43 protein-coding genes and 1 pseudogene (1 of these 44 only partly in view) are annotated in these 57,671 nt (G+C 60.0%); 15 read left to right on the top strand and 29 right to left on the bottom strand.

Annotated features, from left to right (window positions below; all coding sequences use genetic code 11):
• Positions 1–3,261, top strand: partial view of a T9SS type A sorting domain-containing protein gene (locus J4E00_RS08545; protein WP_208174720.1) — the 3' portion only. It extends 657 nt beyond the left edge of the window; only the last 3,261 of its 3,918 coding nucleotides appear in the window; its start codon lies off the left edge, out of view; the stop codon is at positions 3,259–3,261.
• Positions 3,262–3,518: 257 nt separating this feature from the next.
• Here the strand turns inward: J4E00_RS08545 and J4E00_RS08550 are convergent, their stop codons facing one another.
• From J4E00_RS08550 to pseC, 13 genes are all read right to left on the bottom strand, one after another.
• Positions 3,519–5,000, bottom strand: coding sequence for a polysaccharide biosynthesis C-terminal domain-containing protein (locus J4E00_RS08550; protein ID WP_208174721.1), 1,482 nt, complete (start codon positions 4,998–5,000; stop codon positions 3,519–3,521).
• 48 nt (positions 5,001–5,048) lie between these two features.
• Positions 5,049–6,413 (bottom strand): DUF7033 domain-containing protein, encoded by a 1,365-nt coding sequence (locus tag J4E00_RS08555; protein WP_208174722.1) that lies wholly within the window; start codon positions 6,411–6,413, stop codon positions 5,049–5,051.
• A 30-nt stretch (positions 6,414–6,443) separates the two neighbouring features.
• On the bottom strand, positions 6,444–7,751 hold the full coding sequence (locus J4E00_RS08560) for a hypothetical protein (RefSeq protein ID WP_236049625.1): 1,308 nt from the start codon (positions 7,749–7,751) through the stop codon (positions 6,444–6,446).
• Complete coding sequence (gene pseI / locus J4E00_RS08565) at positions 7,751–8,794, bottom strand: pseudaminic acid synthase (RefSeq protein ID WP_208174723.1); 1,044 nt, start codon at positions 8,792–8,794, stop codon at positions 7,751–7,753. Before pseI ends, J4E00_RS08560 begins: the two co-directional genes overlap by 1 nt.
• A 746-nt stretch (positions 8,795–9,540) precedes the next feature.
• On the bottom strand, positions 9,541–11,826 hold the full coding sequence (locus tag J4E00_RS08570) for a WG repeat-containing protein (protein ID WP_208174724.1): 2,286 nt from the start codon (positions 11,824–11,826) through the stop codon (positions 9,541–9,543).
• A gap of 833 nt (positions 11,827–12,659) precedes the next feature.
• On the bottom strand, positions 12,660–13,334 hold the full coding sequence (locus tag J4E00_RS08575) for an HAD family hydrolase (protein ID WP_208174725.1): 675 nt from the start codon (positions 13,332–13,334) through the stop codon (positions 12,660–12,662).
• A gap of 115 nt (positions 13,335–13,449) precedes the next feature.
• On the bottom strand, positions 13,450–15,399 hold the full coding sequence (locus J4E00_RS08580) for an NAD-dependent epimerase/dehydratase family protein (protein WP_208174726.1): 1,950 nt from the start codon (positions 15,397–15,399) through the stop codon (positions 13,450–13,452).
• The gene (locus J4E00_RS08585; protein WP_208174727.1) at positions 15,371–15,964 is read right to left on the bottom strand and encodes a GNAT family N-acetyltransferase; all 594 of its coding nucleotides are present in this window, start codon (positions 15,962–15,964) and stop codon (positions 15,371–15,373) included. Before J4E00_RS08585 ends, J4E00_RS08580 begins: the two co-directional genes overlap by 29 nt.
• Before the next feature lie 34 nt (positions 15,965–15,998).
• Positions 15,999–16,745, bottom strand: a complete 747-nt coding sequence (locus J4E00_RS08590; RefSeq protein WP_208174728.1) for a class I SAM-dependent methyltransferase — start codon at positions 16,743–16,745, stop codon at positions 15,999–16,001.
• A 95-nt stretch (positions 16,746–16,840) separates the two neighbouring features.
• Complete coding sequence (locus J4E00_RS08595) at positions 16,841–17,761, bottom strand: class I SAM-dependent methyltransferase (protein ID WP_208174729.1); 921 nt, start codon at positions 17,759–17,761, stop codon at positions 16,841–16,843.
• Positions 17,758–18,492, bottom strand: a complete 735-nt coding sequence (locus J4E00_RS08600) for a cytidylyltransferase domain-containing protein (protein WP_208174730.1) — start codon at positions 18,490–18,492, stop codon at positions 17,758–17,760. The genes J4E00_RS08595 and J4E00_RS08600 overlap by 4 nt, the downstream gene beginning before the upstream one ends.
• On the bottom strand, positions 18,492–19,142 hold the full coding sequence (locus J4E00_RS08605) for a pseudaminic acid biosynthesis-associated methylase (RefSeq protein WP_208174731.1): 651 nt from the start codon (positions 19,140–19,142) through the stop codon (positions 18,492–18,494). Before J4E00_RS08605 ends, J4E00_RS08600 begins: the two co-directional genes overlap by 1 nt.
• 111 nt (positions 19,143–19,253) lie before the next feature.
• The gene (gene pseC, locus J4E00_RS08610) at positions 19,254–20,432 is read right to left on the bottom strand and encodes a UDP-4-amino-4,6-dideoxy-N-acetyl-beta-L-altrosamine transaminase (protein ID WP_208174732.1); all 1,179 of its coding nucleotides are present in this window, start codon (positions 20,430–20,432) and stop codon (positions 19,254–19,256) included.
• A gap of 81 nt (positions 20,433–20,513) precedes the next feature.
• On the opposite strand from pseC, the gene J4E00_RS08615 reads away from it, so the two are divergent.
• Both J4E00_RS08615 and J4E00_RS08620 read left to right on the top strand, forming a co-directional pair.
• Positions 20,514–22,484 (top strand): gliding motility-associated C-terminal domain-containing protein, encoded by a 1,971-nt coding sequence (locus J4E00_RS08615; protein WP_208174733.1) that lies wholly within the window; start codon positions 20,514–20,516, stop codon positions 22,482–22,484.
• A gap of 474 nt (positions 22,485–22,958) precedes the next feature.
• A complete protein-coding gene (locus J4E00_RS08620) occupies positions 22,959–25,208 on the top strand; it encodes a gliding motility-associated C-terminal domain-containing protein (RefSeq protein WP_208174734.1) in 2,250 nt (749 codons plus the stop codon).
• Positions 25,209–25,302: 94 nt separating this feature from the next.
• On the opposite strand, the gene pseB is transcribed toward J4E00_RS08620, so the two are convergent.
• The gene (gene pseB / locus J4E00_RS08625; RefSeq protein WP_208174735.1) at positions 25,303–26,322 is read right to left on the bottom strand and encodes a UDP-N-acetylglucosamine 4,6-dehydratase (inverting); all 1,020 of its coding nucleotides are present in this window, start codon (positions 26,320–26,322) and stop codon (positions 25,303–25,305) included.
• 254 nt (positions 26,323–26,576) lie between these two features.
• On the opposite strand from pseB, the gene J4E00_RS08630 reads away from it, so the two are divergent.
• On the top strand, positions 26,577–28,046 hold the full coding sequence (locus J4E00_RS08630) for an MBOAT family O-acyltransferase (RefSeq protein WP_208174736.1): 1,470 nt from the start codon (positions 26,577–26,579) through the stop codon (positions 28,044–28,046).
• On the top strand, positions 28,043–28,981 hold the full coding sequence (locus tag J4E00_RS08635; RefSeq protein WP_208174737.1) for a hypothetical protein: 939 nt from the start codon (positions 28,043–28,045) through the stop codon (positions 28,979–28,981). The genes J4E00_RS08630 and J4E00_RS08635 overlap by 4 nt, the downstream gene beginning before the upstream one ends.
• Positions 28,982–29,047: 66 nt before the next feature.
• Here the strand turns inward: J4E00_RS08635 and J4E00_RS08640 are convergent, their stop codons facing one another.
• The 3 genes from J4E00_RS08640 to J4E00_RS08650 are packed head-to-tail and all read right to left on the bottom strand — an operon-like array spanning position 29,048 to position 33,832.
• The gene (locus J4E00_RS08640) at positions 29,048–32,095 is read right to left on the bottom strand and encodes a T9SS type A sorting domain-containing protein (protein ID WP_208174738.1); all 3,048 of its coding nucleotides are present in this window, start codon (positions 32,093–32,095) and stop codon (positions 29,048–29,050) included.
• A 9-nt stretch (positions 32,096–32,104) separates the two neighbouring features.
• Positions 32,105–32,452: an Ig-like domain-containing protein gene (locus J4E00_RS08645; RefSeq protein WP_208174739.1), complete on the bottom strand. Its 348-nt coding sequence runs from the start codon at positions 32,450–32,452 to the stop codon at positions 32,105–32,107.
• 57 nt (positions 32,453–32,509) lie between these two features.
• Positions 32,510–33,832: a glycosyltransferase family 4 protein gene (locus J4E00_RS08650; RefSeq protein WP_317196603.1), complete on the bottom strand. Its 1,323-nt coding sequence runs from the start codon at positions 33,830–33,832 to the stop codon at positions 32,510–32,512.
• Positions 33,833–33,982: 150 nt separating this feature from the next.
• On the opposite strand from J4E00_RS08650, the gene ffh reads away from it, so the two are divergent.
• The 3 genes from ffh to J4E00_RS08665 all read left to right on the top strand — a co-directional run bounded on the left by ffh (position 33,983) and on the right by J4E00_RS08665 (position 37,289).
• Positions 33,983–35,347, top strand: a complete 1,365-nt coding sequence (gene ffh / locus J4E00_RS08655) for a signal recognition particle protein (RefSeq protein WP_208174740.1) — start codon at positions 33,983–33,985, stop codon at positions 35,345–35,347.
• 368 nt (positions 35,348–35,715) lie between these two features.
• Positions 35,716–36,441, top strand: coding sequence for a cytochrome b/b6 domain-containing protein (locus tag J4E00_RS08660; protein ID WP_208174741.1), 726 nt, complete (start codon positions 35,716–35,718; stop codon positions 36,439–36,441).
• A gap of 14 nt (positions 36,442–36,455) precedes the next feature.
• A complete protein-coding gene (locus tag J4E00_RS08665; protein ID WP_208174742.1) occupies positions 36,456–37,289 on the top strand; it encodes a molybdopterin-dependent oxidoreductase in 834 nt (277 codons plus the stop codon).
• Between the two features lie 48 nt (positions 37,290–37,337).
• Here J4E00_RS08665 and J4E00_RS08670 read toward each other — a convergent pair whose 3' ends face one another.
• Both J4E00_RS08670 and J4E00_RS08675 read right to left on the bottom strand, forming a co-directional pair.
• Positions 37,338–37,631, bottom strand: coding sequence for a hypothetical protein (locus tag J4E00_RS08670; RefSeq protein ID WP_208174743.1), 294 nt, complete (start codon positions 37,629–37,631; stop codon positions 37,338–37,340).
• Positions 37,632–37,732: 101 nt separating this feature from the next.
• Positions 37,733–37,906, bottom strand: coding sequence for a DUF2256 domain-containing protein (locus tag J4E00_RS08675; protein WP_208174744.1), 174 nt, complete (start codon positions 37,904–37,906; stop codon positions 37,733–37,735).
• 137 nt (positions 37,907–38,043) lie between these two features.
• Here J4E00_RS08675 and J4E00_RS08680 point away from each other — a divergent pair, with 137 nt between their 5' ends.
• Positions 38,044–38,778 carry a class I SAM-dependent methyltransferase gene (locus J4E00_RS08680; RefSeq protein ID WP_208174745.1) on the top strand — a complete coding sequence of 245 codons (735 nt, stop codon included), beginning with the start codon at positions 38,044–38,046 and terminating at the stop codon, positions 38,776–38,778.
• An 89-nt stretch (positions 38,779–38,867) separates the two neighbouring features.
• The gene (locus J4E00_RS08685) at positions 38,868–39,296 is read left to right on the top strand and encodes an acyl-CoA thioesterase (RefSeq protein WP_208174746.1); all 429 of its coding nucleotides are present in this window, start codon (positions 38,868–38,870) and stop codon (positions 39,294–39,296) included.
• Positions 39,297–39,331: 35 nt separating this feature from the next.
• On the opposite strand, the gene J4E00_RS08690 is transcribed toward J4E00_RS08685, so the two are convergent.
• A complete protein-coding gene (locus tag J4E00_RS08690; protein ID WP_208174747.1) occupies positions 39,332–39,898 on the bottom strand; it encodes a DinB family protein in 567 nt (188 codons plus the stop codon).
• A gap of 142 nt (positions 39,899–40,040) precedes the next feature.
• Here J4E00_RS08690 and J4E00_RS08695 point away from each other — a divergent pair, with 142 nt between their 5' ends.
• Entirely contained in the window at positions 40,041–41,441 is a 1,401-nt protein-coding gene (locus tag J4E00_RS08695; RefSeq protein ID WP_208174748.1) for a hypothetical protein, read from the top strand.
• 110 nt (positions 41,442–41,551) lie between these two features.
• On the opposite strand, the gene J4E00_RS08700 is transcribed toward J4E00_RS08695, so the two are convergent.
• Both J4E00_RS08700 and J4E00_RS08705 read right to left on the bottom strand, forming a co-directional pair.
• Positions 41,552–42,535, bottom strand: a complete 984-nt coding sequence (locus J4E00_RS08700; protein ID WP_208174749.1) for a pyruvate dehydrogenase complex E1 component subunit beta — start codon at positions 42,533–42,535, stop codon at positions 41,552–41,554.
• 176 nt (positions 42,536–42,711) lie between these two features.
• Complete coding sequence (locus J4E00_RS08705; RefSeq protein ID WP_208174750.1) at positions 42,712–44,520, bottom strand: tetratricopeptide repeat protein; 1,809 nt, start codon at positions 44,518–44,520, stop codon at positions 42,712–42,714.
• Positions 44,521–44,683: 163 nt separating this feature from the next.
• Here J4E00_RS08705 and J4E00_RS08710 point away from each other — a divergent pair, with 163 nt between their 5' ends.
• Positions 44,684–44,902 carry a PspC domain-containing protein gene (locus tag J4E00_RS08710; RefSeq protein ID WP_046242767.1) on the top strand — a complete coding sequence of 73 codons (219 nt, stop codon included), beginning with the start codon at positions 44,684–44,686 and terminating at the stop codon, positions 44,900–44,902.
• A gap of 202 nt (positions 44,903–45,104) precedes the next feature.
• On the opposite strand, the gene J4E00_RS08715 is transcribed toward J4E00_RS08710, so the two are convergent.
• The 4 genes from J4E00_RS08715 to hutH form a co-directional block, all read right to left on the bottom strand.
• Positions 45,105–46,211, bottom strand: coding sequence for a glycosyltransferase family 2 protein (locus tag J4E00_RS08715; RefSeq protein ID WP_208174751.1), 1,107 nt, complete (start codon positions 46,209–46,211; stop codon positions 45,105–45,107).
• A gap of 55 nt (positions 46,212–46,266) precedes the next feature.
• Complete coding sequence (locus J4E00_RS08720) at positions 46,267–46,605, bottom strand: YbaB/EbfC family nucleoid-associated protein (protein WP_208174752.1); 339 nt, start codon at positions 46,603–46,605, stop codon at positions 46,267–46,269.
• A 118-nt stretch (positions 46,606–46,723) separates the two neighbouring features.
• Positions 46,724–48,265, bottom strand: a complete 1,542-nt coding sequence (locus J4E00_RS29995; protein WP_208174753.1) for a gliding motility-associated C-terminal domain-containing protein — start codon at positions 48,263–48,265, stop codon at positions 46,724–46,726.
• Between the two features lie 601 nt (positions 48,266–48,866).
• The gene (gene hutH, locus J4E00_RS08730; RefSeq protein ID WP_208174754.1) at positions 48,867–50,378 is read right to left on the bottom strand and encodes a histidine ammonia-lyase; all 1,512 of its coding nucleotides are present in this window, start codon (positions 50,376–50,378) and stop codon (positions 48,867–48,869) included.
• 293 nt (positions 50,379–50,671) lie between these two features.
• Here hutH and J4E00_RS08735 point away from each other — a divergent pair, with 293 nt between their 5' ends.
• Positions 50,672–52,021, top strand: a complete 1,350-nt coding sequence (locus tag J4E00_RS08735) for a vanadium-dependent haloperoxidase (protein WP_236049631.1) — start codon at positions 50,672–50,674, stop codon at positions 52,019–52,021.
• An 88-nt stretch (positions 52,022–52,109) separates the two neighbouring features.
• Here J4E00_RS08735 and J4E00_RS08740 read toward each other — a convergent pair whose 3' ends face one another.
• From J4E00_RS08740 to J4E00_RS08750, 3 genes are all read right to left on the bottom strand, one after another.
• Positions 52,110–52,820, bottom strand: a complete 711-nt coding sequence (locus tag J4E00_RS08740) for a LytR/AlgR family response regulator transcription factor (RefSeq protein WP_208174755.1) — start codon at positions 52,818–52,820, stop codon at positions 52,110–52,112.
• A gap of 86 nt (positions 52,821–52,906) precedes the next feature.
• Positions 52,907–54,001 (bottom strand): sensor histidine kinase, encoded by a 1,095-nt coding sequence (locus tag J4E00_RS08745; RefSeq protein WP_208174756.1) that lies wholly within the window; start codon positions 53,999–54,001, stop codon positions 52,907–52,909.
• Positions 53,998–55,146, bottom strand: coding sequence for a sensor histidine kinase (locus J4E00_RS08750; RefSeq protein ID WP_208174757.1), 1,149 nt, complete (start codon positions 55,144–55,146; stop codon positions 53,998–54,000). The genes J4E00_RS08745 and J4E00_RS08750 overlap by 4 nt, the downstream gene beginning before the upstream one ends.
• A gap of 281 nt (positions 55,147–55,427) precedes the next feature.
• Between J4E00_RS08750 and J4E00_RS08755 the strand changes: the two genes are divergently transcribed.
• Both J4E00_RS08755 and J4E00_RS30235 read left to right on the top strand, forming a co-directional pair.
• Positions 55,428–55,802: a hypothetical protein gene (locus tag J4E00_RS08755; protein WP_208174758.1), complete on the top strand. Its 375-nt coding sequence runs from the start codon at positions 55,428–55,430 to the stop codon at positions 55,800–55,802.
• 194 nt (positions 55,803–55,996) lie between these two features.
• Positions 55,997–56,983: pseudogene (locus J4E00_RS30235) on the top strand (M43 family zinc metalloprotease); the annotation flags it as partial.
• Positions 56,984–57,671 lie beyond the last annotated feature (688 nt).

Consider the following 57,671-nt stretch of genomic DNA (forward strand, 5'->3'; position numbering starts at 1 on the left):
GAAATCAATCCGGATGGTCATGCCGACCATCGGGGGGCCTGGCCCGCCGACGGCTACTACGGCGACATGACGGGCGCCTGGACCGACACCCAGGTAAACAACCCAAACGCCAGTCGGGCCGAAAACCGCAACGTGCCCGGCGACGGAAAATTTGACCCAAGCTTCCTGCCGCGGACCCTGCAGCTGGAAGTGGGGCGGGTAGACCTAAGCCGTCTTCCTTCCTTTGGCCTGCCCGAGCGCGACCTGCTGCGCCGCTACCTGCTCAAAGACCACCAGTTTCGCCACCGGCAGTTTGCCGTGGCCGAGCGGGGCCTGATAGACGACCAGTTCGGCCTTGCCACGGGCGAGCCATTGGCGAATAACGGCTGGCGAAATTTTGCGCCGCTCTTTGGCATCGGTGCCGGGAGTGTGGACCAATTGCCGTATTTCAGCACCTTGCGCTCGGCTAGCTACCTGTGGAGCTACGCCTGCGGCCCCGGCTACTACACCTCCGAAGGGGGCGTGGGAAGCACCAGCGACTTTGCCAGCGGGCCCGTGAAATGCGTGTTCAACATGCACTTTGGTAGCTATTTCGGCGATTGGGACAATGCCGACAACTACTTGCGGGCGGCCCTTGCCGCCGACGGCTACACCCTGACCAACTGCTGGGCTGGCCGGCCCGACTGGTACTTTCACTTCATGGGCCTAGGCGAAACTGTGGGCTATTGTGCCCGCCGCAGCCAGCCCGACAATGACTTCAACCGGGCCTTTGGTGGTGGGCAGGTACACACCGCCCTGCTCGGCGACCCGACCTTGCGCCTGCACGTACTGGCGCCAGCCACGGCCTTAGCTGCTACGGTAGCGGGCAGTGCAGCGGCATTGGCCTGGACCGCCAGCCCGGACCCGGTTGTCGGCTATTACGTGTACCGCGCTGCCGCTGCCGCAGGGCCTTTTTATCGCATTTCGGCCCAGCCCCTGGCCGGTACTACGTTCACCGACTCCGCGCCCCAGCCGGGTACTTCGTACTACATGGTGCGGGCCGTTCAGCTGAAAAACAGCGCTTCCGGCTCCTATTACAACCTGAGCCAAGGCGTGCTGGGCAGTTTCACGGCTCCGACGCCTCCGGTGTCAGGCGGAGCCTGGCTGGGCACCAGCAGCGCCGACTGGCACACGCCCGCCAACTGGAGCAGCGGCGTGGTACCCACCGGCACGGGCACGGTGCCAGCGGGTACTCCGTTTGCGCCCACAGTGACTGGTAGCGAAGAGGTTGGGACCCTCATCCTGGGCCCGCGGGCCCGCCTGACCATTGGACCCGGGGCCCGGCTCATGGTCCGCTACTCGTCCGTGATTCAACCGGCTGCTGCCGGCGCGCCGGCTACTACTTTGCAGCTGGCGCCCGGTACGGCCACTGTGCCGGGTGGGCAGCTCAAGCTGCTGGACTATACCTCGGCTTCGGTGGCCGGGCTGGTTTTAACGGCCGGGACCGCGCTCACCGTTGGGGCGCGCGCCGAACTGCGGCTGCTGGGCAGCCTCGATGCCGGGAGTGCGGCAGTTGTCTTTGACCCCACCGGTCGCTTGGCTTTCGACCACGACTCCACGGTTTTTGGCCTTAGCTACCAGCACGTGCTAGCGGGGAGTACTGCTGTGGTGGTCGGGCTGCTGCGCGTAAGCGACACGCGCGAAACCCTGGCCCTGGGCTGCCCGGTGGAGGTGCAGCGACAAGTGGAAAACCTCGGCACCATTATTACTAACAACCGCCTCACGTTGCGCTCGACCCTGGGGCAACAGGCCATGCTGACGCCCGTCACGGCAGGGGCGGGGCTGCCCCGCACACTCGGGCGCTACATCGGCAGCGTGGGCGTGCAGGTATACGTGGATGGCAGCCGCAACGCCGGCTTGGGCTACCGCCACCTGACCGTGCCCGTGACCGGCCCCGCCGTGCGCAACCTGGCCGCCGGCTCTTTTACCCCCGTCGTAAATCCGCAGTACAACAGCTTGAGTAATACGGCCGTGACGCCTTTTCCTACGGTGTTTACCTACAATCAGGGCCGCGTGGGCCTTTCCGGCGACCCCAACGTGCACGACTTCGACGCGGGCTGGGTTTCGCCGTCTGCCCAAACCTCCCTGCTGCGCACAGCCCAAGGCCTGACGGTGAATGCCCCGGGCAACCTGACGCTTAGCTTCAGCGGCGCACCCATCCTGGTTCCGTTTAGTGCCCCCCGAATGGACCGCGACGATGCCCCGGATGGCGGCTGGTATTTTCTGGGTAACCCCTACGCCGCGCCCCTGGACTGGAATTCGGTAACTGCTGATAGCAGCCGTTTCGTGAGTCTGAACGCGGCGCTGTACGTTTTCAAAAGCAGCGGGCAGTACACTGGTTCCTACGCGAGCTACCTGCCGGGCGCGCACGGGGCCCCCGGCATTGGCGTCAACGGCGGCAGCTCGGTATTGCCTGTTGGGCAGGCCTTTTTCGTGCGTACCGACTCGGCCTACCACACCGGGTTTCTGCGCTTCACCCTCGACGACTTGCTGACCACCCCCGATGCACTCAATGTGCAGCGCGGCGCCGATACGCGCCCGCGGCTGCTGTTGGCCCTGCGCAACCCCGCTGGCACGCTGGCTCACCAAACGGCCATTTATTTCCAGGCCGGAGCCACGATTAATGCCGATGCCAGCTTCGATGCTGCGTACCTGGCCGGCGCTGCTCAGGCCCTAACGCTGGCTTCGCAAAGCAATGGCAAGGATTTCAGTATTAACGGGCTTCCTGCCCTCACGGGAGCCGATGTGTGGGTGCCCCTAACGCTGCGCGCGGCCGCCGCTGGTACCTACGAGCTGGCCGCCGAAACCCTGGCCAGTTTGCCAGTCGGCTATCACGCCTACTTGCACGATGCCGGGGCCGGCGGGTATACCGATTTGGCCCTGAGCCCGGTGGTGCCCGTTACGTTAGCGGCCGCCGCACCATTGGCCAATCGCTATGCGGTGCTGTTCACCACCCGGGCGCGGGTACTGGCTACGGCCGTCGGCTCCTCAGCGGTGCTGGTAAGCCTAAGCCCCAACCCCGCCCGCAACACAACCTCGCTGTTGCTGCCTTCTTCCTTGCGCGACCAAGGGCCCATAACTGTGGCGGTACTCAACGGCGTGGGCCAGCTCGTTGCCACTCATACCTTCGCCCCCAATGCCAAAGCCTTGGAATTGCCGCTCACTGGCTTAGCTCCGGGCATCTATACGGTGCGCGTGAATACCACGATGGGCCCTGTGAGCCGCCGGCTGGCGGTGGAGTAAGAAACTGTCTCAGTTATACGGGCATGATGCAAGTGTCGAAGCATCTGTACCGCGTGAGGATTGCCACGATTTTAGCTGTCTGATTCTGCTTACCGATTCTGAAGCCCTTCAAAACTGTAAAGCAAATCAGCAGTTGCCTTTGCTCTATGTTTTTGAAGGACCTTAAAAAGGTAAAGCAAAATATTTTCTGTTTTTGCTTTACCTTTTTAAAATAATCTAGAATCGTGAAGCAAATCGACTGGCCTGAATAACGGGCATTAGCGGCGCTTGCGAACCTTAATTAATAGCGCCTGTGCTTCCGGCGCCGTGCCGGTGAGCAGCACGCCCGTGCCATACAGCGCCGTGAGTACGCTACCCCGCATGAGCAGCGTGAGGAAGGCATTGCCGGTATCGGGTAGCACCCAGGCGGCGAACCCGGCCCCGGCCGCCACGAGCAAAATGCGTAGAATTTTGCCGTCGAAGGGCTGCATGCCGTAGCTGCGCCATACAAACCAAGTGCGCGCCGTGTTGATGCTAACCAGCGCAATGCAGTAGGCGAGTGCCGCCCCGTTCAGCTCCATCCGTGGAATCAGTATCCAGTTGAGCGCTACCACGGCAGCGGCCAGGGAGATATTGAACACCAAATCGAACCGGTAGCGAGGCGAAGTAGCCACGATGATGCCGTTGACGCCGGTGATGCCATCGAACAGCCGGCCGGCCAGCAGCAGAAGCACAGCGGCGCTGCCTGCCGCGTACTCGGGTTTGTGGATGAGGCCGTAGATGAACGGCAGATTTAGGCCAATGCCGAGGGCCAGGTAGCAGCCCAGCAGCGTGTTGATGCGGGTGCTGCGGCGGTAGAAGTCGGCCATCTTGGCCATGTTGTCTTCCTTCCAATATTCGGCGATGAGCGAAAAAGCTGTTTTGTAGAGCGCCCGAAAGGGGAGGACCAGGGCCGTGCTCACGTTGGTGGCAATGAGGTAGATGCCGGCGGCTGCGAGGCTCACCTTCGTGCCTACCATCAGGCTGTCGATGTTGAGCAGCACCGTGCCGGATATGTTGCTGAGCAGCACAAACGCCCCAAAGCCCAGCATCTCGCGTAGCGGCTTGATGCGTAGCGCGGCGCGCGTGGGCCGTAAGTGCAGTTCCCCAATGGCTGCCAGGTAAATGGCTAACAGCACTGCCACCACCGCGTAAGCCCCCACGTAGGCCAGCACAAAACCATGGAAGCTGATGTAGCCTTGGCTGTAGGCAATGGCCGCGCCTACCAACATCAGGCGCAACAGAATTTCCTGACAAAACGAGGAGAATGAGGTGTGATAAAGCGAGCGCAGGTAAGCATCCTGCAACGAGCCCAGCATGATGCAGCCCGCCAGCGCAATAGCCGCCAGGTAGTGCGGTGCCAGCAATTCCGCATCGTCCTTGGCGTACCAGTGCAAAAGCAGCGGCTTGCCCACCAGCATGGCCAGCGCCACCACCACGAAACCCAGTAATGGCGGCCCCAGCAGCAGCGGAAAAAAGCCGGCATGGTTGCGTCCCTGGTTCCGGAAAAAAGGAAAGTACCGGATGCCCATGTTGGCAAACCCGAAGGAGGCCACCTGCGCCCCAATGGTGGCCATTGGTAGCAACACGCTGGCCGTAAGGCCAATCTGAGCCGGTGAAAGCAGTCGGGGCAGCACCAGAATGGTGTTGGCAAAGCCGATAGCCAGCCCAACATAAGAAATCAGGGTGTTGCGAATGCCCTGGCGCTGAACGATGCCCAAATGGTAAGTGTGTAAATGAGTGACTGCGTAATGTTGACCGCAACGGCCTCAAAGTTCGGCCATAATCTGGCTCCCGGTCAGGAAAGCCGCACCGCGCGGCCGCAGGTAGCCCATGATTTCGGCAAACTGGCGCGGGCCGGTGACGGTGTTGGCGGGGTCGAAATGGTCGTTGTGCCAGAGCACAGTAGCCACGCCGACAAATCGCTCAACCTCGGCCAACATGGGCTGCAACGCCGGCATAATGTCCTGTGGTTGCAGTTGCAAGTAGTTGGGATGGTGCAAAGTGGCATCCATCACGTTGAGGGGGATTTCCAGGAAAGTATGGGCTTCGCCAGTGGCAAAATTGAATGGGAAGAACGGGTGGCAGTAGGAGTTGCGGAACCCGAAATGCTCTGCAAAGCCCAGCGTAGAATCGTAGCGGAAGCACTCGGCAGCATCTATCAAATTCGGTGTAGACCGAGGCTCCCAGCGCAGGTAATGGAAGCGTAGGCCCTGAGTGTCTGGCTGCAGTATTTTAACCTCCCGGCCCAGGTGCGCCACATCCGCAGCCGTGCCAATGCTACCGTGGAGGCAGATTTCGGAACCCTGCTGCTTGAGCAGCTGCAGGCGCTGCCGCAATGCCGGGGTGATGGCGTAGTCGGCATTGGGAGTGCCATCAACTCCCGGTCGACGTTCCAGCAGCATGAAAAATGTGGACCTGGCCCCGTAGCTGGCCACCGTATCGGCCACGGTTTCCAGATTGTCCCAAGCGTCGGGCTGCGTTAGGTGCCGCCAGAGCTGCTGACCGAAACGCAGGAGCTGGCCTTGCTTCAGCGCTGCTTTGGCGGGGGCTTTCCAGCCACTACGCAGGTTGTCGATATCGTGGGTGATGAAGGCGGCGAACGGGGCCGCGCCAGCCCAACGCCGCGTCTGCAGCCTCTGGCCGCTGACGTGCTCCACGGCTGTCTTCAGCACATCAAAATAGTAGTTGACCACGGGCAGAGCTACGAAGCCATATTGCTTTTGCACGCTGGCCGCGTAGGGGAAGCGGCCGTGGCGGTCCCGTGTATCCAAGAAATATTCCTGCCAGCCGCTGAGCAAGTAGAAGGCCGCCGAAATAATATCGGCGTTGATGGCAGCGCGCCCGGCGCTCAGCGTCAGCAGGGGGGCTTCAGCCTGATGGTCGAAGAAGAAAGGGATTCGCTGCCCGGCCCAGTCGCGGTAGTTAGGCTCGGCAGGGTAGGGCGTGTTTTGCTGGAAAAAAGTGCCGGCACCATCGGTTACCGTGATAGCCGGCTGGCTGTCGGCGTAGCCAATGGCCACGTCTGGTGCATTGGGGTAAACCAGTCGGAAATGCCGCAACACATACGCCAACCGCTTCGCAGCCGAAACCGGGGCTGCATTAATTGGTGGTAGTGGGGCAGGAACAGACATTGCTAAAAGCTGCTAAAAAGTATTAAAATGTCAATGGATTGGCGCGCCATTATTCAGCCAGTCATTCAGCAGCGCCACGGTGCGAATCTGGCTCCGACCCTCATCGGGCGTGCCCAACGTCGCATTGTAGTAAGCGGCGCGGCGGTAGAGGTCAGCGGGTTTGTGTTGGGCATAGCGGCGCAGGGCGGCGGCCAGCTCGGCGGGCGAGTCAGCCCGCTCCACGAGGCCCCGGGCGGCGTAGCCGTAGTAGTCGTTGGTGAGCTTGTTGGTGCCGAAGCGGAAGTAGATGCTGGCTACGTTCAGCAGCGTGGCTTCGAGGTGGGTAGAGGTATCGGCGGCCACCAGCGCATCCTGCCGCAGCAGGAAATCGAATACGTTTTCCTGCCGGGCGCTCGACCATTGTAGGGTGGGCAGCCGCTGCCGCAGCGGCTCAAAGTCGCGGCCGTCGCTGGGGTGCGGGCGCAGGGTGAAGGTCAGTTCCGGCAGTTCCTGTACCAGGTACACCAGCGTATCGACCAGCGCCGGCATGGGGTCGTGGATGTTGCAGGCGATGCCCACGCGACGCACGGCAGGCGCAGTGTTTTTCTGGCTGAGGTAGGCGTCGGCTTTGGGCATGCCCACCAGCTCCACCCGGCCGCGCACGGGGCCGCACAGGCGGTATTTTTCCAGCGCATCCTCGCCTTCCAGCAGGCTCAAATCAAAGCCTAACGGCGGGAAGTTGGCACTCACGCTGGCGTGCTGCACGTAGGCGGTGGGCACACCCTCGGCGCGGCAGGCCAGCAGCAGGGAGCGGGTGTCGTCGTTGTGGTCGTTGGAAAATACCACCGCCCGCGGCTGGTAGTGGCGCAGCGCCCGGCGGTACACCTCGTAGTAACCGATGGCGTAGAAGATGAAGTCGAAAAACCGCCACGCCCGCCCGCCATCGGTGCGCAGCAACCCAAAGAATGCAACGGGGAATTGCCAGTAATACAGCAGCTTGCGTCGCAGGGGCAACCGGTTTACCGCCGCATTGTAACGTCCAATATTCTTTGCCTGGCCCGCCAACAGCACAGCATCGGGCCGGGCCTTTTGGATGAATTCTAATGCATCGTAGTTATTGGCGCTCACCACGTAAAGCCACACCTTGCCGTGCAAGTCCTCACGGTTTTTGATGGGCTGGAAGATGTTGCCCACCAGCCGCAACCCTGCATAGCCCAGCACCCGCGCCAGCCGTTTTACGGGATTAGCGGGCGAAATATTGGCCAGTGCGGCTGCTGGCAGCGCCGCGAATATGGCGGTGAAGCGCAGCTGCAGAATGTCGCGTAGGCGCGCAATGAGTGGCAGCGTTGGCTCCGGCATTACAGCGCCTCCCAGGTCAGCGGGGTACCGGGCTTGAGGTCCTTCACGGCCTTGCGGCCCAGCACCGTTTCCCAATGACGTGGCCAGAGCCCGTCGCCAGGGCGAATGATTTTCAGGTTATCCGTGGTGAATTCCTCGCCGGCCGCAATTGGCTTCGACACGTAGATGCTGCGCTTGTAGAGCCGGCTTTTTTCCTCGCCCGTCTGGATGCAAAGCTGCACCCCGCCCAGCGCTTGGTGCGCCCGTTCGGTTTCTTCCACCAATAGCTTCAACTCGTGCGGCTCCAGCGAAAACGCGGAATCGACGCCGCCCTCGGCTCGACTGGTGGTGAAGTGCTTCTCAATAACGCAGGCGCCCAGGGCAACGGCCGCTACGCTGGCGCCCACGCCCATGGTGTGGTCGCTCAGACCGATGGGGCAGCCGAAGGTTTCGGCCAGCACCGGAATGGTGCGCAGGTTGGTATTGGCCGGCGAGGCGGGGTAGGTGCTGGTGCATTTCAGCAGCACCAGCTCGCGGCAGCCAGCTTCGCGGAGCACCCGCACGGCGTCGTCAATTTCGGCCAGAGTGGCGGCGCCGGTGCTCACAATCACGGGTTTGCCAGTGGCAGCTACCTTGCGCAGCAGCGGCCAGTGGGCATTTTCGAAAGAGGCAATTTTGTAGGCCGGCACGTCCAGCGTTTCCAGAAAATCTACCGCCGTCTCATCAAATGGGGAGCTGAAGGCCAGCATGCCGTGCTGCCGGGCGCGGGCAAACAGCTCGGCGTGCCATTCCCAGGGCGTATGCGCTTCCTCGTAGAGCTTGTAGAGGTTTTTGCCTTCCCACAGCGACTGCCCTTCCTCGTCGATGGCAAAGCCGGTGTCCATGGTAATGGTATCGGCGGTATAGGTCTGTAGCTTAAGGGCATCGACGCCAGCCGCAGCGGCGGCATCCACCAACGCCAGTGCCCGTTCCAGGCTCTGGTTGTGGTTGCCCGACATTTCAGCGATGATAAACGGCTTGTGCGCGGGGCCAACCGGGCGGCCGCCAATGGATATTTCGGTCATTTCAGAGCAAGTCAAAGCGAACTGCAAAGGTAGCGGCTGGAGGGAGCAGGTGCGTTTTAGGGGTGCTAATTGCGGCGGGCTGCATCAGGATGGTTTTCGGCTGAACCTACCCTGCAGAGAGTGCAAAGCAGAATACTATTTTGAGTTCACGAAACTCGTCCAATGAATTAGTTTCGTAAACTTTGAATCGTAAACGAGTTTCTTAAACTCCTCTTGCACCGCGGTGGGCTATTAACGTTGGGTAACGATTTCTCTATCGTAGTTCACTAAACCGAGCGTATTAATTTCTGTATGGCTTTCTTAGTTAGCCAACCGACCAAGAAACGAGCGCCCCGTTTATTCTTAGCTTGCCTTATAACGAAGTCCTTGTCCTTTCACCCCTTGTTGCTAGTGTCTTTGTTGCTGTCCGAGCCGATGGGGTACGACCTACGTCCTATCCTCTTGAGGGGTATCTTTTTCGTCCTGTTGCCATTAGCCTTGTATATAGGACTCAAGGGCTGGGGTTGGTTGCGCGCGCAACCCCGAGAATACAAAGTGGAAGGATGGATATTTCTGGTAGTTGCGTTTGTCTTAGGTCTGTGGGGAATATGGTACGCCATCTTCTTAATAGTACAATAAGCACAACGCGGACTTCTTTACCGATTACTTACCAACAGGTACCGATGCCCACGCATCCATTTTCAAGTTCGCGAAAACGGTCGCAAGGTAAACGAGGCCCGCACCAATTAAGAAAGATGTTAGGCTCCTTAATCCGTCCACAGGTGGCGCTTCCCTCGGGTCACATAGCCCAACGTTGAGGGGAGCACGCCGCATATGCGCCACATACGGGGGTAATCACCCCGCTCGCTTATTTCCCACGTGGACCCGGTGGGAGGAGGTGGCAACGCTTGTCCGGTGTCGGTGTATGATTGCCGAACAACCTGTTTCGACTTAATGCCCTCGCCCACGGTTTCCATTAACACACTCCATCCGCTTTCCATTAATACTAGCCGTTGTCTACTATCTCTGGGCGGATTTGGTAAGGTGCCAAGCGGATGCAGGTGAGCATCGTAAATGCGCTTTACTTTGTCAGTCGGACTATAAGTGAAATAAACACCCTTTGCATAAGGGTAAGTTACTGTTACCGGCAATTGATAGTGATTGTCCGGCGATTCTCCCTCAAGGAATAGCTGGTAATACTCATCCCCTTTTGACTCGTGCCATATCTCGTCCCAAAAGGGCTGGGCAATTTTTCCAGCCTTGAGTAAGCGTTTACCTTCTGGGGAGCGAAGGGTGAGGGTGGAAGAATCGACCATGATGCCTAAGGTGCTCACCAAGTGTCCATGCGCAGTTGGATGGCCCAAACCGGGCAGCCAGGGGGTGCGCAACTGCGCCAGCGTGTCGGCCAGGGCCCACCGGGTGGGGTGGGCGCGCATCACCAGCAAGCGTCGGCCTTGGGCTGTCAGAAAATCGTACCCTTGGTAGGTGGCGGCTACTTCTTTTCCATTAAAGCTCGAAACCAAGTAGTCGGTGCCTCCTCGCCGCAGGCAGGCCATGCCGTGGCAGGGGTTGAGCACCACGGTGTCGTAGCGGGCCGACACCACTTCCTGACCGGTGACGCGGTCCACTAGCCCGATTTTACCGGCGCGAACGCCCACCAGCATGGTTGAATCCGGGAAGTGAAAGGTCTGAAATAGTTTGGTATACGGAGGGGCAGATTCACCAACCGCAGGAGGATAATCGTCGGCATCATAAGCGTCGCTGTGTAGCCCAACGGGGGTTCGAAGCCGCTCGTATTTTAAGGGGGTTATCCAGTTACCACCCTCGTCAATCAGACCTGCCCGCCCACCCTCACTTACTTCAGCCCGTCCTTGGCGGAATCCCCCGAAGTCCGTAAAGGTGCGGGCAATGGGTGGTTTTCCGGTAGGAGACAGTATCGTAACGGCATGGTCGTCGCGGTCGGTTTTCCCCGCCTTCACCAGGGCAATGTAGCCACTTGCATCAGGGCCTTTTGCGACCTGCTGGTCTAGGGGCACTATAAAATTTCCCCTTACATCGATTACCCCCATCCGGCTACCATTAGCTACCACTGCCCGGCCTTTCCGAAAGGTGCCAGCTATCGTAAATAGAGCGGGTGTTATTTGCTGCCCCATTGAGTCAAGGTAAGTATAGTATGCCTGATACTTCTGCTCATCTTTCGTTTTTCGGGACAGCGGATGGTCCAGGTTTACCGCGCTCGGCAGCTGTGCAACTGCAATTCCGTTACTAAAGCGATGTATCTCCGCATACTTATAGGCGGTCAGTTCGTGGCCTTGCGCATCGGCCAGGGCCCAGCGTCGCCCGGAATCGCCGTTGCCCGGCGGTGTTGCTTTTTCCATTAGCTTAGCTACCCGTCCTATTCCCAACCACGGCAGGTGAGGCAAGTTCGGGGTATTGCTAGCAGGGTGATTATAGGACTGTTCCCAAACGAGGGTATCGGAAAGCGGGAGGCCCGTAGCCCGCGCGGGAGCGGCAACCGAGGAGTGCAAGTTGGGTGCGACAATCCAGCTATCGAAAAAGGTATTGGGCGACTCATAAATAGGCACTTCCCACGCTTCTGGCTGGCCGTGGGCCTGCCAAGCAGGTACAATGCGCAAGCTACCGTCCGGCTGGCGCACGGCGGCTTCCGAGCGGCGTACCAACAGCACCTCGCCGCGAGCGTTGAGGAGTGCCAAACGCACCGGTTCACCCCGGCGAGCCGCATCGTTGGGTAAAGGTGTCACGTATTTCAGTAGCGGATGAACCGCGACAACGCCATCTTTGAAAAAGCGGGTGTACGACACGCCAGGCCAACGGCCAAAGGGCGGAATAACGACCCGGCCGCCGGTGTCGGCGTACGCCAGTAGTTTGCCCGCCCGGTACGGGATGAGCCCACCCGGCGGCTGGGCAGCGGGCTCCAATCGGAGGACCTCGCGTAGCGTCCCGGTGGGTAACGGCGGCTGGGCAAGCAGCGGCGCAAGTTCCGTTCCGCCAAGTAATAGTCCCAACATGAACCAAAAACGTATTCTTCTCATCTTGAAAAATAGGCAAAACATCTTGTTCCGTGGAAACGGGGGCAACCGGTATGGCTCGGAGCAGGCCCCGCCCAGCGCCCCGCAAGCGGAGCGTAATTTTCTTCAAGAAGGTTTACTGAAACGGTAGGGCCGTAAACGCGCGCTGTTTGGTGAGAGGAGCGTTATACTGCCACTGTTCAGTGGTCACTCCTTTTTCTAAGCTTTCCAGGGAGGAGAAGTGCTGGCCTAACACGATGGTGGTAAATAGTGGCGCGTTGCACTTGTCGGTACGAGTGAATAACGTAGAATTGCCCCTTGCGCCATTGCAATGGAGCCGGCTGCAGGGCCACCTGAAAATAACCGGGCCGAAACACGAGCGTGTCCGCTATTTCGGTGTCGCCGGCGGGGGTGGCCGGTCTCAAGTGGGAAAAATCAATCACCATCTGCTGAAGCCCCAGTTGTACATAGAGCCGGCTGGCCGGGCCGCCGGCTGGCACCCAAGTAAAATCTTGTACCCAAGCGTCGTCATACCGGTCATCTTTTTTGGTCCACTCGTAGCTGATAAGCGCGGAGGGGATGGTGTCCGCTAGCAGAAAGAGGCGCACGCTTACTGCTGAACGGTCTACTTGAATGAACCGAGTACCTTGTGGCAAATACAGGTGCGTAATATGCAGGCCCCCGCCCTGCGCGGGCCCTTGGGCCCAGAGCCCCAAGGGGGACAATAGCAGAAAACCCAAGCTCAGTTTAGTCATTCGGGTTGATGGGCGAGGTCTACTATTCGTTTAGCGAAACGGTGTTTTGAGTTTACACTTCTACCTCTAATTCAATTCGGTAGAAATAACTTCTTCTAGCTTTTATTGGAATGACGTGCTCAGCGATTCTTCGGTCAACTCATCCAGAGAGTGAATGCTCCTGGCTGCTTCGTGCGCTGCATCGGCCTCGTAGTGGGCATAATTGCCCCGTAGGATACGCACTGTCTTAAAGCCCAGTGGCTTGATGCCCACAAAATCCTTGCACACATTGTCGCCCACATACGTCACCTCCTCCGGCTGCACGCCCTCACGGCGGCAAATCAGCTGGAAAACGTGCGGGTCGGGCTTGGCGCGGTGGCGGCCGTAGCGATTGGTGAGGTAGGCGTGGCGCACTCGGTTGGCCAGGCCCAGCGCGGCTACCTTGCGGGCCTGCACCTCCTTGTGGCCATCGGTCACGATGTAAATCGGCCAGTTGGCAAAGCGCGCGAGGCACCGTTCGGCATCGGGGTATAAGCTGAGCGTGGGCTTATGCTGGCGGTAGGTGCGCAGGCACGCGGTTACCATTGCCTTGCTCCAGCGCCCGTGCTGACGAAGCACGTTATCAAATACTTGTCCCCGGCCTTGCACGGCTTCCTCGGCCATCATGCCCGCCGCTAAGGACTCGGCCGGCACGCCCAGCAACGGGCTCAGAAACGCCGCTACGGCCCGGAAGCCGCTGTGCACATAACTCAGCTCCGGGTAAAGCGTGTCGTCAAGGTCGAAAACGAGAACGGGCATTCGCGGGAATGGTAATGGTGTTGAGAAGCAATAGTTTGCGTCTCATTAGCTGAAAGCAGAATCCTTAACGATGTGACTCCGGTCGTTCAACGCCGAGACGCGAAGGGTCGCGTCTCTAGAGCGCGGGCATCACCACGTCGGCCGCCGCGCGCACCTGGCGCAGAGGACCCGGCGCGGGCTGGAACGGGAATAGGTTCAAATCGGCTCCAGCGGCTTCCTGCAAAAACCAGAAGAAGGAATCGACGCCCGCCGCAATTCCCAGCGTGGATGCCCCGCCAAAGCGGCAGTTGCATTCAATGAGGTGCAGGCCGCCATCGGGCGTGAGCAGGGCTTGAAGCACGAAAGGGCCGTAGAGACCCAACTGCTCCACGATGGGCGTGAGGCGGGCCAGCAGCGCCGGGTCGTGGAAGGTGGTGGTGACTTGCGATTCGCCGCGCACGATAACATCGCGGGTGCGAGCCACAAGGCCGTGCACCTTGCCGGTGCGGCTCACGTAACCGTCTACACTGATTTCCTGACCTTGAAGGAAGGGCTGAAAAATCGGCTCTTCCAGGGTTTGAGCATGGGCCACAGCAGCCGCATAAGGGAGATTGAGGCCGAGGCTGAGCGAACCGGCGCCGTACCGCTCCTTCACCACAAAAGCCTCGGTCTGATGGTTTACCAGCGTTTCAATATTGAGGCTGGTGGGAATAACGGGCAGCCCATTCTGCTGGCCGAAAGTGCTGAATTCCAACTTATCAAGGCAGCGCTGTACGGCAGTAGGCTCGCTCACCAGTACGGCAATGCCGGCATCGGCGAGCGCCGTCCGGTGTCGGGCCCAGAAGGCCAGTTCGCCGTCGCGGGTCGGAATGATGCGCGTGATGCCCTGGGCCTGGCAATGCGCAATAATTTCGGGTAGGTTGTCGTCGTTGGTGAGCGGAGTTATCCACTGCTCATCAGTGTAATAGAATGCCAGCGCCTGCGGGTTCAGGTCGCCGCCGATGACTTTGCTGCCGGGGCTGATACGCTTGGCGGCATGCTTGACAGCTTCAGCCAGCGGCACTTTAGCCGAAACGCTGCTAATGAGAACGTGACCCGCTGCTTTCGCCTCTGTAGCAGCAGTTGTGGCTTGGCGGGCGCGCTCATAGGCGATGATTTCGGGGATGGCAACTTCCAGCGTGGTCGGCGGCAGCCAATCTATTTGACTGCTCCACAGGGTCATATCGGCCTGGGAAGCTTCAAAAGGAATGTCCGAAGCCACGTAGTTGGCCCGCATGCCCGGGAAGTTCTGACGGAGCACGTCCACCACATCGGATACGCGGCGGGCGCGGCCGGTGCCGAGGTTCACGATGCCAGTTACGGTTTCGGCGGCGGCCAGGTGGAGTAGGCCCTCTGCCGTATCGGCGGCGTAGAGGTAGTCGAAAAACGACTCCGCGCCATACACGGTGATTTCCTCGCCGGCCAGTAGCATTCGGACCCAGCGCGAGGTAATGTCGCGCCCGTTGCGCCCGTAGCCCCGGTAGATGCGTGGGGCGACGGTGCTAAACTGCTGGGCTCGAAAGGTATCCAAAAAACGCAGCTCGATTTCGTGGGCCAGCTTGGCCATGCCCGTCAGGTTGCGGGGCAGGATGGGGTCGGTTTCGCCCAGGCTGCGCGGCTGGGCCGGCACCGCGGCGAAGTTGTACAGGGCCGGGTCGTAGATGAGGTAGCTGGAGGCGAACACTACGCGGCGCAACGAGGGCAGGTCTTTCTGCACCGTCATCAGGTGGTGGCTGAGCTGCACGTTGTGCCGGAAATTCTCCTCCCAGAAGCCGTAGGTTTCGGTGGAGCGCTCGAAGGTGGCGGCGAGATGGATGAACAAATCGGGCGCAAACGCGCCGATTTCCGTTTCGGTGAGGAAGTTAAGGTCGCCCTGGCGATATTGGAATTGAGTCGGGAAGTCGGCCGGCTGGGGCTTGAGGTCGCCCACCAACACTTGAATATCAGCGTTGAGAGCGGCCAGGCGGCGCGTCATTTCCTGGCCAATCACGCCGGCCCCGCCGCTGATGAAGATTCGTTTAAAGGGCAGTTCCAAAGGCTGTGGCATAGTCGGCGGCCAGCTGGCCGTGCATCAGTGAGTCGGCAAAAGTACCGGGCTGCAACTGGATATGCTGCCGCAGCCGGCCCTCTAATCGAAACCCGGCCTCCTCCAAGATGGCGACGTGAGCCGGGCGAATGTCGTAGGTTTCGGTAAACAAGCGGTTGAATTTCAGTCCTTCAAAGGCCGCCTGCCCCAGCAGCCGCAGGTGCGCCAAAAAATCCTGCCGATACGTGGCCGCATCTGCCGCCCGCCCGGGCTCCACCAAAAACGAAACCTCGGCGCGGGCATCAGCCCAGGAGATGTGCACGAGACCGCCGTAGGCCACCAACTCATCGTGGTGCAAAAGCGAAAACAACAGCTGTCCTGGCTGCTCCTGCTCAAACAGCGGCAGCACGATGCGCTGAAAATAAGAGTCTTGCTGCTCGGCGGTGAGCGGCGCGGCCTGGCGCAGTATTTCTAGTTGGGCGTTGCGCCAGGCCCGGATGGGCTCCCGGTCTTCGTAGCGAATGGGGACGAGGCGGTAGGCGCCGTGGCAAAATTCAGACTGCGCGAGGGAGCGGTAGGTGGTCACGTTTGGAAGCAAAGTAGGAAGGCAGCATGACGTGCTACACCACCAAATACGAAATCAGCGGATTGAGCGGGCTGCGGCGCAGGGCGTAATTCGCCACGCCGAAAACCTCGTCGAACGCCAGAGTTTCGCCCGGAAACTCGGGGCAGTTCAACTCGTCGAAGGCCACGATGGCGCCTTTGGTCAGGCGGGGTCGGATGGCTTCGAGGCAAGCCTTGGTGGGGGCGTAGATGTCGAAATCGAAGTAGGCGAAGGCGATGACGGTTTCGGGGTGGTCGCGCAGGTAGCGGGGCACAGTTTCGGAAGCGTCGCCGGCCACGAGCTCAAACTTGCGCTTGTGCGGGATGGGGCTGTCAGCTTCGTGCAGGGCCAGGATTTCGGTGAGGTAAGCCTGGTATTCGGGCGTCACGGCGTAGTCGCCGGCTTTCACCCGGTCGCCGTCCTTCGCATCCACGGACGGGAAGCCACCGAAGGTGTCGAAACCAATGATTTTGCGGTTGTAGTTGAACGGCTCGTAGATGCCGCGTAGGGCGTGCATCAGCGCCAGGTTCTGGCCCCAGCGCACGCCAAATTCCATGGCCACGCCGTGCACCGGAATGATTTGCTGGTACAGTTCCGTGAAGAACAGCAGGCGCGAAAACGTCTGCCGGTTCAGGTACAGGCCCAGGTTGTTGAGCAGCTCGGTGTTTGGAATCGGCGACTCGCGTAGCGTCTGGGCGAAGCCTTCGCGGCGGGCCTGCTCGGGCGCCGAAGCCCCGCTGAGCACGGAAATAGGGGAGGACATAATTAGTGATTAATGATTAGTGGTTAGTGATTATGAAGTTCATCAGGCAGCAATTGAACGGCATTAACCGTTAACCGCTAATCATTAATCACTAACTAACCGGGCTGCAAAAATGCAACAATACTACGGCCCAGCCCAACGCCGGCCAAGGCTTCGTAGTAGGCGGCCACGGCGGGGAGCGGGGCCGTGCGCAGGAGAAAGTTGTCCTGAGCTAAGCGGGTTTGGTGAGCGCCTTTGCCAGCTGCGCGGTCCATTACGTAGTTAGTAGCGGGGTTCAGCAGGTTGAGGTCAATGGGTTGGTCACCAATTACTCTTGCTACATGCCAGCCGGTGGATTCGGCCAGGTTGCGTAAGCCGGTTGGGTTGAAATAGGAGAGGTGGTCGGGTAGTACCACCCAGAACGGCCGGTCGATTTGGCCACTATCCAGCAAGTGCTGTTGCAGGGCCGAAAAATCGTTCGGCACGTCCACTACCAATATGCCGTTGGGCTTTATCAGTTCACGGCAGAGGCGCAGGAGCCCGGCAGGTTCGAGGACGTGTTCGAGGACATTGTCCAGCCAAAGGATATCGAACTGCTGCCCGGCGGCCACCAGCTTTTCTACCTCCTCGTAAAGGTCGCCGGTGCGCAGGTGCTCCCGCAGCTTCGGGTGAAATTTCTCCACGCTGAAGCTGCTGAAATCCAGTCCCAGCACGTCCCAGCCCTGCCGTTGGAAGTAGTCCAGCGCCCAGCCCTCGCCGCAGCCGATGTCGAGAAACGAGCCCTTTGCTGTTGCCCCTTCTGTTACCATTCTAGGCGCAGCTTCGGGGCTGCGTAGCTGCTCCAGCACCCAGTGCCGCAGCCGCAGCTTGCCTTCGATGTGCTCCAGTTCCTCCGCCGGGTATTCGGGCTGGTAGGTGGTCAGGTTTTCCTGATAGTAGCGCCGGGCGTAGTAGTCGCGCAGCTCCTCCGGCGTAGGCTTTTGCTTGATTTCGTAGAAGCCGAACTCGTTGAGGCGTAAGGTATCGGGCAGGTTCATGTGGTCTTTTGCTCGATGTGCGCGTTCAGGGCCATAATCTCGGGCCGGGCTTCGAGCAGGGCCAGCAGGTCGGTCGCGTTGAGCTGTTCGGCATGGTGCTCCTCAATTAGTCGGCGCAGTACTTCGTAGTCCTCGGCTGTATCCAGGGTGATGCGGAAGCGGCTGAAGTCGCCGCCGGGCCACACTTCGTCGCGGTAAATCACGCGGTCCGCCATGGCCGGATTAGCTTTTATATAGGGCGTGACGTGCTCCCGCTCGTAGGGCAGCGTGGCGTTGGCGTAGGCTTCGGCCAGCATTTCCATCGAGAAAATCTCAAAATCCAGCCCGCGTGGGAAGGTGCGGACGATGGAGTTGGAGCGGTATACCATCGGGTTGCCTTCTTCCAGGTAACGGGCCACGGCGGCCCCAATCAGCGGACCATCCACCAGTGGGCAGTCGGAAGTGACGCGCACCACTACGTCGAGGCCAAACTTCTGGGCCGTCTCGTAGTAGCGGGCCAGCACGTCGGCCTCGCTGCCGCGGTGGTAGGGCAGGCCGTGGCTTTCGGCGTAGGCAGCCAGCTCGTCATCGGCCGGCTCAGTGGTAGTGGCCAGGTAAATGGGCAGGCCGCTTTGCTGGGCGCGGGCTACGTGGTAATCCAGCAGCGGGTGTCCAACGGCGGGCAACAATACCTTGCTCGGCAGTCGGGTGCTACCCATCCGCACTTGGGAGATGATGCCGGCGCGCTGCATTATTCGGCTATTTTTTCGAGCAGATATACCACATCCTGGTTGCCGCGCTCGGCATCGTTGATGTAGGGATAGAGCTTCTGCTTCACCAGCCTGAGGTTGGGAAAGTTGTTCAGGAAGACTTGGGCGAAATCGGTTTTCCAGAGGAAGCCCTCGTTGCCGCGGTACTTGATGGGAGTCGTTTCGGGGGCGTAATACTCGTAGCCCATGATGTAACGGCGCGAGGTCCGGACCATCTCGCCCATGATGCGCGGCAAATCCTCCGGCGCAATGTGGATGAGCACGCCGTTGGTGCAGGTCACATCGAAGTAGTTGTCTTTGAACGGTAGGTCGAAGCCGCTGCCTTGTAGGATGTTCACGCCGCGTACGAAATCGCGGGCTTTCTCCACGGCGTACTGCTGCAGCTCAACGCCATACAGGTTGGTGAAGCCGGCCGCCTGCAGGCCCACCAGCTGCATGCCAGTGTTGCAGCCCACTTCCAGAATCCGGGCCTCGCGGGGCAGCTCGCCGAGGAATTCGGCGTTCATCTCCAGCTTGGTGTGGCCGTATAGGTCGCGATAAAACGCATTCCACTCGTCGAGCGGGCGTGAGTTGCGGTCAGTGTATTCGCGGCCAAAATCGCCGGACCAGAAATCTTCTTGTTGGGTGTGCAAAGCTGGAGGATTGTTGAATGTTTAGGAGTGAGGGTTAAGTTTTAAGGGTTGAGGGTGAATACTTAGGGCACGTTATTCAGCTGGAAAAACAGTCAATTCGACCCTCAACCCTTAAAACTCAACCCTCAAAAATTCTTTAACGCACGCCACTACGTAGTCCTGTTCCTCGTCGGTCAGCGTCGGGAACATGGGGATGCTCAGGCAATGAGCGTAGTAGGTTTCGGCCAAAGGGAAGTCGCCCTCGCGCCAGCCCAGGCTTTCATAATAAGGCATGCGGTGCACCGGAATGTAGTGGACCTGCGCAAAAATCTGCTTGGTTTTTAGGAAGTCGTACAGCTCGCGCCGTTGTGCTACCTGAATGACGTAGAGGTGGTAGGCGTGGCCGGGCGCGCCGGGGGCCAGCACCGTCACGCCCGGCACCTGAGCGAAGGCGGCATCGTAGCGGGCGGCCAGCTGGCGGCGGCGGGCGAGGCCTTCGTCGGCGCGGGTGAGCTGGCTGAGGCCGAGGGCACAGTTAAAATCGGGCAGTCGGTAGTTGTAGCCCAACTCTTGCATTTCCATGTACCACCCGCCGTCGGGCTCGCGCTGCAAGTCGGCCGGGTCGCGGGTGATGCCGTGGGTGCGCAGGCGCAGCAGATGGTGAAATAGCTGTTCGGAGTTGGTGGTAATCATGCCGCCTTCGCCGGTGGCAATGTGCTTCACGGGGTGGAAGCTGAAGATGGCGAGGTCGGCAAAGTTGCCATTGCCGCAGCGCTGCTCTTGGCCCTGCGAGTCGGTAAAAAAGCCGCCGGGGGCGTGGCAGGCGTCTTCAATTATCCAGAGGTCAAACTCGTCGGCCAGCTGCCGGGCATGCTCCAGGTTCACGGCCAGCCCGGCGAAATCCACTGGAATCAGGCCCGTGAAATAGCCCTTCGGATGCGCTTCCAGCAAGGCCCGCACTTTCTGTAAATCAATCAAGCCCGTGGCTGGGTCGATGTCGGCAAAGTGAACCTCGCCGCCGCAGTAGCGCACGCAGTTGGCCGAGGCCGAAAAGGTGAGCGGCGTGGTGATGACACGCTGGCCGGGTTGCACGTTGAGGGCCAGGGCGCAGAGGTGCAGAGCAGCCGTGCCGTTGCTCACAGCCACAGCGTATTTGGACCCGATATAGGCGGCGAACTGCTTTTCAAACTCCGCCACCGTCGGGCCCTGGGTCAGGTAATCGGCGTGTAGCGCGGCCGTGACGGCTGCCACGTCGGTTTCGGTGATGTTTTGGCGGCCGTAAGGAATTGGGCGGGTTGGTTCAAAGCTCATGCAACCCAAAGATAGTGGGCAGGGTCAAAGTAGCGAGTTTAAAAGGGCAGGCGTTACTTCGCACCATCTACCGTAAAAATCATGAAAAACTATTGCCTACGCCTACTTTGGGGCTTGTTGATTGGGTGCTTGCCCCTTTTGGCCAGCGCGCAGGGCGAATACTCGAATTGGTATTTCGGCCGGCGAGCCGACCTGCATTTCGCGCCCGCCGGTGGGGCCCCACGCCCCCTATTAGGTAGCGCCATGACGGCTACCAGCGGCTGCGCCACGCTCAGCGACGCGGCAGGCAACTTATTGCTGTACAGCAACGGCGAGCAGGTGTGGAACCGCCAGCACCAGCTAATGCCGGGCGGGCAGAGCTTGGGCGGCAATACCCTGGTTGCCCAAGGTTGTGCCGTAGTGCGGGTTCAGGGCACGGCTACTCCCACTGCATATTTATTTACGCAGCGCTACACGTCGGCATTGAGCGCTTTTGTAACGGGTACGCCCATTGCGGCCGAAATCCAGTTGAATGGTGCGGGAGGACTGGGGCAGGTAACGCAAACGGGCCTACCTGTGGTGGCCGATACCATTCTGCAGCGCTTGGGCGAGCGTCAGTTTGCGCCGTATCAGGCGCTGGTACGCCATGCCAATGGCCGCGAGTGCTGGCTGCTTACGCGGCTGCACCAGCAGGGCATTTTTCTGGCTACGCTGCTCGATGGCTCCGGCCAATGGCCGTGCCGGCGCACGGTGGTGAGCCGCGTGCTACCCACCCGGATTTCGTCCTCCACAACATTTCCCGGCGCGTTGGTAGCTTCGCCCGATGGCCGCACGCTGCTCTATAACGATGTTGCAACGAGCTTTCTAATGAGCTTCGACCCGGCTACGGGACAGGTCAGCACGCCCCTGCAACTCGTTTACCCAACGCCAACCATTCCGTCTAGTATTAACCCATATGCCCTCAGCGGCATTTTTTCCAGCGACGGCACGCGTTTGTATGTGAACCGCATCTACCAACCCAGTGGTAACTATGGCTCAGCGGTGCAGGTGATACAGTACGACCTGAGCGCGGGCAACTCGGCTGCCACGGCCACCACTGGCATTGAAATCTACAGTGTAGCTAGCAGTGGTAATAATGGCTTGCCCTGGTATGGCCAAAGAGGCCCCGATGGAATTATTTATTTTTCTGTGACTGAGTCTGCTTCCCTCGATGCCATCCTCTCGCCCAATGCCCGCGGGCGGGCTTGCCGCTACTCGCCCGGCTACCAGTCATTGGGAGGGAGAACCTCGCTGCAGTCGCTGCCAGTGCAGCCCAACGACGTGAACCTGGGTGCCCTGCTGGCGCCCGAGGGAGCCTTCGGCTGTGCTGGCCAGCGGCTCACGCTACGGGCCGGAGCCGGGGCGGGCGGCACTGCTACCGATTCCCTGCGCTGGCTGTTGGGTGATGGCCGCCGCGCGATTACTACCCTGGTCGCTACTGATAGCCTAAGCATTAGCTACCCCGCCCCCGGCACCTATACGCTGCGGCTCGACCGCCGCCGACAGGGCGTGGTAGTGGCCTCGGCTACAGCCTCGGTGCGCATCAGCGCTACGCCACAAGTGCGGCTGACGCTGGCACCGGATACGGTCGGCTGCACCCCGCTCAGCCTGCGCCTGTCGGTGGGACCGCAGCCAGCAGGGAGCGTGTTTAGCTGGCAGGACGGCAGCCGTGGGGCCACTTTGGTGGCTACCACCCCTGGCACCTACTGGGTCGACGTGCAAAACCCGGCCGGCTGCACCGTGCGGGCTACCGTGCAAGTGCGTGAGCGGCCCTGTGCTGCCCCCACAGTCACCATCCCCAACATTATTACGCCCAATGGCGACGACCAGAACCAGGCTTTCGTCCTCAGAGGCCTGGTTCCGGCCGACTGGAGCCTGCGCCTGTATAATCGTTGGGGAAGCGAAATCTATAAGCAGGCCAGCTACGACAACTCCTGGGCTGCTCAGGGCCAGCCCGATGGGGTGTATTACTACCTGCTCACGAATGCCACTACTAGCCAAAAACTCAAGGGCTGGGTAGAAGTGCGGCGCTAAGGCTTGTGCCTCAAAGTCGGAATAGGCTTCGGTAATCATGGCGTCGTGCTGCTTCTCACAAAGGTGGATGCCCACGATTTGCTGCGCGCTTCGGGCCGCTGCCGTAAGCCAAATTGGTGATTTTGTGGCTCGTAGTTCTCGAGCTGAAAATCTCGCCGCCCCAACCATGCCACAGTGCATACAGCACCAGACGTGCGTAAACCGGAAACCAGCCAACATCAGGTCCATGACATTGATGGGATGTGCTTCCAGCAAGGCGCGCACGTTCGCCAAGTCAGCCAAACCATGGCCGGGTTGGTGTTTGTAAGTAGAAACTCGCCACCCTAGCAGCGCAAGCAATTGGCTGAGACCAAAAAGGTGAGCAGGGGTTGTGATTGTGGCAACTGCAGGAGAATGGCTGAGTGGCTCAAAGCCATGCAACCCATAGCTAGAAGGCACGGTCGTAGCTGAGGACCAGCAGTTACTTTTGGAACGATGACAAGACTTTTGAGCAAGCCGTGGCAGCTCGTATTTTTCGGCTGGCTGTGGCTGGTGGCGGTGGTCCCCGTTCAGGCACAGCGTGAATATTTTAACTGGTATTTTGGCGACAGCGCAGCCATCTCGTTTGTGGCACCAAGTCCGCAGGCTTCGGTACTGTTTGATGGTCACTTAAAATTTCCGCAGGGCGTGGCCTCCATGTCCGATGGGTCCGGGCGATTTCAGTTTGCCTCCGATGGCTACCGGGTGTGGGACCACACCGGCCGGCCCATGCCGGGCAGCAACGTGTCGCAGACGCTGCACCGCTACCTCTACAACAGCCGGCAGGTGATGGCGGTGCCCGCACCGGGCAGCCCGTCGCGCTACTATGTGTTTGCCAGTCAGCGCGAGTTCTACGCCAACGAATTTCCAGTGAGCGGCAACACGCCGGTTTTCCTGCCCTATGTGGTGGTGGACATGAACACGCGCACCGGATTGGGTAGCATTGTGGCGCACGACAGCCTGCAAATACCCTTGGGCTTGGTGCAGCGCGTGTCGGTGCCCAGCGGCCTGGGGTGCAACTGGGCTGCCGTGCGCCATGCCAATGGCCGCGACCTGTGGCTGGTAGGCATCACGAGGGAAGGCCATTACCTCAGTTGGCTGCTGAATACTAGCGGTGTAGCGCCGGTGCCGGTAGTAAGTTCTTTCGCACGCTTGTCAAGCATCGATGGCATCCTCAAAGCCTCACCCGATGGCCGGATGCTGGCGCTGTTTCTAAACGCCACCGATGGGAGAAGCATGCGCCCCGAAGGCCGCCTGGAACTGGCCAACTTTGATGCGGCGACCGGGCAGGTAGGCAACGTGCAGCCGCTGCCCACCCGGTTCCGCGGCAATCGCTACCCGCCGAGCAGCAACGGCAGTACCACCACGACGCTGACTCGGCTGACCGGGCTGGAGTTTTCGCCCGATGGCTCGCGGCTCTACGCCGATTCGGCCGGTGCATACCCGCTGCAATACAACCTGTTGGCAGGTACACCGCAGGCCATTGATGCCAGCCGCACGCCCATTCGACCGGTGGGCGCCACGCCCGGCCCCATCAGCTACCCCACCGATATGAAGCTGGGACCCGACGGCCGCATTTACCTCACCTACGGCACCAATTCGGTGAGCTGCATAACCATTCCCAATGCCCTAGGCCAAGCTTGCGGGTTGCAAACAGGCGCCCTTGGTCTGCAAAGCCGCTCGGCCGGCACCGGCACCCTGCCCCTTTCCACCAACGACCTGAACCTGCCGCCTGTGGTAGTGGGCAGCGCCGGCAGCATTGCCGCTGGTAGTGGCTGCGCAGGTACTCCCATCCTGTTTTTGTCGTCCCTGAGCCCATTCGTAACGGCTACCTCGTATGCCTGGGATTTCGGCGACCCGGCTTCTGGGGCTCTCAACAGCGGCGCGGGCCAGGCTCCCGGTCATATTTACCAGCAAGGCGGCACGTACACCGTCACGGTGCGCGTCACGGCCCTCAGTGGCTTGCAGTACACCGCCACCCAAACCGTGCAGGTGCTGACCAGCCCGGTGGTTGTGCTTGGGCCAGCCGTGCGGGCAGTATGCCGGGGCCAAGCCGTAACGCTCGACCCCGGGGCCCAGCCTGCTGGGGTAACCGTTAGCTGGCAAGATGGCTCAACGCAACCCACCCTGGTAGTCCGCCAGCCCGGGTTGTACACCGTGCACGTCACCAATGCCGCTGGCTGCAGCAGCACCGCCAGTACCAGAGTTGAATGGCTGCCAACTTCTCCCGCATCCCTGGGTAATGACACAACCATCTGCCTGACAAATGCTTATGAGTTGCGTCCTCGTGGTGCGCAACTTCCGGGCACCACCTACCGCTGGCAGGATGGCTCCACGGCTGCCAGCCTGCTGGTGCAGCGCGCTGGCCGTTATGAGCTGGCAACGACTACCCCCGCCGGCTGCACCGAAAGTGCCTCGGTGACTATCATCAATGGTAATTGCCCCCAGGTATATCCGAATGTTATCGTGCCCAGTGTCATTACGCCCAACGGCGACGACCAGAACGAGTACTTCGTTATCAAAAACTTAAGTACCAACAATTGGCAGCTCGAAGTATACAACCGCTGGGGCCGGCAAGTCTACCAAAAAAAGGATTACGACAATACCTGGAATGCTTCCGGTCAACCCAATGGTGTGTATTTCTATCTCCTGCATAACGACGCTACCGGGCAGCAATACAAAGGCCAGGTGGAAGTAATTCGCTAGGCCAGTAGTAGATAGCTCTAAATGAGGAAAGGGCCCTTATGCAACGCGTAGCGAAGTATAAGGGCCCTTTTGGTTGTTGCTGCTGAACTAGCGCCTACACCTCAAAATCAGCATCGACATGCAGCCGGATTTCCTGCCGAATCTGCTCGGCATCCAGCCATTCCTGGTTGTTGGCTGAATCGTACTGAAAGCCCAGGGGTACGCGCTTGCCGTTGAATTCCTCGATGAACTTTTCCACGCTCCAGGTCGGCATTGAAGGCAAGATGACGTAGTAGCGGTCCAACTCCACGGTGCTCAGGGCGTCGGTTTCGGTAATCATGGCTTCGTGCAGCTTCTCACCGGGGCGGATGCCCACGATTTTCTGCTCGCAGTTTGGGCCGATGGCGCGGGCCACTTCAGTGATTTTGTAGCTCGGAATTTTAGGTACGAAAATCTCGCCGCCCCAGGCGTGCTCCAGCGCGTAGAGCACGAGGTCCACACCTTCTTCGAGCGAGATGTTGAAGCGTGTCATGTCGGGGTGCGTGATGGGGAGCACGCCGGTGTGGCGCTGCTGCAAAAAGAACGGCACCACCGAACCACGCGAGCCAATTACGTTGCCGTAGCGCACCACCGAAAACCGCAAATCACGCGAGCCCTTCATGTTATTGGCCGCCACAAACAGCTTGTCGGAGCACAGCTTGGTAGCACCGTAAAGATTGATGGGCGCGGCAGCCTTGTCGGTGCTCAGGGCTACCACGTCCTTTACGCCGCAGTCGAGGGCGGCGTTGATGACGTTTTCGGCGCCGAAAATATTGGTCTTGATGCACTCCATCGGGTTGTACTCGGCGGCGGGCACCTGCTTGAGGGCGGCGGCGTGAATCACAATGTCGATGCCCTCGCAGGCACGGTGCAGGCGCTGCTCATCGCGCACATCGCCAATGAAATAGCGGATGGCCGGGTACTTGGTCGGGCTGAATTCCTGGCTCATCTCATACTGCTTCAGCTCATCGCGCGAGAACACGACGAGGCGCTTTACGTGCGGAAACTGTTTGAAAACGGTGCGCACGAATTGCTTGCCGAAGGAGCCGGTGCCACCCGTAACAAGGATGGACTTGTGGTTGAGGTCGAGAGCCATGAAAATTGATAAGCCGAAATCAGGACTGCAAAAGTAGTTCAATTGGGGCATGCAGCGTCCCATCGGTCATCCTGAGCACAGCGAAGGACCTTGTTACCGCTGAATGGCTTGCCGTAAGTCACTCGGTACAAACGGGAGAAGGCCCTTCGTGCCTGCCTGATGCGCAGAACGCGCAGGATGACAAACGCTCCAAACACCACACAAACGCCCGCTGCTCCCGACCTTTGGCCTGCGGAGGCACTGCCGCGGCGCGAATGCTATTCAATTCTCTTCATTTCCTCGTCTTTTTTCCGATAGTCATCGGGCTTTACTACGGGCTGCCGCCGCGCTGGCGCAACCTGCTGCTGCTGCTGGCCAGCTACTATTTCTACATGAGCTGGCGGGCCGCCTACGCTATTCTGCTGCTGGCCACCACGCTGCTCGACTACTACAGCGGCTACCGCATGAGCCAGCTGCCCACCAAGCGGGCGCGGCGGCCCTGGCTCTACCTCAGCCTGGCCAGCAACCTGGGCACGCTGTTCATTTTCAAGTACTTCAACTTCTTTCGGGACGCGGCCCTGCAGCTGGCGGAGGCACTGCACCTGCCACACGCGGCCGTGCCAGCATTCGGGCTACTGCTGCCGGTAGGCGTATCGTTCTACACGTTTCAGTCGGTGGGTTACATCGTGGATGTTTACCAGGGCCGTCTGGAAGCGGAGCGGAATTTTGGGCGGTTTGCGCTATTCGTAGCCTTTTTTCCGCAGCTGGTAGCCGGGCCCATTGAACGGGGTGGGCACATGCTGCCGCAGTTTCGGCGGCGCCACAAGTTTGACTATGCACGCATCGTGAGCGGGTTACGGCTCATGGCCTGGGGCCTGTTCAAGAAAGTGGTGGTGGCCGACCGCCTGGCTCTGCTCGTCAATCCGGTGTTCAACAACCCGCGCCAGCACCCCGAAGGCCCGTTGCTGGTGCTGGCCACGCTGGCCTTCACCTTCCAGATTTACGGCGACTTCTCGGGCTACACCGACCTGGCCCGGGGCGCGGCCCGCGTGCTGGGGTTCGATTTCAACCTCAATTTCCGCCAGCCTTACCAATCGGCTTCGGTGCCGGAGTTCTGGCGGCGCTGGCACATTTCGCTGTCGAGCTGGTTTCGGGATTACCTCTACATTCCACTGGGTGGCAGTCGGGTAGCACCGTTGCGGGCCTATGGCAACCTGCTGGCTGTGTTCCTCATCAGCGGCCTCTGGCACGGCGCCAACTGGACCTTCCTGGTGTGGGGTGGCCTGCACGGCCTCTACCTCGTGCTCAGCACCTGGGCGCGGCCGGCGCGGGAGTGGCTGGCCCAGCGCACCGGCCTGGCCGCGCACCCGGGGCTGCGGCGCGGGCTGGGCGTGGGCATCACCTTTGTGCTGGTGGCTTATGCCTGGATATTTTTCCGGGCCAACAGCCTGAGCGACGCACTCTTCATCAGCCGCCACCTGTTCAGCGGCTGGCAGCTGAGCGGTCGGGCCGTGGGTACGCTATTGCTCGATTTCTCACAGCATTACCGGCCCGAGCTGGCCGTGGCAGCCTTCGGCGTGGGGCTGATGCTGCTGGTGGAGTATTTCGGTAGCCGGCGCAGCCCGCAGGCTTGGGTGATGGCCCAGCCGTTTGTGTTGCGTTGGGTAGGCTACCTGAGCCTGACGCTGCTGATTCTTTACCTGGGTATTTTCAACAGTACCTCCTTTATCTATTTCCAATTTTGAAAAGCCCCGTTCTCGCTGCTGTGTCCCGGCTGGTGTTGCGGCTGGCGCTGCTGGGCGGCGCGCTGCTGCTGGGCGCGGTGTTGCTGGGACCGGTGGTGCTAAAGGGGCGGGTCGATGCGTTTTACGGCCGGTTCACCAGCCCGCCGGCCGGCTCGCTGATTTTAGGGACTTCGCGGGCTGCGCAGGGCATTCAGCCAGCGGTGCTGGCCGCCGGGTTGGATAGCGCGTTTGACAAGCCACTGCTGAATTACGCCTTCACGCTCACGCATTCGCCCTACGGGCCGGCGTACCTGGCCAGCATCCAGCGCAAGCTGCGGCCGGAGGTGCGCAACGGCCTGTTCCTCCTCGCCGTGGACCCGTGGTCGCTCTCGCTCACCGGGCCGGAGGGCCGCTTCCCGGAGGACCAGTCCTTCATCGGCCAGCTCAAGCAGGTCAGCCAGAACCCCAATTTGCCCTACCTCACCCGTTACCAAACCAAGCCCCTCTACCGCCTGCTGCTCGACTATGCCACCGCTACCGAACGCCTGCATCCCGACGGCTGGCTGGAAGTCAACATCGGGACCGACAGCGCCCAGGTGCGCGCCCGCACTGCCCGCAAGCTGCAGGACTACCGCCTCCTGGCTGCCAGCCAGCACCTTTCGGCTGGCCGCTTACTGGCCCTGCGCCAGACCATTCAATTCCTGAAGCCGCACGGCCGGGTTGTGCTGGTGCGCCTGCCCGTCGGCGCATCGTTGCTTCAACTGGAAAACGTCTATCAGCCCGGTTTCGCCCAGCAGATGCGGCAGCTGGCGACTGATTTTGCCGTGCCATTTCTCGACTACAGCACCCAGCCCTATGCCACCACCGATGGCAACCACCTGCAACGTGCGGCCAGCGTCGACTTTACGCAACAGCTAACGAAAGATTTGAAGAAAGAGCTTCAGGAAAAACGATAATATTCGGGTGCAAAAAAGGCCTTCTGCACGTGCAGAAGGCCTTTTTTGTTTTACAGATTAGCCGTGTTATTGCACTACCACCTGCTTTGCGACTGAGGTAGCTCCAAGCTGCACTCGCAGCGTGTAGATGCCCTTCGCGAGACGGGTAACATCGATAGTGGTGACTGCCCCTGCGGCCGACAACTGGATGTTTTCGCGTACTGCCTGGCCCAGTGTGTTGTATAAAGTTGCTCGGCCGGCTATACCTGCGGCATTAGTAGGTATTGCCACGGTGAAGCTGGAGTGGGCCGGATTGGGATACAGTACCACTTCCACACCTGCTTTCGCAGTGTTGGTGGCCAGGGGACCGGCGGCCGGGCCGAAGCGCAATTGAAAGCGGCTAGCCTGGGCCTGCATCGCCTGCTGGGCCGTCACCGCGAAAGTGTAGCTGGGCCGCTGGTTCAGGTCGATGAGCTGGTTGGTTTGCGCATCGAACAGGTAAGCGACCAGATTAGTGGGCAGATGGAGCAATTGCTCGGCCTTGAGGGTGTAGGTACCAGCGGCCGGCACCCCAATGCTCAGCGGTATCGCGGTGGCTGTTGTAAACTGGTCGCGGCCGTCGATGGCCAGTGCAGGAACTGTAGCGGATGCCGCTGCCAGATTCAGCCCGGTAGAATTGGGCAGTTTCACAGCGTCAAACTGCGAGTCGAGTCCATCCGTAGCGCCGCTTTCGGCATATACAAACACGGCATCAGCGGGGCCGGAAGCGCCTTGCAGCGTTAGCTGCACCAGCGGGCGGGCATCGGCGGTGCCACGGCGGAATGAAACCTGGCTGCCATAGGAAGTCACGCGCTGGCTATTGCGGAAGGCAAGAGTACCGTTGGTCTGGCCCGCACTCACCCGCACAAAAAAGCCCTGGCTGGAGCCGATGAGCGGGTTTCCGCCGCCCACACCGTTGGTGTAGGCGCGGTAGGTACCGTTGTATTGGCTGGTGCTTTCAAACACGTACATGGCACCGTCCAGGTTCGGGCGGTCGGCGGCAGCCACTTGGTTCCAGTCGAGCGGGGCCGGGTAGGGGTTGCCTACCAGGGCCCAGCCGGCATCAGCAGCTGTCGCGCCACTGTTGCGGTCCAGCGACAGGATACGGGTGCCGTTGTTCAGCGTGCCGGCAAAATCAACTTTTTCCGAGGCGGCGATATTCACCGTGTAGCCAATCCCCACAATTAGTGCGCTGTTCGTGCTAATAGGAGAAAACCAGCCTTTGTCAAAAGCGCTGTAATTGTTGGTCGTCGTGGCAAGGCGGCTCTGGTCGTAGCCATACACCGTAGGGAAAGGCGTGACCAAATCGGGCCGGGTACTGTTGTTATAGGCCACATTCAGCACCGGTGCGAAACCGCTCGTGGCCAGGTCGGTTACCGCCGTTGTGGCCACCGGCGAACTGTAGTGCCGGTAGCCCAGGCCGGCATTCATCGAAGGGTCGATGTAGCGCTGCACCAGCGCCGTATTGCCTTGCACCGTGCCCGTGCTGCTGTTTACCACCAGGGCCGTACCCGTGGCGCTGGAAGGCAGAGTCAGCGTCTGGCCATTCAGTACCAGGTTGCCGGCGGCGCCCACCGTGAGCACCTGCATCACGGTTTCGGGGCCGTTCAGGGTCACCGCGTTGGCATTGGTGGTGCTGAGGTTGCGCACCTGCGTCGGCAGGGCCGCACCGGTTACTTGCGCAGCCGTACCGTTGTAGATGTAGCTGGCGTCGTTGCTGAAGCTGCGGGTGCCCGTAAGCCGTACGGAACCCACATTGCCCGTCAGCTCGATGCCAGCTGGGTCGCAGATGCCGAGCGTGCCGCCCGCTTCCAACACAAAGTTGCCGGTCCCCGTCAAGGGCTGACAAGCCGTGAGCAGTGTGCCGCCATTCTGAATCGTTAGAGTTCCCATTACCGTCAGGGTGCCGGTGAGTGTGCCAATACCCGCGCCGCCGGTGGCCGGGCCCGTTACGGTTACGTTGCCGTAGGTGCCGCTCACGTTTTGTGGCGTGCTCACCACGAGGTCGGGCAAGGCCACGAGCTGATTGAGACGCACGCTGACTGAGGCGCTGGCAAAGTTGGCGGCCAGAAAATCCAGGTCGCCGTCGTTGTCTACATCGGCGGTGGCAATTCCATTTGGGTTGGTGCCGGTCAGTACCGTACTGCTGGTGCCAAATACGCCGGTACCATCGTTCAGGCGAACGGTGAGGTTATTGGAGTTAAAGTTCACCACCGACATGTCCAAGTCGCCATCGCCGTCCAGGTCGGCGGCAGAAATACTGCTGGGGCCATTGCCGGTTGGGTATTCGGCCCCGCCAGCAAAAACGCCGCTGCCGTTGTTGAAGCGCACGCTGGCGTTGCTGCTGCCGTAATTAGCGCTCATTATATCCAGGTCGCCGTCGCCATCGAGGTCACCCAGCGACACCCAGCGTGGCTGATTGGCCAGCACTGGGTCTGAGCCTCCGCTGAAAACGCCGTTTCCGTTGTTCAGGCGTACGCTTACCGTGGTGCTACCTACTCCCCAGTTAGCCGTTAGTAGGTCGAAGTCGCCGTCACCGTCAACATCGCCGGTTTGAATATTGAAGGGAAGCGTGCCCACGCTGATGGTTGAGCCCGCGCTGAAGATGCCTGCCCCATTGTTCAGGCGTACTATCACGTTGTTGCTGGCACCATTAGCAACCAGAAAATCCAGGTCACCATCACCATCAACATCGGCCGTGGTGACACTTTGTGGCTGGCTACCCACCACGTAGTCGGCGCTGCCAGTAAAAATGCCACTGCCATTGTTGAAGCGCACGCTCACAGAATTGGCATTGTAATTAGCGGTCAGCAAGTCCAGGTCACCATCGTTGTCGACATCAGCGGTGGCTACACTGCGGGGCTGGCTGCCTACGCTCGGGTTTGAGCCCCCGCCAAAGGTTCCGCTGCCGTTGTTCAACCGCACACTGACTGAAGCACCGCTGAAAGTTGGTGAAAGCAGGTCGAGGTCGCCGTCGTTGTCCACATCAGCTACCGCTACGTTGTATGGACTGCTGCCCACGCTTGGGTCCGAGCCACCGCTGAAGGTTCCGTAGCCTCCCGTAGCGGCGGCCGTGAACTGAAACAGCTGCGGCATTGCCAGTGCTCAATTGGTGCTTTGAGCGGCCGTAGTCACGCTCACTCTTACCGTTTCGCCCGGCCGAAAATCAAGCGATGGAGAAAACGTTAGGGCATCGTTATTTAACGTAACGGTGCCACTGTTGCCCGACCGCAAGCCGCCGCGCTGACTGCTGAAAACCTTAAGAGCCGCCGTGGAGCCTGCGGTCAGGCTCTGACTAAACTGCACTGTAACGGGGCTGGTGCGAACAACGCTGCTCCGGTTAGCCGCTGGCGTTATGGCGCTGATAATGGGCTGGGCCTGGGCTGAAGTGGCTAACAAACTAATCAGGGCCGCAGCAAGACCAAACCCAATAGGGTAGAGGTTTATTCTCATGAAAAAGAAAGGGAAGAATTAAAATAATGTAAGGTAGCAGGCGGCCTTAATATATAATTACTGCAGCGCAGCTGCAATGCTTGCCAGCTCGCCCGCCAATCCGCGCCGCGAGTAGCGCGAGTGGCTCACCGCTGGCAAATCCAGGTTAGGATTGCTACGCCATTGTATTGCCAGGGCGTCCAGCGTTTGCTGCATCAGGGCCGTGTCGGCGTAGGGCAGGGCCTGGCCCGCGCCGCACTCCTGGAGCAGGTTGTCGGCATCGGAGCCGGCCGGGCCCACGCAGAGAATGGGCTTATTGGCCGCCAGGTACTCGAATACCTTGCCCGGCAGAATGCCGAAGTTGCGCGGCACATCCGGAATAGCCATCAGCAGCACCGACGATTCCAGCAGGTATTCCACCGACTTGTCGTGCGGCACGAAGGCAATGAATTCGGTGATGGGCAGCAGGCCCGCCTGTTCAATCTGTCCACGCAGCTGCGCCGAAACCTGGCCCACAAACCGCAGCCGGAAGGGCACCTCGGGGTGAGCGGCGGCACAGGTGGTCACCGCTTTCAGCAGGTTGTCAATGTGATACAGCTCCGTGATGGTGCCGGTGTGCGTGATGCGCAGGCAGTCGGCAGGAGGACAGGAAGCGCCTTTGAAATCAGACTCATCATACCCATTCGGCAGCACATGAAATTTGGCGGATGGCAGCTCCGGCAGCTTGGCCAGAAACAGGCGCTTGGTTTCGGGCGAAGTCACCAGTACAGCGTCGGCCTGGGTGAGCACTTGGCACTCGTAGCGCGCATCGAGCCAGGAGGCCAAAGGCGTGTGGTGCAGGTCTTTGTAGTAATAGATGTCCGTCCAGGGGTCGCGCATGTCGGCCAGCCAGCGCAGGCCGTGGCGTTTCTTCAGCTCCAGGCCGATGAGCTGGGTGGAATGCGGCGGCGAGGAGGTGAGCACGGCGTCGAACTGCTCGCCGGCGGCCAGCAGCTTTTCCACGGCGGCCAGGGCGTGGCGGTTCCAGCCCCGGCGCGGGTCCGGGATGAACAAATTGCCGCGCACGAAGCGCAAGGCCTTCTGCATCAGGCCGGGTTTGCCTTCGTTGGCGAAGCCGCCGTAGGGCACAGCGCGGCCCGTTAGCTTCTTGTAGCTCTCAAATGGCTCCGAAGTCTTCGTGCGAATGACCCGTACACCTGCCGGAACTTCCGCCTGCAGGCTCTCATCGCGCACCGGGTAAGTGCCTTGGTCGGCGTCCACGGTTATCACCGTGGGCTCCACGTTGAAATGCCCAAGGTGCTTCACAAATTTCAGGCAGCGCTGCACGCCGGCTCCGCCCGAAGGTGGCCAATAGTAGGTGATAACAAGCAGACGCAGTGGGCGGGAGAGGGGCACGGGCACGGGCAACAGAAAGCGGGCCGCGAAGGTACGCCCTTTGCCGGTTTTTGGCCTTTTGTGGTTACTTTTGGGGTTCAGTTTCAGCCTGATTCCCGGGGCTTGCCCCGCAGCAAATCAGCTTCATCCGTTCAATCAGCGCTAAATCAGCGATTCATGTTCGATAATCTCTCCACCAAGCTCGACCGGGCCCTCAAAACCCTGAAGGGCCAGGGCAGCATCTCGGAAATCAACGTTGCGTCTACCATCAAGGAAATCCGCCGCGCGCTGGTCGATGCTGACGTTAACTACAAGGTTGCCAAAGATGTAACCGATAAGATTAAGGACGCCGCCATGGGCCGCGACGTGCTCACGGCCGTGTCGCCGGGCCAGCTCATGGTCAAAATCGTCTACGATGAGCTCACCGAGCTCATGGGCGGCGAAAAGAAGGACATTGTCATCAAAGGCGACCCGGCCGTGGTGCTGCTTTCGGGCCTGCAAGGCTCGGGCAAAACCACGTTTGCCGGCAAGCTGGCCAGCTTTATCAAGAAGCAGGGGCGCAATGTGCTGTTGGTGGCTTGCGACGTGTACCGCCCGGCCGCTATCGACCAGCTGAAGGTGCTCGGCGAGCAAATCGGCGTGGAAGTGTACTCGGAAACCGAGAACAAGAACCCGGTTGAAATCTCGCGCAACGCCATCGACTACGCCAAGAAAAACGGCAAGAAGGTGGTCATCATCGACACTGCCGGCCGTCTGGCTGTGGATGAGCAGATGATGCGCGAGATTGAGGCCGTGAAGTCGGCCATCAATCCCAGCGAAACGCTGTTCGTGGTGGACTCCATGACCGGCCAGGATGCTGTGAACACCGCCAAAACCTTTAACGACCGCCTGAATTTCGACGGCGTGGTGCTCACCAAGCTCGACGGCGACTCGCGCGGTGGCGCAGCCCTCAGCATCCGCTCGGTGGTGGAAAAGCCCATCAAGTTCATCTCGACCGGCGAGAAGATGGACGCGCTCGACCTGTTTTATCCCGACCGCATGGCCCAGCGCATCCTGGGCATGGGCGACGTGATTTCGCTGGTAGAACGTGCGCAGCAGCAGTTTGATGAGGACGAAGCCAAGCGTATCAATGCCAAGATTCGGAAGAATCAGTTTAACTTCGACGACTTCCTCTCGCAGCTGGAGCAAATCAAGAAGATGGGCAACATCAAGGACCTGATGGGCATGATTCCGGGGATGAGCAAGGCCATGAAGGACGTTGAAATCGACGACGACGCCTTCAAGCCGGTTGAAGCCATCATCAAGAGCATGACCAAGCAGGAGCGGGCCAACCCGGACATCATTAACGGTTCGCGCAAGAAGCGCCTGGCCAAAGGTTCGGGCACGGACATCCAGCAGGTGAATGCGCTGATGAAGCAGTTTGAAGACATGCGCAAAATGATGCGCACCATGAACAAGCTCAGCCAGACCAAAGGCGGTATGGCTCAAATGCAGAAAATGATGGGCGGCATGAAAGGCGGCCCCGGTGGCATGATGCGCTAAGTCGCGTCGGCACTGAAACGAAAGAAGCGTCCGCACTTCATGTGTGGGCGCTTCTTTCGTTTCGGTAAATTATGGATGATGAAAATGAAATTGATTTTTTGCCTGAATCAGTAAGCTTTACGGAGGAATGTTGAGAATATTTATTGTGCTGGGAATCTTTTGGTTCAATTGTTGTTAGCCTCATCGTGAAAGAATAGTTTTTTAAGGTGTTTTGGTATGGAAAGAGGCGTCCCCTTGGGGCGCCCCTTTTTTTTATGCCTTTGCAAGCGGCGCCTGTAAGGAATTCGGAATGCGGGCGTCAGGCTGGGAAAGGTGCGGGCTGCGGTCCGAAGTACCTTGCAGAGGTTTCCCTTACATTTTGTGGTTTTATGAAGCAGCTTGTTGAAAAGCACCCGCTGGCTATTCGCTGGTTTCACTGGGTCAACTTCCCGGTTCTTGCCCTGATGATTTGGAGCGGGATGTGGATTTACTGGGCCAACGACGTGTACCGCCTTGGCTGGGGCAAAACCACGCTGTTTAAGTTCTTCCCGCAGTCGTTCTACGATGCCTTCCACCTCGACCACAAGCTGGCGCAGGGCATGAGCTGGCACTTCGTGCTGATGTGGGTATTCTTCCTCAATGGCCTTCTGTACGTGCTCTACACGTTGTTTTCGGGCGAATGGCGCTACCTACTGCCCACGCGCCACTCGTTTCGGGAAGCCGTGCTGGTGACGCTCCACGACCTGGGCCTGTACAAGAAGCCGCTGCCGGTGCGCAAGTTCAACGGGGCCCAGCAGATTGCCTACACCAGCGTCATCGTCATGGGCCTGGGGTCGGTGCTGACGGGGCTGGCCATTTACAAGCCGGTGCAGTTTGGCTGGCTCACGCAGGCGCTGGGCGGCTACGAGTTTGCCCGCATCATCCACTTCGCCCTTACTATTGGCTACGTGCTGTTTTTCATCGTGCACATTGCGCAGGTGGCACGGGCGGGCTGGAATAATTTACGGGCCATGGTGGCGGGCTTCGAGATAGAGGAAGTCGACCCCGTCACGCACAAAATCACGGCTGGCCCAACGTCATTGCCCGCGGCAGATTCTTCCCTCACGTCTAATTAACTTATCGATTCGGTATGACTGATAATTCCACCGCGCCGGTTCCGGGCGAAAACGCTCCGGCTAATCCAGAGGCAGAAAAAGCCATGCTGGCGGAAGCCCGCCGCCGCTCGCGCCGCTCGTTTATCACATTGGGGTTGGCTGGGCTGGCGGGCCTTGGCGGCTGGCGCTGGCTCATTTCGCAGCCCGATGATGCCGGGATTCCGCATCCGCTACGCAAGGTACTTGACGCGAACAGCCGGCTGGCCAGTGCCTACTTTAAGGAAACGCGTCTCGCGCCGGAGTTTGCCCGCAGCCGGGCCCGGACCCCGCGCAAGAACGGGGCCTACGGCCTCAAAAGTGAGATAGACCCAGTTGCGTGGCGTATGCGGGTGCAAGGCTATGGCACCGATAAAACCCAGGAGTTCACCTTGGCCGACATCCAAGCGCTGCCCAAAGTGGAGATGGTCACCGAACTAAAGTGCATTGAAGGCTGGAGCATTGTGGTGCATTGGGCTGGGGCGCGGCTGTCTGATTTCCTGGAGCGCTACCCGCTGGCCACGCGCAGCGGCCGTCCCGCCGACCCCCTCAACCCACCCGCCGACCTGGCACCCTACGTGGCCATGCTAACGCCCGATGAGCAATATTATGTGGGCCTCGACATAGCCAGCGCGCTCCATCCGCAAACCCTGCTGTGCTACGAAATGAACGGCGAACCACTGACCGCCGACCACGGCGCACCGCTCCGGCTCGTCACCCCGCTCAAATACGGCATCAAGCATCTCAAGCGCATCGGCACCATCACCTTTGCCGATACGCGCCCCAAAGACTTCTGGGCCGAACTGGGCTACGACTGGGACGCGGGGCATTAGGTGAGTGAGCAACGCATCCAGTAGGCGTTTTGCTCATTCACCTACATTTTAATGTATGACCCGCAGCTCGTAGCGTTCGGGGGCACCGTTGGCGGCGGGAACATGCCAGGCGCCCACGCGGCTTGGGCCGTAGCCCAGGTTAACTTTCACCCACTCGTCGCGGGTGGGCAGCATGGCAATGATTTCCTGTTCCAGTTGGGACAGCTTGCTACGGGAGGTGTCGGTGGTTTGGGGGGCGTCAATTTCGGCTCGGCGCAGGCTTTTTTCTGCTTCCAGATAGGTATTTACTTTTTCTTCCAGCGGAATCAGTGCGGGGTCCAGGTAGTCGAGGTTAGAAGCCATAGTAACGGAACAAGCGGAATTTAAAGGAGGAAATAATGGCCAGGAGCCGGGTTTCAGAACGAGGATTGCCAGGAAAAGATACGGCCTATGGGTGAAGCTCCCTAAGGGGCTGGTTGGGACGGAATGGTGGCCGGGCGGTTGCGCTGGCATTTTTCGCCGCAATATTTTACCTCGTCCCAATTGGCCCGCCACTTTTTACGGTACTCAAATGGCCGGCCGCAGGTAACGCAGATTTTGGTGGGCAACTGGCCTTTGCGCAGTTTGGCAGGTAGCATAATGGGCGAGGCGAAGAGGGATTTTCATTCCAAACGGCCTGCCTACGCACGAAGTTTTGGGTAATTTCGGCCGCCGCCCCGTAAACCGTCGCACCGTTGGCCGTTCTGGTCCGGCCAATCAAGTCCACCTCCTTCCCATGACGACAACCACCGCGCCCGATATCCTGGGTCAAGCCATTCTGGATTACCACCACGGCAACGAGAAAGCTACCGTTACGGTGCACTGCAACGTGGCCGACGACGAGCCCCTGCCCGCGTCCTACTTCTTCCGCACCCTGCTCCAAATGCCGGAATTGGAGCGGCAGGCCCTTGACGAGACCCGGGGCCGTGTGCTCGACCTCGGGGCCGGGGCGGGCTGCCACTCGCTGGAGCTGCAAAGCCGCGGCTTTGAGGTGAAAGCCGTGGATGTATCGGCCGGCGCGGTACAGGTGATGACCGAGCGTGGCGTGCACACCGTTGCGCGTCATGATTTATTTGCCGCCCGCCCTGCTACCGAGCTGCCCTACGACACCATTCTGCTGCTCATGAATGGCCTGGGCCTGACCGGTACCCTCGAAGGCCTCGATAAATTCCTGGCGCATGCCCGCACCTTACTGGCGCCCGATGGCCAGATTCTGGCCACATCTTCTGATGTGCGCTACCTCTACGAGGACGAAGAAGGCGCCCTGATGATTAACCTCAACGGCCCGTACTATGGCGAAGTTGAGTACACGCTGAGCTACCAAGGCCAAAACGGCGAGCCGTTCCCGTGGCTGTTTATTGACGCAGCTCTGCTTAGCGACACAGCTGAAACTGCCGGCTACACGGCCGAGTTCATCGGCGAAGACGACAACGAACAGTACCTTGTCCGGCTGATGCCCCAGGGCGTTTAGTTGTGAAGGGCTTGTTGTGAGTTGTCCGAATTTCTGGCATCAGCACTCGAGTCTAGCAACTGACAACTACCAACTGATAACGAATAACTATGACCAACGCCATTACCTACCGCACCCGCTGGGCCGACATGGACCCGAACGGCCACATGCGCCACTCCGCTTACGCTGACTACGCCGCCGACCAGCGCGTGGTGCTACTTGCCCAGTGGGGCTTCGACTTGAAAAGCTTCGCCCAGCTTCGGTTGGGGCCAATTTTATTCCGCGAAGAAACCAAGTTCATCAAAGAAATTCACATCGGCGAAGAAATCCAGGTTGACAGTCAGCTGGCATCCGTCAGCGAAGATGGCTCGCGCTGGACCATTGTGCACCGCATTTGCAAGGCCGATGGGCGCGTAGCGGCCACCGTTACCGTCGACGGCGCCTGGCTCGACCTCGACCGCCGCAAGCTGACCGTGCCACCAGCCGAGCTGGTTACCGCTTTCGGCAGCATGCCGCGCTACGAGACTCCGGCAGGCTAGCTGAGCTGGAAACGTGCTTATACCTTCCACTCCGGCTAGCTCTTCACCAGCACTTGGCCCGCGGGCCGCAGGGCTTTCGTGATGCGGTCCATCTGCTGCTGATGATGGAGCAAATGGTCGAGCAGAAAATCCATTACCTGGTAAATCGTAATCCGGCCCGAGCGGGGGTGCGGAAAAATGGCCCGGTTGAGCTGCCGGCTCGGAAACTCGTTGAGGATGCGCTCCATCTGGCGGCGCGTGGCCTGCCAGGTCAGGCGCTGCTCGGCCAGTGGCGGCACCTCGCCGGTATCGGTGAGGGTAGCCACGCCGCGCGGAGCCCGGTATTTGAGGCCGGGAATGCGCAGCAGCAGACGGACAAACCGGGCCCGTAACCGTGTGAGCAGGCCTACTTTGGGCAGCAGCTCCTCCGATTGCATCTTCTTCTGGATGTATTGAACGATGTTGCTCTCGATAAAAAGCAAGTGGTGAACCACCTGATTGGCCGACCACTTGCCCGGCACTGGTGCCTTGGCACTATCGGGTTCCAGGGCTTCGGCCGATGCCAGCAGGCGTTCGGTGGCATGCTCCAGTTGTTCGAGCTTGAGGTGAAGGCGGTGGTTCATGGTGGGTGGGAGTGATGAAAGACGAGCTTGTACGAAACAGGGCGTAAAAGGTACAGCAATTCCACCGCTCGTCTGAATAGGCGAGCCATGGTGGTAGCATTGAGCTGCTGCTTCCCGCTGGCAGTTCCTAGCTTTGCCAGGCATGGCCCTCGTTTCTGATATTCTGCGAACTCCGTGGCCGGTCCGCTGGCGGCTGGCACTGGTGCTGGCACTCTACGCCGGTTACCTGCCGCTGAGTGGCTACGGGCCGGGCGATGTCCGGTTCGATGCAGCGCAATATTGGGAGCTGTCGCTCAAATTCACGCAGCACGGCCCATTTTCGCTATTGGCATTCGATGAGCCGGTGCGCGGCTACCTGGGGCCGCTGCTGCTGATGCCGGCGCGCCTGTTGTGTCATTTTATGGGCTGCTCCATGCTGCGCGGGGCGCAGGTGCTGGGAATGGGGTGGGCTGCACTGCTGTTCGGGCTGGCCATTCCACAGCTCTGGGCTCAAGCTACGGGCCGGGGGTTGAGTGGGGGGCGCTGGCTGGTGCTGGTGCTGCTCGGCTTTGTTTTTTGGCGCGACTACTTCAACTTTCCATTAAGCGACATGCCAGCTCTGACGCTGCTGTTGCTGGGGCTGGTGGCGGCTGGCCAGCCAGGCTGGCGCTGGGTTGGCGTAGCGGGCCTGCTACTGGGCGCGGCTATCAATATGCGCCCCATCTACCTGGCCAGTGCCCCGGGCTGGCTGTGGCTGCTGGCTGCTGCAGAAAACAGGCAAATCTGGGCCCGGCGCGGCATGGCGCTGATTGCCGGCATGGCGCTGGTGCTACTGCCCCAGCTGCTCATCAACCTCCGGCATTTCCAACAGCCTACACCGTTGGTACTGGCCCGGCTGCCCGGCGCTACGCCGCTCTACCTCAGGCAACTCGGCTGGGGCACTGCCTTTCAGCGCTACGAAACCAGCCTGATAGCCGAAATTCCCCGCTCACTGGTGTATGCGGATTCAACTGGACAGCAAACCATGACCCGGGAAGTAGGGCCGCGTTTCAATAGCTATGGGCAATACCTGAGCTTTGCCCTGCGCCATCCGTTGCAAACGACCAGTCGCTACTTACACCACTTGTTTAATGGATTGGATATTTGGTTTCCAACGCCTTATCCCACACAGCTGCACCCGCCAGGCCAAACGATGCTGCGCCTGCTGAACTACCTGCTGCTAGGTATCGGGGCCATAACACTACTGACCAGTATTCGGAAGCAACGGCCAGCCTACTCAACTCCAGCGCACTCGGTTGTCCCCGTTCTCCTGGCTCTGCTATTGCCCTGCCTATTGGTACTCCCCGTCCTGATGGAATGCCGCTTCCTCTTGCCGCTGCACCTCTTGCTGCTCACCGTCGTAGCTGGCCGTTGGCAGCCCCTGGCTGGCTGGCGCCGTCTCGGAATACCAGGGCGCCAAGCAGCAGCAGTGGCGCTCGGAGTATGTTGGCTTTGGGGCTGCTGGCAGCTTTCAGAAGCTACGGCTAGTCAGCGGCGGCCGCCAAGTGAGGCACCACAAGAGTAAGAGGTTTGGGAAAGCATAGGCATGCCGCGCGTAACGAAACAGGACAGGTAAAAAGCAAAACGTCCCGCTGGTTGCTACCAGCGGGACGTTTTGTGTAAAATGCGAAGCGTTTACGCTTTGGCGTAGGTTACTTCTTTCACGGCTTTCACCACGCGGGCCACGTTGGGCAGCGAGGCTTCAATGAGCGTGGGGGCATAAGGCAGGGGCACGTCGGCGCAGGTGATGCGGATGACGGGAGCATCAAGATGGTCGAAGGCACGACGCTGCACGATATAGGCCAGCTCGCCCGAGATGCTGGCCAAGGGCCAGGCTTCTTCGATAACCACCATGCGGTTGGTTTTCTTCACTGACTCAATCAGCGTGTCGTAATCAATCGGGCGCACCGAGCGCAGGTCAATTACTTCGGCTTCGATGCCTTCTTTGGCCAGCTCGTCAGCAGCCGCGTAAGCCACCTTCATCATTTTGCCGAAGCTTACCAGCGTCACGTGCTTGCCTTGGCGCACCACGTTGGCTTTGCCAATTTCGAGGATGTATTCTTCTTCGGGCACTTCGCCTTTGTCACCGTACATCAGCTCCGACTCCATAAAGATTACGGGGTCTGGGTCGCGGATGGCGGCTTTCAACAGGCCTTTGGCGTCATAAGGATTTGAGGGAACCACTACTTTCAGGCCGGGCGTGTTGGCGTACCAGTTCTCGAAGTTCTGCGAGTGCTGTGACGACAGCATGCCGGCGTTGCCCGTGGGACCACGGAATACGATGGGGCAGGAGTACTGGCCTCCCGACATCGAATACAGCTTAGCGGCTGAGTTAATCACCTGGTCGATAGCAACCAGCGAGAAGTTGAAGGTCATGAATTCAATGACCGGGATGAGGCCGTTGGCCGCTGCACCTACGCCAATACCGGCAAAACCCAGCTCGGCAATCGGGGTGTCAATTACGCGCTCCGGGCCGAACTCATCGAGCATGCCCTGGCTCACTTTGTAGGCGCCGTTGTACTCGGCCACTTCTTCGCCCATCAGGAACACCCGCGGGTCGCGGCGCATTTCCTCGGACAAGGCCTCGCGCAAGGCCTCACGGAATTGAATTTGACGCATGATTTTCGTTAGGTAAAAACCGGTTTTCAGCCGTTTGGCAAAGCTACGACAGGGCCGGGCGTTGGGCAAATAATAGGGCAGGAGGGATTTTGGGCAGAAGAGCGTTTGGGGGCAGAAGGGTAAGAGGATGCTAAATGCTCCACATCCTCTTACCCTTCTGCCCCAAACGCTCTTGCTTACTTAAGCGCTTCTCTAAATACTTTGCCTTGGGCATAGTCCTGAAACTCCAGGTCTTCCACGGCGCGCTGGGCATATCGGCGGTCGAGGGCCACAGCTTGCTTGAGGAAATTGCCCACCGCGCCCTCGTTGCTTTGGCGGGCAGCCACCACGGCCATGCCGTAAATGGGCGCGGCGGCAGTTGGCCGCAGTGCCTGGGCGGCGCGGTACTGCTCTAGGGCTAGGTCGTAGTGCTCACGGTTTACTTCTATCAGGGCGCGGTTCAGATAGTTCTGGTAGCTGGGACCGGCGTATTGCAGGCTGCGCAGGGCCTCATCGGCCTGGCCAACTTCGATTTCCAGCGCGGCGCGGTCGGAGAAAATTTTGCGGAGCAGCGGACGCGGGCCACCCAGCTTGATGGCGTAGTCGTAGTTCTGGAGGGCTTCGAGACGGTCGCCGGCGCGGTGGTAAGCCGTGGCTGCGTGGTAGAAGAATTCGGCCGTGGGGTTGCGGTGGGCCGCCAGGGTGAAGTTGACCGCGGCCCGGCGGTAATAAGCCTGCTGAATTTTGAGCGAGGGCTCTTTCTCGGCGCGTTGCAGCAGCACTACGCCTAGGTTGTGAAAGGCTTCCCAGCTATTGGTATTGGCGGCGGCCACTTCATAGATGCGCTGTTTCTCGGCCAGCAGCGGCGTGAGCGTGGCCGAATAGCGCAACTCTTCGGGCGTAAGGGCATCGGATTCAATCTGCTTTTCCACAATTTTTTTCGAGAGCAGATACACTTCCGAATCGTAGCGCTTGGGAGCCGTGTAGGTCACGGCCACGGTGCCGAAGCGCAGCACCGGATAGATGTACTGCTCGATGTAGTCGAATGCGGAAAGCTGGTGCAGCGCCTTTTCCTTCTGCTCAAAAGTGCCCTTGGTGTCGTTGATAATGGTCACAACGGAATCAATCTGGTCGGCCTTCAGCGCGGAGGTCGTGACCTTTTGCAGGAAGGTGTCCCACTTGCGCACGTAGGCAAGGGTGTCGTAGCGAATGTTCTCGTTCTTATTCAGATACGAGAAGGTTTTCACGCGCTGCTTGTAGTAATAAAGCAGCATGCGCACGCGTTTGCTGGCCAGCAGGCGATTGTGGGCATCGGCCGAGTCGGGCGAATGACCGGCGATGATGAGCACCTGCTTGGTTTGCTGATTGGCGTCGATAAGGTCTTCAAGAGCTGCTACATTGGTGCCGAGGTAGCCCCGGATAAACCATTTGTCCTCATCGAAGAAGAAGGGCAACACGCGGGTGCCGCTCATGTTGTTGCTGGCGTGCTCGGGCAGGAGCGTGAGCACGGTGTCTTCGCGGGTGACGAGGCGGGCCGGGTCGGCGATGCCACGAGCCACGCGCAGGTCATCAGCGGAGCGTAGAACTTTGCCGTTTTGCTTCAGTTCGCGCACTTGGCCGTGGGCCAGCAGTTCGCCGGGGTTGCGGCTGGGCGTGTTGGGGATGGTGAACTTTTGGGTGGCCAGCAACTGGCCTTTGTGCTCGTCGTCGTACACAAAATTGCCCGTTGTGAAGGTGATGCGGCCCAAGGTGTCTTCGCGCAGGCCGTGCTCGTAGCGGTAGCGCAGCAGCAGTTCGTAAGCCACGCCTTTGTGCAGGTGGACCGCAGGAACACGGGCCACTACCTCAAAAGGTACGGCTTCGCCCGAGGCGGTGAGCGGTGTGGGGCGTGCCACCACCGTGCGGCCCTCTTCGGCCTGCTTTAGCACCCGCGGCAAAGCGCAGGACGAGACTAACAAGGTGGTGGCCAGTAGCCAGAAGGCCAGGGGCCGCAAAAAAATAATCATCAAATAGCGTCGCGCAGGAAAACAAAATCCAGCCTTATAAACGTAAAAGCCATTCAAATAGCCGGGACTGGACCGGCGAAATTACGCCGCTGCGCTTGCCATCGCCTCCCAAAAGCGTTATCTTAGCCCAGAGAAACTGTTTTCCCGTTAGCCGCTACCGCCCATGAAACGCTTTACCGACTATCTAGAAACGCAGTCTTTTGGCCTTTGCTCGGCCCTGGCGCAGAAGTGGGGTTTCAGCACGCGTAGCGTTCGGCTCTCGTTTGTATATGCGTCGTTTTTCACGTTTGGCTCACCCATCGTGCTGTACTTCGCCGGTGCTTTCTGGATGAATGTGCGGCGTGCCATGCGCCAACAGCGCAGCACGGTTTGGGATTTGTAGCCGGTTTGCTTGTCATTGCGGGCGTAGTATGGTAGCAAGGCCTTTCTATTAAGGCATTTGCAGTTGTTTCTGTGAAAAAAATGATTTCAAAAGGAAGCCCCGGCACTAAGCAGTGCCGGGGCTTCTTGCGTCTTAGTCTTATTTTGCCCTATTTGCTTTGGAAGGAAATCCACTGCATTCTGCTTACAGTAAGCAGATGGCGTTATTTCAATTCTAACTCGCTGAATTTGCGCTTGCCCCGGGCAAAATAGGCCCAGACCAGACTGCCGTTGTATACGCCAGTCCGCTCGGCTGTGCGCAAATGTGGCCGGGCCGCCCTGCGCTGCTTGCGCCAATAGCCAAAGCTGCGATAGAAGCTGAAGTGGGCCCGTAGCACTGCCCAGAAATTTCCCAGCTCTCCCGCAACCAAAAACCGCAGGCCGGCGACACCATCCAGCACCAGGCGCTGGAACATGGGGCCGTATAGCTCGCTGGGCGCAGCATTTTTGTAGAGGAGAGCCAAGCCGTTGCGGAAGTTTAAATAGGTTTTGCGGGGGTTGGTTTTGGGCAGCGTGCCGCCGCCAACGTGCTGCACGGCGCTGCTGCCGTGGTACCATACTTCATGGCCGGCGTTCTGGAGGCGCCAGCAGAAGTCGATTTCCTCCATATGGGCGAAAAAAGCCGGTTCCAGGCCATTAAGGGCTTGCCAGGCAGAGCGACGCACCAGCAGGCAGGCACCGCTGGCCCAGGCCACGGGGCGGGCATCGTTGTATTGGCCCTGGTCTTTTTCGAGGGTATCGAACAGTCGGCCCCGGCAGAAGGGGTAGGCCAGCCGGTCGAGGTAGCCGCCACCGGCGCCAGCATGTTCAAAATAAGAAGGGTCGGCGTGGGCCAGTATCTTGGGCTGGACGGCGGCAATGCGCGGGTTGATTTCGAGCAGGTTGCGCAGGGGGCGGAGCCAGCCGAGCGTTACTTCCACGTCGGAGTTCAGAAGCACAAAAAACTCGCTGTCGACCTGGGCCAGTGCCTGGTTGTAGCCTTCGCAGAACCCAAAGTTGCGGTCGAGCAGCAGTAGCTCGACCAAGGGAAAGTCGCGGGCCAGCAGCTCCACCGAGTCGTCAGTTGAGGCATTGTCGGCCACAATCACCCGGGCCCCGTCGGCGTGGGTCAGCACACCGGGTAGGAATTGGTGCAGGAATTTGGCCCCGTTCCAGTTCAGGATAACAATGGCCACATCGGCGCACACGCCTTGCGGCTTTAATGGCTTTGATGAGGAATGAGGAGTGGGAAATGAGGAATTCTCTTCATCTAATCCGTTGCTGGCTTTCATTCGTTTTGACCTCCGTTCTTCATGCTCATTCTTCATTCCTCATCAGGCGTGGCGCCTAGGCCCCAAAGCCGCTCAAGTCGAGACCTGGCACGTTGGGCATGAGGCCACTGGTTTTGCGCTGAAGCTCCTGGCGGGCCAGCTCGGCGGCTTCGTCGAGGGCTTTGTTTACAGCGGCTACTACGAGGTCGGCCAGCATGTCGCGGTCCTGCGGGGTGAGCAGGGTTTCGTCGATTTCGAGCTTAAGGAGCTTGCGGTGGCCGCTAGCGGTGGCACGGACTAGGCCACCCCCGGCCTCGCCGGTAGCGGTAATGTGTTGAATTTCCTGCTGGGCCTGCTGCATTTTGTCTTGCAGCTCTTTCACTTTGCCCATCATGCCGGTGATGTCGAATGCCATTTTATCTGATTAGTTATACAGTTATCGGTGAGCAGTGAACAAGCGAGCTGCCCAAAAGTGCGCCCTCGCGCCCGATGAGGACGCGAAAAGGAGCCTGACGGTTGGTTTTAGCCGCTATTTATTTCAAAATCGTGACCGTGCCCGTGAGCGAAAATGGCGTGCCATCCTCGTTGTTTTGCTGAAAGCGCCACACATAGGCACCCAGCACGGGGGCATGGCCCTTGATGGTGCCATCCCAGGTTTCGCTGCGCTGGGTGCCGCGAAACACCTCCTGGCCGTTGCGGTCTACCACCACAAAGGTGTAGTTATTTAAGTACTTGCCCTTTATTTCCAGCACGTCATTCAGGCCGTCGCTATTCGGCGTGAAGGCGGTGGGAATGGTGAGCGTGAGCCGGCGCGTGACATTGGCCCGGTTCGAATAGCTGAACGTGTCGGGCGGCAGTCCCGCCCCACTGATTTGCAGGCGGTAGCGCGCCACCTGGCGGTTGGTGGGCGGGGTAAGGTCGGTGTAGGTGTTACCGGTAACCACCACGGAGCGAGGCAGCACGGTGCCATCGGCCGCGAGGCGTTGGAGCGTGTAGGTGACTGGCTGTGTTGGGTCGGGGCCGACGAAGGGCGTCCAGGTGAGGGTAATGGTGCTACCGTCGGGGTCGGCAGGGCGGGCCGAGAGCAGGGCCGGGCAGGTGCTGGGACTGGCGAGGGAGGTATTACCGCACACATCAGACTGGCGGACCGAGTAGCACGGCGGGTTGGCGAGCAGGTCGGCCAGCATCATGGTAGAGTCGCGCAACAACCGCGCGTTGGTGACCGGGTTGAAATTGGCTGTCTGGGCACCCGCGGTGCGGCTATACACTAGTGAACTGCCCGTTGGGAGGCCAGCAGTAGCAAGCAGGGGCGTCAGCTCCACCACATCATTTGCGTTGAAACTGGCCACTAGGCGCGGTTGCGGGGGCAGCAGCGAAGATACTGTCGTAATGCTGACTTCATTGGAAATAGCCCGGCCGCCACCCGGCTGGAGGGATGTAACCACATACTTGTAGGTGCTGCCACATTGCACGTCCGCATCCTCCAGCCCACCCAAGATGGTGGTGAAGGTCGTCAAGGGCTGGTCATTGCGGGTGACGGTGTAGGGGCCAGCGGCACCCGTGAGTAGCAATTGGTTGCGATTATCGGCCGAAGTCCCGGTCAGGCTCAGGGTACCTATGCTGTTTGAGGGTAGGGGGCTAGTGCCACAGGCATCGTTGCTGAAAATACGGTAGCTGCCAGCTGAAGCACGGGGAAGGCTGACGGTTGGTGTGCCCGGGGTGATGGTGACGCCGGGAACGTCGGTGAACGGGCCCCCGGCAGCGGGCTGAAACTGCAGGGTGTAGCGGTAGCCTGCCAGCAGTCCGCCGATGGTCAGGGTAGCGGCCCCGCCGGGGAGTGGTGACTGCAACGCCAAGCTGGTAAACTGAGCTGGCGCGGCTGGTGCAATGCTACTAATAGGCTGAGAGGCAGAGCCCGTACAGGTGCCAAGGGCAGTGTAGCGCCCGGTAACGACTACGGTATTAGCCCCACCCATTGGCATAGTCTCGGGCGCATTGCGCGTAATAGCTCGGATGAGAGTTCCTACCTGTACTTCGTAGCTGTCATAGGCAGCATCTGTAAGAGTAACCTGCACGTTGCCAGTGGGGCAGGGTGCAATGGTGAACGTGGGCGGCGGGGTGGCATAAACCCGGAAATTGCGGATGTTATAGCGTGAACCTCCAAGATTAATAGCGCCATCAGGAGGCTCATTGGACAGTTCCGACACCGTTACCATCCCAACATCAGCTGCGGTCGGCGTATAGGTGTAAGGGGCTGCGTTAGGAGGTTGGCAGCTAGGGGAGTAGGTTATGTCAGTGCCGCGCAGAACGCCATAATAGACAGGGGGGGTAGGGGTAACTCTACGGCCGGGACAAGGCAAAAAATGCACTGGTTGCCCTACGCAAAAAGCCTGCACTTCCACTTCCTGGTTGTTCGCATCAAAAATAAAAGCAGAGAATTGATACGTACAGCCGGTGGGCAAAGGAGAGGACCGAACACAGGACGGTTGCGCCCAAGCATGTCCTATCCCCAGCCAAAGCCCAACAAGTAAAAGAAAACGGTTCACCAACTTCATAAGCAGCACGAGTAACGCAGGTCGCAGGCTATTTAGCATCTGGGGCCCGCAAAATTCAGGCCGCCTCTTTGCCACCACGGGTAAGAAAGCGGCGGTGAGTGAGCTAGCCAACTAGCACTATTTAAACAGCTGGTAGGATGCTTGCCCAGTCAAACTTACGGACGAAGGCGGCGGCTTTGTGCAAATCGGGGTAGAGCACCCGGTCGCGCACCACAAATTTTACCTCTTGTCCGAATGCTTCCACCACGCGCTCCAGCGCCTCAGAGCTGCGGCCGGGACGGCGAAAAGCCAGCGCCTGCACCGCTGTAAACAATTCGATGCCTAGCACTTGCTCCACGTTGTCGAGCACGCGGCGGCTCTTGGTGGCGGCGTTGGCGCCCATGCTCACGTGGTCTTCCTGGCCGTTGCTGCTCACGATGCTGTCGACCGATGCGGGGGTGCAAAGCTGCTTGTTCTGGCTCACGATGCCGGCGGCGGTGTACTGCGGAATCATCAGGCCGGAGTTCAGGCCGGGCTCGGCGATGAGGTAAGTGGGCAGGCCGCGCTGGCCGGAAATGAGCTGGTAGGTACGGCGCTCCGAGATGCTGCCCAGCTCAGCCACGGCTACGGCGAGATGGTCGAGGGCCAGGGCCAGCGGCTGGCCGTGGAAGTTGCCGCCGCTCAGAATCAGGTCTTCTTCGGGGAAGATGTTGGGGTTATCGGTCACGGAGTTGCACTCGGTTTCGACCACTTGGGCCACGTAGGCCAACGCGTCGCGGGAGGCGCCGTGCACCTGCGGTTGGCAACGGAAGGAGTAGGGGTCCTGCACGGCGTGGCGCGGCTGGGTTTGCAGTTCCGAGCCGACCAACAGCTCGCGCAAATTCTTCGCCACTGCCACCTGCCCGGCGTGCGGTCGGATGCGGTGGAGGTTTTCATTGAACGGGTCGGTGCAGCCGCCAAACGCTTCCGTGGACAGTGCCCCGATAACATCGGCCGCGGCCGCCAGGCGTTGGGCACGCAGCACGCCATCCACGGCGTAAGCCAGCATGAACTGGGTCCCGTTGAGCAGGGCCAGGCCTTCCTTGGCTTGCAGTGCCACCGGCTCCCAACTGAAGAGGCTCATAGCATCGGCGGCGCTCAAGCGGTAGCCTTGGTAATTTACTTCGCCCAAACCAAGCAGCGGCAGGCACAGGTGCGCCAGCGGGGCTAGGTCGCCGCTCGCGCCGAGGGAGCCTTGCTCGTATACCACGGGCAGCAGCTCGCGGTTGTACATGGCCACGAGGCGCTCGGCGGTAGCGGTTTGCACCCCGCTGTGGCCGTAGCTCAGGCTTTGGGCTTTGAGGAACAGCATGAGGCGCACGAGGTGCTGGGGCACTTCGGCGCCGGTGCCGCAGGCGTGCGACATCATCAGGTTGACTTGCAGCTGGGCGCGTTCCTCGGGCGCTATGCCTACGTTGTACAGAGAGCCGAAGCCGGTATTGATGCCGTAAATGGGCTGGTCGTGGTGCGCCAGGCGCTGGTGCAGGTAGGCGTGGCAGGCGGCAATCTGGGATTTGGCGTCGTCGCCGAGCTGTACGGGGCGGCCGTCGGCCAGCAGGGTAGCCAGCGTGGCCAGGGTGAGGGGCTGCGCGGGCGAAATAGTATGAGTGGGCATTAAGGTGGTGGGATGAGGGACGGTGGGATGAGGGGCGAATGGGGTGGCTACAAAAGTAGAAGCATTTCCACGGCAAGCGGCGAGATGCTGGTTACTGTTCATCGACCAGCGGTGAGCGCCCATCGATGAACGGCCGGTTAAGTCATTAATCTACGGGGCCGCTACGTCTGACCACGGCAGCTGGCGGCTAGGCGATTAAGCGGGTAGCGCTTCATTGAGGCGGATAGTTTTGGGTAGTTGTCGGGCGCTAATCGTCTGGCTGAAAGCTGACTTATCACCATTCTCTTACGCTCATGCAAACTGCTGCCAAACCTTTCATGCTGCTGGCGACTACCGCACGGCGGCTGCTGATAACCGGATTGCTACTGCCCATTGCGGCCTGTTCTGATTCCCAATCGGTATCGCCTGAGCCTTCGGCTTCGGCCTCCTCGTACCGGGCCGACGTGGCCTTGTCGTGGCTCAATCTGCAATTGAAGCTGGTGCGCACCACGCTGGCCGGACCGGTCAATATCTTCGGGCGGCCCTTCGGCTATTCTGGCATTGCCGGCTACGAGGCCATCTTGCCGGGCATTCCCAACGCCACCTCGCTGGGCCGCCAGCTCAACGGCCTCAACGGGCTACCCGTGGCCGATAAAACTCTGGCTTACAACTGGGCCCTGAGCGCTAATGCCTCGCTGGCGGCCATCAACCGCAGCTTGTTTGCCAATGCCTCAGCCGCCAACAAAGCCACCATCGACTCGCTCGAAGCGGCCAACGTGGTTACCTATCAGGCCGGTGCGAATGCCGAAGCACAGGCTCGCTCCATTGATTTTGGGAAGAGGGTGGCAGCGGCGGTATTTGCCTGGTCCGCAACCGATGGTTTCGATAACACCACGGCCTACACCCCGCCCACCGGGCCCGGTATGTGGGTGCCTACCGCTCCGGCCTTCGCGCCCGCTGGATTTCCGTATTGGGGCAACAACCGCACTTTGGTGCCTAACAGCGGAGCCGGGGCCGACCCGGGCCCGCCCTTGGCCTACTCGGCAGCGCCGGGTTCGCCGTTCTATGCCATGGCCCAGGAGGTGTACGACGTTTCCCAGAACCTCACGGCGGAGCAGCGCGCCATTGCTTTGTTCTGGAACGACTTGCCCAACGGCCGCAACTTTACCGCGCCCGGCCACTGGATTTCCATCCTCACGCAAGTGCTGGCCCGCGAGCAGCCCAGCCTGGATAAAGCCCTGACGGCCTACGCCAAAGTGGGCATCAGCATGAGCGACGCCGGCATCAGCTGCTTCAAAACTAAGTATACCTACAATGTGCTACGGCCCATCAGCTACGTGCGCGGCGAGCTGGGTCACCCCACCTGGCTGTCGCTCATTCCGGCCCCTAATTTCCCTGATTACAGTGCTACCCACGCCACCCTTTCTGGCGCGGCGGCTGAGGCGCTCACCAGCCTATTCGGCCCCAACTACGCCTTCACTGACCAGAATTACGTGCAGTTTGGGCTGGGGTCCCGCTCCTATACTTCGTTTGAGCAAGCAGGAGCGGAGGCCGGGATTTCGCGCCTTTATGGCGGCATTCACTACCGGCCTTCGTGCGAGAAGGGTGGGGCTCAGGGCAAGAAAGTAGCCCAGAACATCAATGCGGCGCTGTCGTTGCACTGAGCGATGGATGAGGGCTGGATGTCATATTGAACGTTGTTGAACGTCATGTCAAGCGCAGCCGAGACATGACGTTCTTTCGTTTTGCTATTCATCCCAATGCCTCCTCAACCCGCGGGCGAAACAGGCGGCCAATGGGCAGTTCCTGATTGGCCACTTCGATATGGCGGGTGTTGTAGGTTCGAATCTTGTCAAGCGCGACGATGAAGGAGCGGTGGATGCGCAGGAAATTGCTTTCCGAGAGCTTTTCCTCCATGCCGTTGATGGTTTGCTTCACCACCAGCGGCGGCCCGGCAGCGGTGTGAATCTTCACGTAATCCTTCAGGCCTTCGATATAGAGGATGGTATTGAGCACCACTTTCACCATCTTTCGGTCGATGCGGAAGTAGAGAAACGCGTCCGGAGAAGCAGGTGGCGTAGGCTCGGTGGGAGCCGGCGCGGAACTGCTGTCGGGGCGGCTGGCTTTGGCCACGGCTTTCAGAAAGCGCTCCAGCGAGACGGGCTTGAGCAGGTAGTCGACGGCGTCGAGCTCGAAGCCCTCGTAAGCGTATTCGCGGTAGGCGGTGGTGAAGATGACCTGGGGCGGGTGGCGCAGGCTGCGGAGAAAATCGGTGCCCAGCAGCTTGGGCATCTTGATGTCGAGAAACATGAGGTCAACCGGCTGGGCTTGCAGGACGCCGAAGGCTTCCAGCGCATTGCCGCAGGTGCCCACCAGTTCCAGGTGGGCCACTTCGCGCACGTAGGTTTCCAGTACTTCTAACGCCGGGGGCTCGTCGTCAACTAGTAAGCAGCGGGTCTTCATAAGATTAAAATGCCGGTTGGTAGTCAGTTGCACGGGTGCGGAGACGCGAAGTACCGCATCATCGCAGCCGTGCAGCTAGCGTGGTTTCAGGAAGCCAATTGGTCATGTTGCAACGCTGTTTTGGTGTTTAGTTGGCGGCCCGTGCGCAAGTGCAGCGTGGCCAGAAACAGGTCGGGTTCCGTCCCGATTTTCAACTCGTGCCGCTCCGGATACAGCCGATTCAGCCGCTCGCGCAGGGTGCGCAGGCCGGGGCCCTCACGCCACTCGGGCCCAGCTGCCGCCTGGCTGTTGATGATTTTGAACGTCATGGAATGAGGCTTGGCTACCAAGTCGATGCTGACCCAGGGGCATTCCTGGGCCGGGCTGGTGCCGTGCCGGAAGGCGTTTTCCAGCAGTGGCAGCAGCAGCAGGGGCGCCACGGTAGCGCCCACCCGCGCCCCACTAAAATTGAGCGCCACTTCCACGCGCGGACCCAGGCGCAGCTGCTCCAGCGCCAGGTAGTGCCGCAGCATATCGACCTCGTCGGCCAGCGGCACAGCATCCTGCGAGCTGGCGTAGAGCAGGTAGCGCAGCAGCTCGGCCAAGTGCAGCACTGCGGTGGGCGCTTCGGCAGACTTGCGTAGCGTGAGGGTGTGCAGGGTGCCCAGGGTATCGAACAGAAATAGAGGTTGCAGCTGGGCCTTAAGTAATTGCAGTTCGGCGTGCAGCTTGCGCTGTTGGAGCTGCTGGCCGAGCTGCTGCTGCTCGCTCCAGTCGTGCATCAGCTTCAGGGTGCTGGCCGCACCGGCTATGGCCATTAGCACAAACCAGGCAAACCCTAAGTCCTTATACTTAAACCATGAGAAGTGAGCAGGGGCGGGCTCGCCAAACAGCACCGGGCCGGGCCACAGGTCGTACAGCGCCCGCAGCCCGTCTACCACCACAATGCTGAAGGCCAGCCAGGCCCCAGTTAGCACCAGCAGCAACCCAAACTGCCCACGTTGCAGGCGGGGCAAAATCCAGTACAGCAGCGGATAAATGGTGAGTAGTGAAGCCGGAAGCTGCACGAAAAAAATGCCGCCTATGTAGAGCGGCGTGCCGGCCAGAAAGTAGGCCGGCAGCTGCATTAAAAAGCTGAGCACCATTGTGGCCACCCAGAATGCGATGTGCCGGGCTACCCGGCTGTGGCGGGCCGGGCTCATGCGGCAGAAACGGCTACGGCAGGCCACCCGGTAGCCTCAGCATGGGCGGCCGCGGCCAGCGGTGCTGGCCCATCCGACAGTTGCAGGGCCAGGCGGACGGTGAAGGTTTCTTCGCCTGCTTTGAGGGTGAAGCGGTGGCGCTGGGGATACAGCAGTTGCAGCCGCTGGCGCACGTTGTACAGGCCGATGCCCGTCGACTCGGGCGCGGTGGCTGGGCCGGGACTTTTGGTGTTGGTGATGACGCAGGTAAACCAGTTCTCGGCCACGGCCAGCTTGATGCTGACCCGCGCTGGCCCCACCTGCTCGGCCGGCCCGTGCTTAAACGCGTTTTCAACCAGGGGCAGCAGCAGCAAGGGCGCGATATGCGCGGTGGCCTCAATGCCTTCAGCCGCAAAATCGAGTGTGAGGCGGTGGCCGTAGCGCATCTGTTCCAGGGCCAGGTAGTTGCGCAGGAGGGCTACTTCTTCGGGCAGCGGCACGAGCGGGGCATTGCCCTGTTCGACCACGAAGTGCAGCAGGCCGGTGAGTCGCTCCACCATCACCGGGGCCTGGTCTGACTGCTTGAGTGTGAGGGCGTAAAGGTTGTTAAGCGTGTTGAACAGGAAGTGCGGATGAATCTGGGCGCGCAGCAGCTGCAGCTCGGCCTGGTAGTTTTCCTGAGCTAGCTGGGCGTTGCGGTGAGCTTGCTGCTGCCGCTGCCGAAACGCCCGCAGGCCCGCCGCCAACCCGCAGGTAAGCAGCACCGGCATGTGCGCGCCGGTGGCATACACCAAGTGATAGTCCGAGAAAGGGGAGTGCCCGCGGTGCGAGGGCACAAAGAAGTAGTAGCGGTGCGCAAACGTGAGGGCCAGCCCCAGTCCTAGCCAGGCGACTAGCAGCAGCATATAGCGGCCCCGATGGCCCGGCCGCTCCAGTCCGGGCAGCACGCCATAAAGCAGCGAGTAGGTGAGCAGCAGCAGCGGCGGCAGCAGAATCAGGGAGTCGCGCAGGGCAATGCGCCAGTCGGTGGTGGAGTGCAGGCCATACAGAAACAGCCAGGTCATGAGTGCGGTACGCACGACCCAGAACAGCCCGTGCCGCAGCCACCATCGCTCATCAATTGCCCGCAGAACGGCGGCTACCGCCGGATTTGCTGCCTGTGCCATGCCCGTCTCTGAGTTTGTATCGTGGTAAATATATCGGTTTGCTACCAGGCAAGGCGCTCGGAATCCGATTTTTAGACCAACGACCTGTCGCCGTCGACCAACGACCAATTCGGTATTTGGTCGGCGCCGGGCTGCCGTGTTGCTCTTGCCACCTTGCACCGGGCTAATATGCTGGCAAAGGGGCCGCTGGCACGGCATCTTGGGGTACTTCCACGCTCCGGCTCCGCTACACTGGCAGCTGCTTGAGGGCTGGTCTATTCATCCCTTTAACCCCCAATTCTATGAAAAACGCATTCATCCGCCGCTTGAGCCTGCTGCTCGTCTTGTTCTCCCTCGCCTCGTTGGCTCAAGCCCAAACGCCTGCCACTCCCAGCACCCCAGCCGGCTACTGGAACGTCGAAACCAACCTCACTACCCGCAGCCAGACCACCGTGCGCTTCTACAACGACCACGACCAACTCGTGTACGAAGAAACACTGCCCAACCTCTGCCTCAACCTGGCCCGCCGCAGCCCACGGCGCCGCGTTGCTGCCCAACTCAACCAAGTCCTGGAGCAGGTGCTGCGCGACCCTTCGGCTGGACAAGATAAGACGCTATTGGCTCGGCAGCTTATTACCAATTCGCGCATGAAACATGGCGCATATGCTGCCCGATAAGTGTTTTTAAATGAATGAATTGATTTATTTTATGTTTAAAAAATAAACATTTTATATATTTGATAAGTAAGTGACTCGCCTTCGTGCCCGGGGGTTCATTACCAAAGTCCTGCTGTAGCTAGCTCTTATTGAGCTGTATGCTTTAGCATAGGCATTTGCTTCAGGTTGCCTTCCTCACCTTTCCACGCTTTCGTATGTCCTTTCTTTTTAACCTGATTCGCCCCTGGTGGTACTGGCTGCTGGGGGGGGTAGCCCTGTTTGGGGTAGCTAGCGCCTATGCGCAGTCTCCACCGCCCCCAAGCGGGCAGAATGGCGGGATAAACTGTGCTTTCAGCCGCGTGCAAGAAGCCGCCTTTGCCCGGCAGCCCGGCTCGAAAGCAGCTTACCAGCAGTTTCTCAACCAGGCTGCCCGCTTGGCCAGCCAGCAGCGCGGAACCGCCGGCGCGGCGCCCGATGTGACCGTGCCCGTAGTGGTGCACCTTGTGTTTTCGTCGGTGGGCGGCTCACCTACTGGCATTACCGATGCCCAGGTGGTGGACGCACTGCGCATTCTCAACCTCGATTTCAGCAAGACCAACGCCGATACGGCGGCGGTTATCCCGGCTTTCGTGTCGCGCATTGCTAATGTGGGCTTCCAGTTCCGATTGGCCAAGCTTGACCCCTCCGGCAACTGCACCACGGGCATCACCCGCACGCTCTCGGCTAACGGGCAGGCGTTTAGCGATGAGCTGCTGAAGCGGGAAAGCCGCTGGGACCCCAGCCGCTACCTCAATATCTGGGTAGTGGATGGCATTGGCACGGGCCTTACCGGCGAAGATGGCTACGCCTACCTGCCGTGCACCGGCGGCAGCCTCGATGGTATTGTGATGCTCAAAACGGTATTTGGTACCATCGGCGCGGCCAGCAGCAACACCAATTCGCACATCCTGACGCACGAGGTAGGACATTACTTTGGCCTGAATCATACTTGGGGCGGTACCAACACGCCGGGCCTGGCCAGCAACTGTGGCCTCGACGACGGCATTGCCGATACACCCAACACCACCGGCACATTTGCCTGCAACCTGGCCTTTTCGCCCTGCACCGACTCGAACAACCAGCCCATTCTGGCTAACGTGCAGAACTACATGGATTACCCCTCGTGCATCTGCATGTTCACCACCGGCCAACGGGCCGTGATGCGGGCCTCGTTGGCCCTGGGCTGCCGCAGTACGCTCACTTCGACGGCCAACTTGGTGGCCACCGGCACCAACGACGGCTTTCAGCCGCCGGTCGGGGGCTGTCCGCTGGTGAGCATCGGCGTGGACCAGCGCCAGGTGTGCGCTAACCAAAGCGGCGGCCCGCGCTACTTTTCGGGCTTCGGCAACAGCGACGCGCTGAACGCGGCTGGGGCGCAGGTGGTGTGGGCCTTTCCGGGGGGCGTGCCCGCCAGCAGCACCCAACGTATTGGGCGGGTGAGCTACCCCACGCCGGGCATCTACCCCGTCACGCTCACCATTACGCCCGTAGGCAGCACACCAGTTACCCGTACTGAGCCGACCTGGATGCAGGTGGGCGGGCCCGGCACCGGCCTCAGTGGAGCCGTCAATGAGTCTTTCGAGAACCCGGCGTTTCCCAACAATTTCGGGGCCGCCGATTTGCGCAATTGGGTGTCCGATACGCTGCGCCGCGCCGTGGCTTTCCGCTGGCAGCGCACTAGTGGCGGCGGACTGGTGGCGGCCGAGGGCACAGCCTGCCTCCTGGTGCCCAACGTGGTGGCGAATTACAGCAATTACAACTATGCCTATATCACCTCGCCGGCCCTAAACCTAAGCGGCTTCAATGGGCAGGCGCTGCAACTGGTCTTTCGCACCGCCCGGGCCAGCAACC

Origin of the sequence: Hymenobacter negativus (assembly GCF_017571495.1) — a bacterium.
GTDB classification, from domain to species: domain Bacteria; phylum Bacteroidota; class Bacteroidia; order Cytophagales; family Hymenobacteraceae; genus Hymenobacter; species Hymenobacter negativus.

Coding starts and splice junctions, on each gene's coding strand:
- J4E00_RS08745 (WP_208174756.1), bottom strand. CDS start 54,001: ATGAGCCCGGCCCGCCACAGCCGGGTAGCCCGGCACATCGCATTCTGG.
- J4E00_RS08595 (WP_208174729.1), bottom strand. CDS start 17,761: ATGAACCTGCCCGATACCTTACGCCTCAACGAGTTCGGCTTCTACGAA.
- J4E00_RS08675 (WP_208174744.1), bottom strand. CDS start 37,906: ATGCTACCTGCCAAACTGCGCAAAGGCCAGTTGCCCACCAAAATCTGC.
- J4E00_RS08570 (WP_208174724.1), bottom strand. CDS start 11,826: ATGAGAAGAATACGTTTTTGGTTCATGTTGGGACTATTACTTGGCGGA.
- J4E00_RS08630 (WP_208174736.1), top strand. CDS start 26,577: ATGCTATTCAATTCTCTTCATTTCCTCGTCTTTTTTCCGATAGTCATC.
- J4E00_RS08600 (WP_208174730.1), bottom strand. CDS start 18,492: ATGCAGCGCGCCGGCATCATCTCCCAAGTGCGGATGGGTAGCACCCGA.
- pseC (WP_208174732.1), bottom strand. CDS start 20,432: ATGAGCTTTGAACCAACCCGCCCAATTCCTTACGGCCGCCAAAACATC.
- J4E00_RS08690 (WP_208174747.1), bottom strand. CDS start 39,898: ATGAACCACCGCCTTCACCTCAAGCTCGAACAACTGGAGCATGCCACC.
- J4E00_RS08680 (WP_208174745.1), top strand. CDS start 38,044: ATGACGACAACCACCGCGCCCGATATCCTGGGTCAAGCCATTCTGGAT.
- J4E00_RS08750 (WP_208174757.1), bottom strand. CDS start 55,146: ATGGCACAGGCAGCAAATCCGGCGGTAGCCGCCGTTCTGCGGGCAATT.
- J4E00_RS08695 (WP_208174748.1), top strand. CDS start 40,041: ATGGCCCTCGTTTCTGATATTCTGCGAACTCCGTGGCCGGTCCGCTGG.
- J4E00_RS08720 (WP_208174752.1), bottom strand. CDS start 46,605: ATGGCATTCGACATCACCGGCATGATGGGCAAAGTGAAAGAGCTGCAA.
- J4E00_RS08560 (WP_236049625.1), bottom strand. CDS start 7,751: ATGCCGGAGCCAACGCTGCCACTCATTGCGCGCCTACGCGACATTCTG.
- J4E00_RS08685 (WP_208174746.1), top strand. CDS start 38,868: ATGACCAACGCCATTACCTACCGCACCCGCTGGGCCGACATGGACCCG.
- J4E00_RS08735 (WP_236049631.1), top strand. CDS start 50,672: ATGCAAACTGCTGCCAAACCTTTCATGCTGCTGGCGACTACCGCACGG.
- J4E00_RS08575 (WP_208174725.1), bottom strand. CDS start 13,334: ATGCCCGTTCTCGTTTTCGACCTTGACGACACGCTTTACCCGGAGCTG.
- J4E00_RS08710 (WP_046242767.1), top strand. CDS start 44,684: ATGAAACGCTTTACCGACTATCTAGAAACGCAGTCTTTTGGCCTTTGC.
- J4E00_RS08670 (WP_208174743.1), bottom strand. CDS start 37,631: ATGGCTTCTAACCTCGACTACCTGGACCCCGCACTGATTCCGCTGGAA.
- J4E00_RS08640 (WP_208174738.1), bottom strand. CDS start 32,095: ATGCCGCAGCTGTTTCAGTTCACGGCCGCCGCTACGGGAGGCTACGGA.
- J4E00_RS08755 (WP_208174758.1), top strand. CDS start 55,428: ATGAAAAACGCATTCATCCGCCGCTTGAGCCTGCTGCTCGTCTTGTTC.
- J4E00_RS08645 (WP_208174739.1), bottom strand. CDS start 32,452: ATGAGAATAAACCTCTACCCTATTGGGTTTGGTCTTGCTGCGGCCCTG.
- J4E00_RS08705 (WP_208174750.1), bottom strand. CDS start 44,520: ATGATTATTTTTTTGCGGCCCCTGGCCTTCTGGCTACTGGCCACCACC.
- ffh (WP_208174740.1), top strand. CDS start 33,983: ATGTTCGATAATCTCTCCACCAAGCTCGACCGGGCCCTCAAAACCCTG.
- J4E00_RS08590 (WP_208174728.1), bottom strand. CDS start 16,745: ATGTCCTCCCCTATTTCCGTGCTCAGCGGGGCTTCGGCGCCCGAGCAG.
- J4E00_RS08580 (WP_208174726.1), bottom strand. CDS start 15,399: ATGCCACAGCCTTTGGAACTGCCCTTTAAACGAATCTTCATCAGCGGC.
- pseI (WP_208174723.1), bottom strand. CDS start 8,794: ATGACCGAAATATCCATTGGCGGCCGCCCGGTTGGCCCCGCGCACAAG.
- pseB (WP_208174735.1), bottom strand. CDS start 26,322: ATGGCTCTCGACCTCAACCACAAGTCCATCCTTGTTACGGGTGGCACC.
- J4E00_RS08665 (WP_208174742.1), top strand. CDS start 36,456: ATGACTGATAATTCCACCGCGCCGGTTCCGGGCGAAAACGCTCCGGCT.
- J4E00_RS08740 (WP_208174755.1), bottom strand. CDS start 52,820: ATGAAGACCCGCTGCTTACTAGTTGACGACGAGCCCCCGGCGTTAGAA.
- J4E00_RS08700 (WP_208174749.1), bottom strand. CDS start 42,535: ATGCGTCAAATTCAATTCCGTGAGGCCTTGCGCGAGGCCTTGTCCGAG.
- hutH (WP_208174754.1), bottom strand. CDS start 50,378: ATGCCCACTCATACTATTTCGCCCGCGCAGCCCCTCACCCTGGCCACG.
- J4E00_RS08620 (WP_208174734.1), top strand. CDS start 22,959: ATGACAAGACTTTTGAGCAAGCCGTGGCAGCTCGTATTTTTCGGCTGG.
- J4E00_RS08660 (WP_208174741.1), top strand. CDS start 35,716: ATGAAGCAGCTTGTTGAAAAGCACCCGCTGGCTATTCGCTGGTTTCAC.
- J4E00_RS08715 (WP_208174751.1), bottom strand. CDS start 46,211: ATGAAAGCCAGCAACGGATTAGATGAAGAGAATTCCTCATTTCCCACT.
- J4E00_RS08615 (WP_208174733.1), top strand. CDS start 20,514: ATGAAAAACTATTGCCTACGCCTACTTTGGGGCTTGTTGATTGGGTGC.
- J4E00_RS08555 (WP_208174722.1), bottom strand. CDS start 6,413: ATGTCTGTTCCTGCCCCACTACCACCAATTAATGCAGCCCCGGTTTCG.